Here is a 52,101-nt window from a genome sequence, read left to right on the forward strand (position 1 = left end):
GTCGCTGTCGCGGTAGCAAGGGACCTTTGCTATCACTCTCTTTAGGAAAGTGATAGCAAAGGTCCCTTGCTCTCTTTTCGGGAGAAAGCACAGGTCAGCGGCCAGACGGTAGTAAAGGTCCCTTGCTCCCCCGGCGGCGGGCCGGACCCAGGTGGGCGATTCGGCACATCCGCTCGTCCCGGCGGGCGCCGGTGGGTGAGAATGTCGGCATGCCGCAACTGCGCATCGCACTGGCCCAGGTCAACACCACCGTCGGCGACCTCGAGGGCAACGCCGCGATCACCGTCGAGTGGACCCGCAAGGCCGCCGAAGCAGGCGCCCACATCGTGGTCTTCCCGGAGATGTCCCTCACCGGTTACCCCGTCGAGGACCTCTCCCTGCGCCCCACCTTCGCTTCCGCCTCGAAGCAGATGGTCGAAGCGCTCGCCCGCCGTCTGGACGACGCCGGCTGCGGCGAGGTGCTCACTTACATCGGGTACCTCGACCTTGACGAAACCGGCCCGCGCGACGCGGCGGCCGCGCTGTATCGCGGCGAAGTGGTCGCCCGCCAGTTCAAGCACCACCTGCCCAACTACGGCGTCTTCGACGAGCACCGCTGGTTCAAGCCGGGTCACGACCTTGAGATCGTCCGCTTCCACGGCGTCGACGTCGGCATGGTGATCTGCGAGGACGTCTGGCAGGACGGCGGCCCGATTTCCGCGCTGGGCAAGGCAGGCGTCGACCTCGTGGTCGCACCCAACGCCTCGCCGTACGAGCGCGCGAAGGACGACATCCGCTTCCCCCTGATCGCACGCCGCGCGGCCGAGGCCGGGGCACCGCTGGTGTACACGAACCAGATCGGCGGCCAGGACGACCTCGTCTTCGACGGCGACTCGATCGTGGTCGGCGCCGACGGGCGGCTGCTGGCACGCGCGCCGCAGTTCGTCGAGCACCTGCTCGTGGTCGACACGGACCTCACCGCGGGCGGCCACACCGCCGAGGGCGAGTTCGAGGGTCTGCGGGTCACGCGCCGTGTGCTCGGCGACGAACCGGTTCCCGCGTACACCCCGCTCACCGGGTCGGCGATCTGCGAGCCGCTGTCGGACGAGGCCGAGGTCTGGCACGCGCTCGTCGTCGGCCTGCGCGACTACGTGCACAAGAACGGTTTCTCGTCGGTGACGTTCGGGTTCTCCGGCGGCATCGACTCGGCGGTCGTGGCGGCGCTGGCCGCGGACGCGCTGGGCGGCGACAACGTCTACGGCGTCTCGATGCCTTCGGAGTACTCCTCGGAGCACTCGAAGGGCGATGCCGAAGACCTCGCCCGCCGCATCGGTGCGCACTACCGCGTCGAGCCGATCGCCGACATGGTCAAGGTCTACGTGGAGCAGCTCCAGCTGACCGGGCTCGCCGAGGAGAACATCCAGGCGCGTGTCCGCGGCATGCTGCTGATGGCACTGTCCAATCAGGACGGACATCTGGTGCTCGCCACCGGCAACAAGACCGAACTGGCCGTCGGCTATTCGACGATCTACGGCGACGCCGTCGGTGCCTTCGCGCCGATCAAGGACTTGTTCAAGACGCACGTCTGGCATCTGGCCAAATGGCGCAACGCCGAGGCGGAGAAGAACGGCGAGACCCCGCCCATCCCGGAGAACTCGATCACCAAGCCGCCGTCGGCCGAGCTGCGGCCGGATCAGCTGGACAGCGACTCGCTGCCCGACTACCTGATGCTCGACGACATCCTCGACGACTACATCGAAGGCGACCGCGGTTACGTCGATCTGGTCGACGCGGGTTTCGAACCGGAAACCATCGACCGCGTGGTGCGCATGGTCGACAAGGCTGAATACAAGCGCCGCCAGTACCCGCCGGGCACCAAGATCACGTTCAAGGCGTTCGGGCGGGACCGGCGGCTGCCGATGACCAACGGCTGGCGCGAAGGAACGGTCGTCGCCTCTTCAGCTCAGCGCGACCTGATTCCCCGCTGAGTTCACGAGCACGGCCACCAGGCCGGGCTTCGCGTCCTGCCGGATGAGCATGTCCATCCCGAGCGCGCGCACCGCGGCTTCCACCGCGGCCGGCTCGGGATGGACACCGGTGACCAGGCGCAACGGGATCGACGGGAGCCCCCGTGTCGTCGGATGCGGGGTGTTCCCCCAGTCGATGAGGAACGGCGCGAGCCCGTCCAGGCCACCGGCGCCGGTGAGACGCCAGGTCAGGAGTTCCCCGTCATCGGTCGTGCGCGACATCTCCGACGCCTCCCCCGGGTCGTAGCCTCGTTCACGCGCCTCGGCGATCGCGTCGTCGATGTCGCGCACTCGCGCGGCCCAGGTGACCAGTGCGGGCGCGGTCAGCTGGTCGACGCCGAACGGCCGCGGCCCGACGTGCTCGGGTTGATCCGGGTCGGGCCCGACCACCTCGAGGTAGGCACCGGCACCGAGGTCGGCCAGGTAGTTGGCCGTGCCACGCCCGACGTGCCTTCCGCCGCGTACAGGCGTGACACCGGTCAGCTCGGCGACGCGTGCGACGGCCTCTTCGAGATCCGGTCCGGCGTAGACGAGGTGATCAAGCACGAGGTCACTCATGCCCATAGTCCTATCGCAGCCGCCGCGTCCTCGGCACCGTGGTGTCGCCAAAAGCGGCTGAGCCGAAACTGTCGGACCGGTCTCGTACCCTGGAAACCATGACGGCAACGGGCTACGCCGTATTCGGCACCGCGATCGGCGACTGCGGCATCGCGTGGAACGAACGTGGGGTCATCGCGGTCCAGCTCCCCGAGGGAAGCGAGGAGAAGACGAGGACGCGACTCACCGCGCGCCTGCCCGAGGCGGTCGAGTCCACGCCGACCGATGAGGTCCAGCGCGCGATCGACGGCGTCGTTTCGCTGTTGGGCGGCAAGCGCACGGACCTCACCGGCGTCGAGCTCGACTACGAAGGCGTGCCGGAATTCCACCACCGGGTCTACGAGTTCATCCGTTCGATACCCGCGGGCAAGACGCTGACCTACGGCGACATCGCGAACAGCCTCGGCATGCCCGGCGGCGCGCAGGCCGTGGGACAGGCGATGGGGCGCAACCCGTTCCCGATCATCGTGCCGTGCCACCGCGTGCTCGCCGCGGGCGGCAAGGACGGCGGGTTCTCCGCGCGCGGCGGGGTCGCCACCAAGCGCCGGATGCTGGTCATCGAAGGCGCTTTGGCGGACGAACCGACGTTGTTCTAGGAATTTCCGGCAGGCGACCATGGCTTGAGCCACGGCGTCTCCGGCCAGCCCTCGGCGGCGGCCATCAGCGGGATGGCCGTCGCGCCGTCGACATGCTCGCGAATGATGTCGGCGTGCCCGGCGTGCCGCGCGGTCTCTTCGATCAGGTGGAACAACACCCAGCGGACGGACCACGCGTCGACGTCCTTCGGGTACCACGGCACACCCTGTGGCACCGGGACCGGCTGGCCGAGGTCCGCGATTCCGGCGATGACCTCGGTTGTGCGGCGCGCGACCTCGTCGTAGCGCGCGAGAAGCCCTTCGACGGTTTCGCCCTCAGCCATCACGTAGTCGGCCGCATAGTCCTTCATCGCCTCGTCCATCGGCTTCGAGGGCTTCTGGAGGACGATGTCGATCCAGCCGCTTTCCACACTCGCGGTGTGCTTGATCAGGCCGCCGACGCTGAGTGAACTTTTGGTCGGGACGGCTCTGGCCTGTTCTTCGGTGAGGCCGTGTGCGGCGACGCGCAGGACGTAGCGCTGCTGCTCGAGGTACGCGAGGAGACCTTCGCGCTCGTCGGCGATCGGGGGGACGTTTCCAGCCATGGTGGCTCCTTCCATCAGGAAGGGGATCATGACATCCAGCACCGGCGCCCCGTGGTGAATCGGCGGAGAAGGCCCAGGAAGAGAGCAAGGGACCTTTGCTATCACTTTCCCAAAGAGAGTGATAGCAAAGGTCCCTTGCTCCCCACGCGGGGTGGATCAGGCGGCGTCGTCCAGCTTCGCCCGCTGCTCCTCGGTGAGGGTGATGTCGACCGCTTCGAGGCTTTCGTTCAGTTGGGCGACCGAAGAGGCGCCGACGAGCGGGATGACCGGGACGTCGCCGCCGATCATCCACGCGAGCACGACCTGGTTCAGGGTCGCGTCGATCTCCTTCGCGACCTCGCGCAGCGCGGCGAGGCGGTTCGGGGTGCCCGGGTGGTCGAAGTCGAACTCCAGCGGCTTGTCTTCGCGGACGTACGCGCCGGACAGCAGCGGCGAGTACGCGACGAGCCAAAGACCGGGGTTCTCGTTGAGATACGCGAGTGTCTCACCGGTGACGAACCCGTTGGCGCCTTCGGGCGAGCGACGGGCCGGGCGGTCGGTGCGCGCGCGGAGGTAGGTGTGCTGGTACTGCAGGACGTCGTAACCCGGCAGCCCCTTCGCGGCGGCGTGGGCGCGGCTGCGCTCCACCTTCCACGTGAAGTGGTTGCACACGCCGAGCAAGCCGACCGAACCGTCGGCGACGACCTGCGCGAATCCCTCGACGGTCTCTTCGAGCGGAACCGATCGGTCCTCGACATGCGCGTACAGCAGGTCGAGTTTGTCGACGCCGAGGTTCTCCCGGCTGCGGTCGACGGCTTCCTTGATCGCCTTGGGCGAAAGGCCTTCGATGTTCTCGAACTTGCCAGTGTCGGCGAAGCTCATGCCCGCCGCCTTCGCCCGTGCGCCCATCTTGGTGGCGATCGTGACCTCACCGCCGATGCCGCGGTCCGCGCGCCACCGGCCGAGCAGCGCCTCGCTCTCGCCGCCCTGCGTGCCGTTGTGCCAGAACGCGTAGTTGTTCGCGGTGTCGACGAACGAACCACCCGCCTCGACGAACCGGTCGAGGATCGCGAACGACGTCTCCTCGTCGACGCCGGTGCCGAACGGCATCGCCCCCAGTGCCAGCGCGCTCACTTCGCGCCGCGTGTCCGGGTTCAGGCCGATCGTGCGAAATTTCATGGGTCCCATCACTTCCTGCAGATCACGGTTGGCGAGCGATCAGGTGCTCACACAACGCTATCGGAACGAATCGCGTTCTGGATCAAATTCATCACGGCTTCCCCGGAATCGACGACGTACATGTGTTCACCGGGGAGTTCGACGGTTTCGAAGCCGGCGGTGGTGAACGCCGCCCATTCACGGATGCCTTCCGCGGCAACCAGTTCGTCGCCGCTGCCACGCAACGCCGTGATCGGCACGGCGAGTGGTTCGGTGGTGCTCGGGACGTAGTTCTCGTGCATCGTCACGTCCGCGCGCAACGCGGGAAGCAGCAGTTCACGCAGATCCGGGTGGTACAACGCCTGATCGACGTGCCCGGAAAGAACCCGCACCTGGGCGAGGAAAGCGTCGTCGTCCTCCCGCACGGACGCGCGGATCTCGTGCGGCCGTTCCGTGGCGGGACCGGGTGACCCGCTGACGAACAGGTGCCGCACGGTCACCGAAGAAGCCAGCCGGTGCGCGAGTTCGTAAGCGAGCACGGCACCGACGCTGTGCCCGAACAGCACCACGTCCGTCGGCTCACCCAGGTCATCGAGGAACGCGTCGACGGCGTCGTGCACCGAGCGATACGGCTCGACGTCGATCAGCCGTTCCCGGCCGGGCAGCCGCATCGGCACGACTTCGAGACCGTCGGCGGCGAAGGCCGACCACGGGTGGAAGAAGGCCGCCCCGCTGCCGCCGAAAGGCAGGCACACCATCAGGGTCATCGCGGTAGCTTCCGGTCGAACCGGATCGGGAGCCGTTCGAGCCCGCGGCTGGCGGAGTTGTCGAACCGCCACGGCAGATCCTCCGGCGCCACGGCGAGACTCAACCCGGGCAGTCGCCGCAGCAGCGTCGTGAACGCGACAGCGCCTTCGACTCGCGAAAGCGGGGCGCCGGGGCAGAAGTGCACATTGACGCCGAACGAGAGGTGCCGGTTCGGTTTGCGGGTGATGTCCAGCTTTTCCGGGTCCTCGAACACTTCGGGGTCGTGGTTGGCCGAGTTGATCAGCAGGTGGACGACGCTCTCCTTGCCGATCCGCTGCCCGCACAGCTCCAGGTCCTCGGCCGCGAATCGTTGCGGCGCACGGTAAACCGGGCCTTCGAAGCGCAGGAACTCCTCGATCGCCGTCGCCACCAGGTCCGGGTCGTTCTTCAGCATCGCGAACTGGTCCGGATGCCGCAGCAGTGCCTGCATGCCGTTGCCGACCAGGTTCGCGGTGGTCTTGTGGCCCGCGATGATCAGGAGGATCAGCGTGGAGACGATCTCCTCGTCGTGGTAGGCCTCGTCGGCGTCGGCCGTCTTCAGGATGACGCTGACCAGGTCGTCGCGCAGATCCGCGCGCCGTTCGGCCATCAGGTCCAGCAGGTACTTCTCGACGTCGTCGCTGACCTGCTTGAGCCGGCGGTTGCCTTCCTCGTCGAGGTACGGCGCGTTGCTGAGCACCATTCCCCAGTCGTGCAGCAACGGCCAGTCCTCGATGCGGACGCCGAGGAACTCGCAGATCACCCGCATCGGCAACTGCAGCGCGAAGTCGTTGTAGAGATCGGCGACGCCTTCGTCGGGCAGCGCGTCGATCAGGTCGTCGGTGATCTCCTGGATCCGCGGGCGCAGTTCGTTCATCCGCCGCGGCACGAACGCGTTGCCGACCAGCTTCCGCAGGCGGGTGTGCTTCGGCGGGTCGGCGGTGAGCATGTTCTTGATGAGGATCGGGCTGCTCTGTTCGAGCGCCTCGCGAAACCAGCCCGGCGCGTGGTCGACACTCTTCGACAGCCGTCGGTCGGCGAATCCCTTGCTCACCGTTTCGTAGTCGGCGACGACGTACGCCTCGGAATTCGGCGGATACTCGATCTGCCGCACCGGACAGGTGCCGCGGACCTCGGCGTAACCCTCGTACGGGTCCGGGCCGGGATGGGTGCAGAACTCGGCGGGCAGTGGCTCCGGGGACACCGAGGTCTGCTCAGGGGTTTCCAGACTCATTTTCCATCCTCCGAAGTCGTTTGCCTGGCGAGTTCTTCAGGGGCGGGCAGGGTGCGGATCCGCTTGCTGAGGGTGGGGAGGGCGAACAGGGTCCCGGCGACGGCCATGAAGACGAAGACCCACGTCGGGCCGGCCAGGTCGAAGATCGCTCCGACGGCGAAGATGCCGATCGGCTGGGCGATCATGCCGACGAACATCACCGCGCCGATGACGCGGCCCTGCAGGTTGTCCGGCACGAGCGCGGCGATGTAGCCGTAGATCAGCGCCCCGACGACACCGGCGCGCAGGAAGATGCAGGCGACGATGATGCCCAGCGGAAGCGTGCCGGGGACGAAGGTCAGCAGCACTGCGGCGACCGGGCCGATCCAGATGGCGTAGGCCATGATCACCGGCGGCCGGACGTACTTCAGCACGATCCCCGCCAGCAGCGCGCCGGTCAGGCCGCCACCGCCCGCGATGGCGAGTGTCGTCCCGATCAGGGCTTCCGACGCGCCGCGATCCTGCGCGGTGGCGATCAGGGCGAGGAACATCCCGGAGTGGTTGAAGGCCATGTTCGACCCCATCGCCCACAGCACCAGGGAAAGGATGATCGGCTGCTTGACGATGAATTTGAAGCCGTCGAGCATGCTGCCCTTCGGCGCGGCCTTGGTTTCGACGGTCCGGGGTGCCTGGGTCGGTTTCTTGACCAGCACCAGGATCAGCGCGGACGCGAGGAACGAGAGCGCGGCGGCGAAGAACGGCAGAGCCCTGGCGAGAGCGAACAACGCACCGCCGACGGGTGGGCCGGCGACGGTCGCGCCGAAGAACCGGATCTGGTTCTGCGCGGTCGCCTGCGTCAGTTGCGAAGCGGGCACGAGCTGTTTGATCGCCGCCATCCCGGCCGGGTTGGACACGCCGAGGCAGGCGGCGGACAGGATCACGATCGCGAACGTGAACCAGATGTTGACGCCGTCGCTCAGCACCAGGAAGGCGAACAACGCCAGCAGTCCCAGCCGTGCCAGATCGCAGAAGATCATGATCAGCTTGCGGTTGAACCGGTCGGTCAGGCTGCCGCCGGGCAGGGACATCACCCCGGCCACCACCAGTTGCACCGCGCCGACCGCGCCGGCGTAGGTCGCCGACCCGGTGGTCGCGAGGATCAGCAGCGGGTAGGCGATCTCCGCCGCTTCCTTGCCGAAGGCGGCGAAGAACTGGCTGATCCACATGGCCTGGAAATCACGGTTGCGGAAGAGCGGCTTCTCCCGGGCCGGGGGCTCCGGCGCCGCCGTGACGGTGGGTTGACTCGTCGCTGTGGATTCAGCCGACATGATCCATCCTCTCGGCGCCCGCGAGAGCGCCGTGCAGTTCGCGGGCGAGGGCGCCCACATGGGGTTGCGTGAGCAGTGACCAGTGATCGCCGGGGGTGGTGAGCACCTGGACCCCGCCGCCGTACAGCGGGGCGAGACGGGCGCGGAGCCGGGCGGCCCCCCGCCGGTCCGAACCCGCCCGGAACACCAGGGCCCTGGCGGGAACGAAAGGGGGCCGGTAAGGCACGAGCGCACGTGCCTTACCCAGCAATTGGGTGCGCAGCGCGGGATTGCGGCGCACCTCGCGGCCGATCGCGCCGAACCCGAAGGCCGCGTCGACAAGGGTCCGCCCGTGGCTCAACAGGAAATCGGGGTCGACCGCCATCGGCAGATCACGCCGTCCCTGCACGAAACCGTCAAGACCGATCACCGTGTCGACGTCGTGGCCCCGGCGGACCAGCTGCCGCGCGACCTCGTGTGCCAGCACCGCGCCGAACGACCAGCCACCGAGGACGTACGGTCCGGACGGCCGCGTCCGCACCACCGCGTCGACGTAGTGGGCGGCGATGGTGTCGATGCCTTTTTCTTCGGTGGAAACAATTTCGAGCCCGTACACCGGCCGTGATCCCGCCAGTTCTTCGGCGAGCGCACGATAGCTGAGCGCACTGCCCGCGGAATCGGCGATGAGCAGCAAGGGTCTACCGGGTCCGTCTTCGTGGAAGGTGACGACGTCGACGGCGTACCGTGGCCCGGGAGCCGCGGCCCTTTCCGCTACCAGCCGCGACAACCGGCCGAAGGTGGCCTCCTGGTCGAACTCCGCCACCGGCACGGAAGCACCGGTCCGCTCGCGGATCTTCGACATCAGGTTCACCGCCATCAGCGACTCGCCGCCGAAAGCGTAGAAGTCGTCCGCCGCGTCCACCGACGGGACACCGAGTGCCGCACACCACAGTTGCTCCACTGTGGACTCGGAAGGTCCATCCACAGTGGACTTGATTGGCGACGGTGCTCGGCGCGCGACAACGAATTCCGGTTCTTCGTCACTGAAGGGATAAGTCGGGAGCGAGACCGGCTGCCCGGATTCCTCCAGCAACCCGGCGACGGCGTCCGCGCCGCGTTCCCAGAGTGAGCCGAGCGCCCGCAGCACACCGCGATCGCCGTCGTCGGCCCGGCCGAGGAGCGGCACCGTAACGTGTCCGGCCTTCCAGTCCGCGTGCCGGCGGAGCGTGGCGAGCATGGAAGTTCCGGGGCCCAGTTCGAGGAACGTGTCACAATCGGATGCGAGCAGGGTGCCCGCACACTCCTCCAACAGCACTGGACTGCGAAGCTGCCCCGCCCAGTAGTCAGGGCCGCGCACCGCTTCCGGATCCGCCCAGGCACCGGAAGTGTTGGAGACCAGCCTGGTTCGCGGCGCCTCGTGCGGCGCGGCGGCGACCGCTTCGGCCAGCTTCTCGGCGGCGGGGTTCATCAATGTGCTGTGGAAGGCGCGTGGGATGTCGAGGATCCGGACGTCGAGACCGGCGAGCGTGTCGCCGTCGAGAAGCCGGGTCATCTCCGCTTCCGGACCCGAGACGACGACACGGCCCGGACCACGCACAGCCAGCGCCAAATCGTCGAACCCGTTGTGTGCCAAGCGATCCGCGAGTTCGTTCGCAGTGGCGCCGACAGCGGCCATCCGGCCCGGACGCGTAGCCAGCATCGCGGAGGCCCGCAGGTGGACCAGATCCACCGCGTCCGGCAGGGTCCAAAGCCCGGCGAGCGTGGCTGGTGCGTACTCGCCGATGCTGTTGCCGAGCATCGCGGACGGCCGGATCCCGAGGTCGAAAAGCTGTTTGCCCAGTGCGTAGCCGACCGCGAACAACCCCACCTGGTGGTGCACGAGCTGAGAGAACCAAGACGGCTCCGCGTCTTCGGTGACGATCGGCGAAAGGTCAAGTCCGTGCCGTTCCCGGACGAGGTTCCGGACATCGTCGAAGGCGTCCCGGAAGCCGGGCAGCAACCGGTGCGCGGCCGCACCCGCGGGGTGAGTCAGCAGGCCGTGACCCGGAAAGACGAACGCGACCTTGTCGAGTGTGCCCGGCACGGACGCCCCTGGCGCCGCGAGCAGCGTGGCGGCTTCGGCGGTGTCTTCCGCGACGACGGTCTGCCGATGCGGGTAGACCCGGCGGGACGCCAGTGTCGCGGTGACCTCGGACAGGTTCAGGTCAGGCATCGTGCGCAGATGTTCGGCCAGGTTCGCGCGCATCCGGCCGAGGGCTTCCGGCGCCGCGGCGGACAGCGTCAGCACGCGGCGTCCACCACGTGCGGGCGGCGCTGTCCTGGTCGGTGCTTCTTCGAGGATCACGTGTGCGTTGGTGCCACCGACACCGAACGAACTGACACCGGCGAGCCTGCCGTCGCGACCGGTCCACGGTTCCGTGCGCGTGCTCACCACGAACGGCGTGGAGTCCAGTTCCAGCAACGGATTCGGCCGGGTGAAATGCACCGACGGCACCAGCTCCCGGTGCCGCAGCATGAGCACGGCCTTGATCAGGCCCGCGACACCGGCGGCGGATCCGGTGTGGCCGAGGTTGCTCTTGACCGCGCCGAGCCGGCACCAGCCGACGGCGTCCGTCTCCGCCTGGAAGACGTCGGTGAGTGCCTGGACCTCGATCGGGTCGCCGATCCGCGTGCCCGTGCCGTGCGCCTCCAGGTACCCGATGTCGCGAGGGTCGACGCCTGCGAGTTGCTGCGTGTAGCGGACGAGTTCGCTCTGTCCCTCGACCGAAGGCGCGGTGTAACCCATCTTCTCCGCGCCGTCGTTGTTGATCGCCGAACCGCGGATCACCGCGAGCACGCGGTCTCCGTCGCGCCGCGCGTCGGCCAGCCGCTTGAGCACGACCACGCCGACACCTTCGCTGGGGACGGTGCCACCCGCCTGTTCGTCGAACGTGCGGCAATGTCCGTCCGGGGACAGGATCCCGCCGGGTTCGTGCAGGTAGCCGCGTTCACCGTCACCGATGACCGCGACACCCCCCGCGAGCGCGAGGTCGCATTCGTCACCACGCAGGCTCGCGGCCGCCATGTGCACGGCCGTCAGTGAGGTGGAGCACGCCGTCTGGACGGTGACCGCGGGGCCGCGGAGGCCGAGTTTGTAGGCCACCCGCGTCGCCAGGAAGTCGGGGCCGAGCCCGATGTAGCGCGCGAGCTCGCCGAGTTCGCCGTCCGGCTCGGCGGTGACCTGGTCGGCCCCGCCGTAGACGCCGATCCAGCCGGGGAAGCGGGTCGGGTCGACGGCGGCGTCGTCGAGCGCGGCCATCACGCATTCCAGGAAGACCCGCTGCTGCGGATCGATACTCGCCGCTTCCGCCCGGCTGTAACCGAAGTAGGTCCAGTCGAACCCGCGTGTCCCGGTCAGCAGCCCCATCGCCGGGACGAATTCCGGCCGCCGCACCAGATCCGGGTCGCCGCCGCCCGCGAGGATCTCCTCCGGATCCAGCCGGCTGATGCCCTCCGCTCCCCCACGCAGCAACGACCAGAACCGGCCGAGGTCGGGGGCGCCCGGGTAGCGGCACGCCATGCCGATGACGGCGATCGGCTCCTGTCTGGCGGCGGTCATGACGCGCTCGCGAGCAGTTTGCCCAGGCCTTCCGGCGTCGGGTCACGCAGGAAGTCGCGGACCTTGAGGATCGCTCCGGTCCGTTCCTTGGCCAGCGTCACCAGCCGGATGGCCGCCATCGAATTCCCGCCGACGGTGAAGAAGTCGGTCTCCGCGGTGATCTCTTCGCCCGGTTCGCCGATGGCCTCGGTGAACAACTCGATCGCCGGGCGGAGGTCGTTCTCCGGTTTCGGGGCGGCTGTCGCCGGGAAGGCCACCGCGGCGAGTGCGCGGCGGTCGACCTTTCCGTTGCCCGTCACCGGGATCCGTTCGACCAGCGCCCACAGGGTCGGAACCATGTAGGCAGGCAACCGTCCGGAAAGGACATCGCGCAGCTCCGCGGTACCGAACGTGGTTCCGGGTACGGGGACGACCGCGGCCATCAGCCGTTTCTCCGCGCTGTCCCCGTCGGTGACCGCGACGACGGCGTCCTGCACCCGAGGGTCCGCCGTAAGCGCGTCGCTGATCGCGGACAGTTCGACGCGGTAGCCACGCAGCTTCACCTGGTCGTCGCGCCTGCCGAGGTACCGGACCCGGCCCTCGGTGTCGATGCGCACCAGATCCCCGGTGCGGTACAGGCGTTCCGGTACGTCCGGCGAGAATTCGCCGAACGCGCGGGCGGTTTCCGCCTCGTCGCCAAGATAGCCGTCGGCGAGGCCGAGACCGCTGGTGTACAGCTCGCCGACCGCGCCCGGCGGCACGATCCGATGCCGGGAGTCCAGGACGTACACCCGGGTACCGGGCAGCGGCGTGCCGATCGGCAGCGGACCGTCGGCCTCGTCGGGATCGGTCACCGAATACGTCGTGGTGAAGGTGGTGTTCTCGGTCGGCCCGTAGCCGTTGGTGATGACCAGGCCGGGGAACCGCCGCAACACCCTCGCGACGTGTTCGTGCGGCACGACGTCGCCGCCGGTGAGCAGTTGCCGCAGCCCGGCGAACGCGTCGCCCGCGAACTCCTCGACCAGCCGGAACAACCCGGCGGTGAGCCAGGCGACGGTGACTTCGTTGTCCAGCAGGAATTCGCCGAGTTCGGTTGGCGTCGGAAGGCCGGCCGGGTAGACCTCGAGGGTGGCCCCGGTCAGTAACGCGCCCCACAGCTCCAAAGTGGACGCGTCGAAGGCGAGCGGGGACAGCCGCAGCATCCGCTCTTCCGGGCCGAGCCGGACGTAATCCGCCTCGTGCACCAACCGGACGATCGCCCGGTGCGGAACACAGACGCCCTTCGGCTGTCCGGTCGAGCCCGAGGTGAAGGCGACGTACGCGAGCCGAGTGGTGTCCGGGTCCACCGGCGGCTCGACGGTTTCCCGCTCGCCCCAGGACTGCTCCCAGGAGTCGACCACGAAGATCCCTTGCGCACGAAGGCGTCCGGAGTACGCGGCGGGGACGAGAGCGGCGGCGGGAGCGGCGGACTTCACGATCTTGGCGGAGTGTTCGGCGGGAACGTTCAGATCGACACCGACGTAAGCGGCGCCCGCCCAGACGACGCCCAGCACCGCGACGGCTTCAGCCACCGACCGATCCAGTCCGACGAGCACGCGGTCACCGGGCAGCACCCCGGCCAGCCGCAGCAGCCGCGCCTGATGGGCGGCCGCCGCGGCGAGTTCGCCGTAGCTCAGCTGGACTTCGCCTTCCCGCACCGCGATCGCGTCCGGGTTCCGGCGCACGACCTCGCGGAAGAGTTCGTCGATCGACGTGGCCGGGAAGTCCTGCCGCGTCCGGTTGACGCCGTCGAGCAGCGCCCGTCGTTCCGGCGACAGGCACCGGATCTCCTCGACCACGACGTCACCGGCGGTGGCGAGTTGCTCGGCCGCGGCGATGAAGTCGGCTACGAGTCCTTCGGCGTCGGCGGAGCCGAACACCGCTGTCGCGTATTCGAGTTGCCCGCCCAGTGCGGGCTCGGCGCGGCCGATCAGCAGCGAGAGGTCGAACTGCGCGCCGCCACCGTGTCCCTCTTCGACCCGAAGCTCGGCGTCCGAGGTCGTTATCCGTTGCGGGACAAGCTGATCATGCATACCGAACGACACCTGGACCAGCGGGTGACAGCCCAGTGCGCGGTCGAGGTCGAGCCGGGTGACCAGTTCGTCGAAGGGCAGGTCACCCGCGTCGATGCTCTGCCCGAGCGACTGGTGCACCGAACGCAGGTACTCCGCGACGCTCGCGTCGTCGGCGACGTCGATCCGGACCGGGACCAGGTTTCCGGCCACCGCGACCAGTTCTTCGAGCTCAGCGCTGCCGCGGCCGGTGAGCGGCACGCCGACCAGCAGGTGACGCGCCCCGGTCCAGCGGCTCAGTGTCAGGCCGAAGGCGCCGAGCAGGAACGCGAACGGCGTGATGCCCAGCGCGCGGGCCCGCGCGGAGACCGCCGCACTCGCGGCCGCGCCGAAGTCGACGGGTCTCCGGTCGCCCGCCGCGTCCTGGATCGGGGGACGCGGCCGGTCGGACGGGAGTTCCAGGATCGACGGCACCCCGTCGAGGTGCTTGATCCAGAACTCCGCCTGCCGGTCCCATTCGCCGCCTGCCCGCGCTTCCTCTTGATGGCGCAGAAGAACCCGGGGAGAGACACCGGGCTCCCCTGCGGTCTCGGACGCTCCGGTGGCCAGTGCGTCGTACTGGGCGAACACCTCGTTCAGCAGCAGGCCGACCGACCAGCCGTCGAGCACCATATGGTGCGCCACCAGCACGACGGCCTGGCCACCCGCGGTGCCTTCGACCCGCAGGAACCGATACGCGGGGGCTTCGGCGAGGTCGAACGGCCGACGTCCGTGGCGGGCCGCGAGTGAGCGCACGCGTTCGCCGAACTCACCCGCTTCGCCGTCCCAAGTATGGACTTCGACCGGTGGGGTGTACGGCTCGAGCACTTCGGGCACGACGTCACCGGTGTCACCGCGGTAGACCGTGCGCAGCCCGGCATGCCTGGCCGCGGTCCGCGCGACGGCACGCTCGAACCGCTCCGCGACCAGCGTCCCGTTCTCCACGAAACAGGTGAAGACCAGGTTGTACGGCGATCCCCCGGTGACCCGCTCGATCAGCCACATTCCGCGCTGGGCATGGGAAACCGACTCGTCGGGGAGTGCTCCGCCGCGGACGTGCCCGCTGACGGGGACGGCGTCGGCGAACACGTCCGCGACCGGGGTGTCACTCAGCAGCGCGGCCACCGGGATCCGCAGCCCGAGCTTCTCCTGCGTGATCGCGGCGAGTTTGAGCGCACGCAGCGAATCCCCGCCGAGGCCGACGAAACTGGTGGTGGCGAAGGCGTCGGCTTCGATGTCCTGGCCGAGGACGGCACCGGCGTACTCGTGGAACGTCATGACTCACTCCGGTCGCGAGGAGGGGCTGGCTGGTCCGGGGTCAGGACTGTGGTTCGACCGCGCGCCGCTCGCGGACGGCGCCGAGCAGGCGTTCACGGCTGCCGCGAGTTCCGCCTGCCTGCTTCTTCTCCGCGTTGACCAGCAGTTCGGCGTGACCGCGCACGGTGCCTGCCCGGAAAAGGTCGACCGTCTTCACCATCCGGCCGGACGCCTCGCGCAGCTTCTCCACCAGCACCACCAGGCGCAGTGAATCGCCGCCGGCGTCAAAGAAGCTGACGTCGTCGCCGAACTCCTTGTTGTCGAGTACCTCGCTCCAGACACCTCGGACGAGGTCGAGGCGCACGGCCGGGTCGTCGAGGTCGAGGGCTTCGGTGGCGGGCTTGAGCACGGTTTCCTCCGGGGATCGGGCGAGATCCGCGACACTGCGCCGCAGATCGAGAAGCAGGCCGTCGATCGTTTCGTCGGTGAAGAGATCGGCGGGGTAGTCGAGGGTGAGCGCCAACCGGGAATCGGCTGTGACGTGCACGAACAGCGCGAGATCCCATTTGCTGTACTGGGGTTCCAGTGGGGTGAACCGGCCGACGACGCCGGGCGCGAGGTCGAAGGGCGCGGGCACTTCGGCGAGGTTCACCAGCACCGGCGTCAGCGGGAGCCTGCCGACGTCACGCTCGTCGTCCAGTTCCGCGGCGAGCGCGTCCAAGGGGACGTCGGCGTCGATGAACGTCTCCATACCGGAGTTCCTGGCCTCACGCAGGAGTTCGCGCCACGTCGTCTTCTCGTCCAGCCGGATGCGCAGGACGAGGGTGGACATGAACATCCCGACGATGCCGGTGGACACGGGGTCGTCGCGGCCGGGCCAGACCACGGAGAAGAGAAAGTCGCGTTGCCCGCCTCGTCGCGCCAGGGTCGCGGCGAGGATCGCGACGCCGGTCATGAACGCGGTGCAGCCGGCTTCCGCCGACGCCGCGAGAACCCGCGCACTGGTCTGTTCGTCGAAAGCGGTACGGGCGTCGGCGCCGATCATGGACAGCTCGGCGTCCGGACGGCGGTCGTAGGGCAGGTCCACCGTGGTCGGAGCGCCTCGCAGCCGCTCGAGGGCTTCCGCGATCCGCGGAGCGAGTTCGCTTTCCGGGATCGGGACCTGCACCAACGCGGGATGGACCGGTTCGGGCAGCAGCACTTCCTCACCCGCCAAGGCCCCGCGATAGAGCTCGCCGATCTCGTCGAGCAGCAGCTTCCGCGACGTCGCGTCGAAGACGATGTGGTGCACGGTCAGGACGAACAGCGTGGTCTCCGGGCCGACGCGGATGAGCTCCGCTCGCGCCGGTGGTTCGTCACCGAGGTCGAAGGGGGTGTAGCAGAGCACCTCGACGAGCCGCTTCAGCTCGTCAGTGGTCCAGTCCTCCGCGACGGCGTCGAGGAAACCGGCCTCCGCGGGCTCGCCGTCGGTCCGGTACTCGACCCGGCGGCGTGTGGTTTCGAGCCGGAATCGCGCACACAGCGCGGGATGCCGTGCCAAAGCCGTGCTGACGGCGTCCGCCAGGACACCGTGGTCGAGCGGTCCGGTGAACTCGATGACCGACGGGATCAAGTACGTCGGCCGCAGCCGATCGATCCGGTCGACGATCCAAATGCCCTGTTGGGTGGGCGTGGCGACATGCCAGAGACTGGCCGATTCAGATGGCATTCTTCTGCCGCTTCCCCCAGTCGGTGAACAGCATTAACAATAGAAAGAAAAGCACAGCGGAAAAGTGGAACCACATTTACGCGGTGGCTGAATTTCCCCCAGAAATCGAACCCCCATTTGCCATCACGACGCTACGAGGGCACCGCTGGGACTGTCAACTCGTCCATTCGTGGACTTCTCACCACCGAGCGACGAAAGCAGTAATTCGGACACCCTTGACACTGCTCGAACACGCATGCTTGACTCGGCCGACATCTGGGGATGAAGCAACGCGGGCAGCAAAGAGCCGCCGGTAAAGTGTTGCGCTGTCAAGGAAGGGCCGCACAAGGACGTCCGGCCCCCGCCACTTGAGCGACAGTCGCTCTCTTATTCATTAGACCATTGGACGCAGTGGTGACTGGGGTGATCGGCGTATGCCGTCACTGTATGCGTTCGGGTTCGGATAAACATCGCGGTTCGTCGTGGAATGAAGGGAACGCGCGCATGACGGTCGAGGACACCACCAGGGGTTGTCCGGTGCATTTCGGTGGCACCGACCTGGTCGACCCTTTCCTGTACGCGGACGGAGACGCGCATTCGATATGGCGTGAACTGCGCGAACAGGACGGGCTGACCTGGCATCAGGTCGACGCCGAACGCGGCTTCTGGTCGGTGGTGAAGTTCGCCGACACCGACTTCGTCATGCGCACCACGGAACTGTTCACCTCCGAACGCGGCACCATGCTCGAACTGCTGGGCATGGACGATCCGGCAGGCGGCAAGCAACTCGTCGTCACCGACCCGCCGCGGCATACGATCATGCAGGCGCGGCTGAAGAAGGCACTCGCGGTCCGCGCGGTGGACAAGCAACGGGACATGGTCCGGGAACTCGTACTCGACCTGATCGCCCCACTGGGTGACGGCGGCGTCTTCGATTTCGCGCAGGCCATGATGACCATGCCGATGGCGGTCACCGGGCGGATGATCGGTCTGCCCGAAGAGGACTGGCCGTGGCTGACGAAGCTCACGAGTGCCTGCGTGGCCGCCGACGATCCCGAGTTCCAGATCGCGGACGGCAAGGACGCGACCCTCGCCGCCGCGCACCGGGAACTGTTCGTCTACTTCCAGGACCTGGTGTCGTTCCGGCGTGATCACCTCAGCGACGACCTGCTCAGCGTGCTGATCTCGACCGAGTTCGAGGGCAGGCACATGTCGTCGAGCGAGATTGTGGCGAACTGCTACAGCCTGCTCCTCGGCGCGAACGTGACGACGCCGCACGCGCCGAACTTCGTGTTCGCGGAGTTCATCGAATCCGGCGTTCTCGAGGACTGGACGCGGCATCCGGAGACCGGGCAGACCGCCGTCGAGGAGGCGCTGCGCTGGTCATCGCCGGTCAACCACATGCTGCGTTACGCCACCGAAGACGTCGTCATGCGCGACACGAAGATCGCCGCCGGCGACGCCGTCGTCGTCTGGCTCGGTTCGGCGAACCGCGACGAAGAACAGTTCCCGGACGCGGACACCTTCGACATCCGGCGCAAACCGAACAAGCACCTCGCGTTCGGCATCGGGCCGCACTACTGCGTCGGGCACAGCGTGGCGCGGATGAGCATCCGGATCCTGTTCGAGGAACTGCTGAGCCGGTTCCACGACTTCGCCCCGGCGGGCAAGCCGGAGCGGATCACGTCGAATTTCGTATCCGGGTACAAACGGGTGCCGATCACCGCCGCGCAGCGATAGCAAAGGTCCCTTGCTCTCTTTTCGCAGGTCAGCGGGCACGAGGAGAGCAAAGGTCCCTTGCTACCCCTGCGGCCGCACGAACGGGAACAGCACCGTCTGCCGGATCGACGCGCCGGTCAGCATCATCAGCAGCCGGTCGACGCCGATGCCGAGTCCGCCGGTCGGGGGCATGCCGTGTTCGAGCGCGAGCAGGAAGTCCTCGTCCAGTTCCATCGCCTCGACGTCCCCGCTCGCCGCGCGTAGCGACTGGGCCTCCAGCCGCCGCCGTTGTTCGAGCGGGTCGGTCAGTTCGGTGTAGGCCGTGCCGACCTCGGAGCCGAACGCGATCAGGTCCCAGCGTTCGGCCAGCCGCGGATCCACGCGGTGCTGCCTGGTCAGCGGCGACACGTCGGTCGGGTAGTCGGTGTAGAAGGTCGGCAGCACCGTCGCGCCTTCGACGAGGTGCTCGTGCGCCTTCAGCACGAGGTCGCCGTGGCCGGCCTCCTCGTTCACCGGCACCCCGGCGGCGCGGCACAGCCGCCGGAGTTCCTCGACCGGCGTCCCCGCGTCGATTTTCGCCCCGATCGCCGCGGAAACGGCTTCGTGCACCGGGATCACCGGCCAGTCACCGGAGATGTCGTACTCGACGACCTTCCCGTCCGGCCCCGGACGGCGCACGACCTGCGCGCCGTACGCGGCCTCCGCGGCGTGCTGCACGAGTTCGCGGGTCAGCGTCCGCATCGTGTTGTAGTCGGCATACGCCTGATACGCCTCCAACATGGTGAATTCGGGGTTGTGCGTCGCGTCGACACCTTCGTTGCGGAAGTTCCGGTTCAGCTCGAAAACCCGCTCGATCCCGGCAACACACAACCGTTTCAGGTACAGCTCAGGCGCGATCCGCAAGTACATCCGCATGTCGTAGGCGTTGATGTGGGTGATGAACGGGCGCGCGTTGGCGCCGCCGTGCACGGTCTGCAGCATCGGCGTCTCGACTTCGAGGTAGTCGCCCTGGTGCAGCCGCTCCCGCACCGCCCGCACCACGGTCGACCGCATCCGCAGCATCGCCGTCGAATCCGGGTTCACCGCGAGGTCGAGGTAACGCTGCCGCACCCGCGTCTCCGGGTCGGTGAGGCCCTTTCGCTTGTCCGGCAACGGATGCAGGCTCTTCGCCGTAACCGTCCACTCGTCGACGAGCACGGAAAGCTCACCACGTCGCGACGTCACGACCTGCCCGCTCACGCCCACATGGTCACCGAGGTCGACGCCACGCCGCCAGCCGCCGGGGTCGAGCACGGAGGCGTCGAGCATCAGCTGGATCTCACCGCTGAAGTCCTTGATCCGGGCGAAACAGAGCCCGCCGAGGTTGCGCATCGCCAGCACCCGGCCGGCGATCCGGACGCGGTGGCCGGTGTGGCTGTCCGGGTTCAGGTCGCCGAACTTCGCGACGACCTCGCCGAGCAGATCCTCGCGCGCGAAGCCGACCGGATAGGGGTCGATTCCGGCCTCTCGCAAGCGATCCAGCTTCGCCATCCGCACACGGACTTGGTCGGGGCGCCGCACTTGTTTCGGCGCGGGGGTGGCCGCGTTCGCGTCGATGCGGTGCACTTCGGCGACGAACTCGTCGGTGACCGTCTCCAGTTTCAGTGCCCGCGCGGACCGGCCGGTCGGGACGAAGCCTTCGAGTGCGCCGGCGACGATGCCGACCCGCGGCAGCCGCCGGGCCGAGGAGTAGCAGAGGAACCGCGGTTCCCAGTCAGGCCCGTATTTGGCGTTGGACCGGTAGAGCGATTCCAGCTGGAAGAACCGCGACGCCATGCTGAGGACACCACGCCACGCGCGCAACACCGGCCCGGCGCCGATCCGCTCGCCCTCGGAGAAGACGGCGCGGAACATCGCGAAGTTCAGCGAGATCCGCTGGGCGCCCAAACGCGAACTCGCCGCCACGACCTCGGCGATCATGTACTCGTTGAGCCCGTTTTCGGCGTCGCGGTCGCGCCGCATCAGGTCGAGCGAAAGGCCCCGGCGGCCCCACGGGACGAACGACAGCATGCCGCGAAGCTCGCCCTGGGCGTCGTACGCCTCCACCATCACGCTGCGGCCGTCGCTCGGATCGCCGAGCCTGCCGAGCGCCATCGAAAACCCGCGTTCGGTCTCCGCACCACGCCACTGCTGCGCCTGCAGCAGCAACCACGCCATCTCCTCGACCGGGATTTCGCTGTGACGCCGGACTTTTGTGGTGTAACCGGCCCGTTCGATCCGTTTGACCGCTTGCCGGACCGATCGGCGTTCCGGCCCGGCGAGGCTGAAGTCCCGGACGTCGAGTACCGCTTCGTCCCCGATTTCCAGTGCGCGCAGTCCCGCGTCGGCATAGGTCTTCGCGCCGCGTTCGCTCGCGCCGAGCACGCCGGGGGTCCAGCCGTAGGTGCGTGCTTCGTTGAGCCAAGCGCGGACCGCGTCGGGCCAGGCGTCGGGATCGCCGATGGGATCGGCACTCGCGACGCTGGTACCCGCGAGTACGCGATAGGCCACGGCGGCGCGGCCGTTCGGCGAGAAGACGACACTCTTCTCGCGCCGGGTGGCGAAATAGCCCAAAGAGTCGTCTTCGCCGTGTTCGGCGAGAAGGCGGCGTACGCGTAGTTCTTCCTCGTCTGTCCTCAAGCGACGGCTGCGTACGCCGCGGAAAAGCGTGTACAGCGCGGCTGTCGCGACGGCGGTCGCGCTGAGGTCGAGCACGAGGTCGAGCCAGGCGGGTCCTTCGCCGATGCCGACGCGGCGCAGCTGGATGTTCTCGCCGGTCGTGTGGTTGACGGCCCAAGCGAACCGCTCCCAGGTGTCCGCGAGGCGGCCGGGGAAGGCTTCGCTCAGGCCCCAGCCGACGAGGATGACCGCGGCCAGCCCGCCGAACAGCATGGTGAGGCCGTCGCGCCACGCACTCGGTGCGAGCCGGGCGGGGAACGCGGGCCGCAGGATCCAGAGGAGCGCGATCATGCCGATCGAGATCACGTCGGCGATGGCCAGCACCCACACCTGGTGCGGGATGTGCCGTACCTGCCAAGGACCCAGTTTCAGCAGGTCCGGCCACCACAGCAAGGCGGCTTGGAAGGCCAGGGTCACCATCAGGCCGCCGACCTGGAACAGCAGCAACGTGTAGAGGGCCGCGCGTTTGCGGCGGCGGAGCGCGGCGCCGAGGACGACGAGCAGCAGGACGATCACGAGGCTCGCGTTCGTCGGGATGCTCAGCGCGGAGAAGGCGATGTCGCCGGCCTTCAGCACCGGGCCCTTCACGCCACCGGCGAGGAGCAGGACCACCGAGAACACGGCCGCGAACTGCACGAGGGTGGCGACGATGCCGCCCGCCCTCGCCTTCCACGGCGAGACACGGCTCGCTGGGTTTCCCATACTGGCCTTTCGCGGTACACACAGGTGATCGACAGCTGCACTACTTGACGTCACACAGCCCTGTGTGGTTGTCAACGAGCATCATCCTCTCGTCTCAATTTCGTCGTCCGCGGGCGTGACGCTGCGTCGACACCGCGGTGTGAAGCTGGTCGCACGACCTTGGGGACGTCATCCCCACGTGCCACGCTTTGACTTGTTCCAGCTCCACGACCCGGGGACCTCTTCGAGGCCTCGAGGGAAGGACGGTCGACAAGGATGTCTGCCACTGAAAAGGACACCGGTGAACTCGCCGCCCCATACGGGACCGGCGCCGCGCCCCAAGCCGCATCCGGGAAGAAAGTGCGGGTTCATCACCTTCGCGAGATGAAGGAGCGCGGCGAAACCTGGCCGATGCTCACCGCCTACGACATGTATACCGCCGCACTGTTCGACGGGGCAGGTATTCCTGTGCTGCTCGTCGGGGATTCCGCGGCCAACAACGTCTTCGGTTACGACACGTCACTTCCGGTGACCGTGGACGAACTGCTCCCCCTGGTCCGCGCGGTGACCCGCTCGGTGAAGCGGGCGCTGGTCGTGGCCGATCTGCCGTTCGGCTCGTACCAGCTCTCACCGCAGCAGGCGCTGGAGACTTCGGTGCGATTCATGAAGGAAGGCCGCGCACACGCGGTGAAACTCGAAGGCGGGCGGAAGTTCGCCCCGCACGTCGAGGCACTGACGTCGGCCGGTGTCCCCGTGATGGGACATATCGGATTCACGCCGCAGAGTGAACACAATCTGGGCGGCTACCGAGTCCAGGGACGCGGCGAAGCGGCCGAAGCGCTGCTCGCCGACGCGCTGGCTCTGGAAGAGGCAGGCGCCTTCTCGGTCGTCATGGAGATGGTGCCCGCCGAAGCGGCGAAGCGGGTCACGCACGAACTCACCATCCCGACCGTCGGCATCGGCGCCGGGCCCGACTGCGACGCGCAGGTGCTCGTCTGGCAGGACATGGCCGGGCTTCGGACCGGCAAGACACCTCGGTTCGTGAAGAAGTACGCCGATCTGGCTGGAGTGCTCGCGGGCGCCGCGACGGCGTTCGCGGAAGACGTCCGGCGGGGCGAATTCCCGGCTTCGGAGCACTCTTTCCACGACTGACCCTTCCCTGACCTGCAGGAAGGGAGCAAGGGACCTTTGCTATCACTTTCCAAAAGAGAGTGATAGCAAAGGTCCCTTGCTCCCTTTTAGGGGTGGTCCGTGCGGGTCGAACCCTCCTTTAGTTGTTCACCTATATGAACTTCAATCATGTCCTTGACTAGCGTTCGGAAGCTGCCTTACGGTCTAGCCGTCGCCGCCACGACCGAGCTTTCGATCCCTCGACGAGGAGGACAACGGATGCGTGTTCGTGAGCGGGTTCTGGCCATCGCGGCCGGTGCCGCTGTGCTGTCGACGCTGGCGGCGTACCCCGCACAGGCCGCGACAGTCCGCGTAGGCACTTCGGCGGAACTGACGTCCGCTCTCGCTTCGGTCACTCCGGGCACCGTCATCGAGCTCGCGGCCAACACGACCTTCACCGGCAACTTCAAGGCGGCGAAGAGCGGCACCTCCGGCAGCCGGATCACGCTGAAGGGACCGCGAAGCGCCGTCGTCAAGGCTGCGGCCGGTCGCACGCTCGAACTGACCGGTAGCTACTGGAACCTGACCGGCTTCACCATCACCGGCGGCCAGAAGGGCCTGATGGCGACCGGCGTCAAGAACACCGTCGTCGACGGCATCAAGGTCACCGCCGTCGGCCACGAAGGTATCCACTTCCAGTACACGAGCACCGACAACGTCGTGAAGAACTCCGAGGTGACCGATACCGGCCGCGAGTACGCGGGCTACGGCGAAGGCATCTACTTCGGCTCCGCGACAAGCAACTGGCCCGGCGGCACACCCGACCGAAGCGACCGCAACAAGGCGCTCGGCAACAAGATCGGCCCGAACGTGCGTGCCGAGTCGATCGACATCAAGGAAGGGACCACCGGCGGCGAGCTGCGCGGGAACGTCTTCGACGGGACCGGGCAGAGCGGCGAGCACTTCGCCGACAGTTGGGTGGACCTGAAAGGCAACAACTACGTGGTCGCGGACAACCGGGGCAGCAAGGTCTTCGTGCACAACGCGACCTACGGCGGCTTCGAGGTCCATGTCCAGCTGGACGGCTGGGGCCGCGACAACACCTTCTCCGGCAACACCGCGGACGTACAGTCCGGCTACGCGTACGGCTTCTACCTCGTGAAGGCAGCTACGGGGAACAAGGTCTGCGCGAGCAACAAGGTGACCGGCGCCGGGAAGGGATTCGCGAACGTGGCCGCCACGGCGGGCTGCTGACGCGACCGAAGACCGGGGGCCCGCTCAGCCCGGCGGCGGGGGCGGGCCCCCACCCTTCGGACACTCGCCGATTCGGGCAGAGTGTCGGTATGGACGATCTGTACCCGCCGATCCACGTACGCGCCGAGGGATTGCTCGACGTCGGCGACGGGCACCGGATCTACTGCCAGGAGGCAGGGAATCCGGACGGAAAACCGGTGGTCGTCCTGCACGGAGGCCCTGGTAGCGGCATCTCCCCGATGGCGCGGCGGCATTTCGACCCTAAGGCCTACCGGATCATCTTGTTCGACCAGCGCGGCACCGGAAAGAGCACACCGCATATCAGCGAGCCGGACGTCGACCTGTCGGTCAACACCCTCTGGCACCTCGTCTCGGACATGGAAAAGCTGCGCGAACGGCTGAATCTTGACCATTGGCAGGTCTTCGGCGGCTCCTGGGGCGCGACCCTCGCACTCGCCTACGCCGAAACCCACCCGAGCCGGGTCAGTGAACTCATCCTGCGCGGCGTCTTCACCGTGCGCGGCAGCGAACTCGACTGGATTTACGGCGGTGGCGCGGCGAACCTCTTCCCGCGCGAATGGGAAGCGTTCCTCGCGCCGATCCCCGAAGAGCGCCGGGACAACCCGATGTCGGCCTACCGCGAGCTCGTCTACCACTCCGATCAGGCGATCCGGGAACGTGCGGCTGTCGCTTGGAGTACCTGGGAGGGTGCGACGGTGTGCCTGCGCCCGGATCCTGCCTTCCACAACCAGTACGCGTCGCCGGACTTCGCTGTCACGTTCGCCCGGCTCGCGCTGCACTACTTCTGTCATGGGGCGTGGCTTGAGGACGGGCAGTTGATTCGGGAAGCCGGGAAGCTGTCCGGGATCCCGGGCGTGATCGTGCAGGGCCGGTACGACGCGGTATGTCCTCCGGTGACGGCTTACGAACTGCACCGGGCTTGGCCGGACTCGAAGCTGGAGCTGGTGGAGGCGGCCGGCCACGCGGTGACGGATCCGGGAATGCTGGCCGCGCTCCGGGCCGCGACGGACGCGTTTCGGTCGGCTTGACCGACGGCTACCCGAAACGGCGACCAACGCCCCAGAAATCCGGGTTCGATGCGGAGCACTCGCCAACACGACTCAAGGCGCCAGTCAGCAGAGACAGCGCCCAAGCCGATGACCTACCAGCACCACCCGTCCCACAATTTCATTTCGTCAAGGGACATTTCTCTTCTGGTCATCAACCTGAGTGCATCGCCGAAGTTTTCACCTAGACGCCAACGGGGGCACACCTTTTCACCGAGTCGCTCCGACACTTCGTGCGCGAGTTCAAGATCACCTGTCCGGACAAGCCGTTGCGCCGGGTCTTGGCAGTAGCGATCTCAGCACCATTCGGGTCTCAACTCTCTTTGAGCGCCTGATTGATACAGTCGATTCCCGCGGACTTTCCGTGCCAAAGCTCTCTGTCCGACACAGGTACTCGATCAAGCGGGGCCTGCAGACGGGAGATGTCGTATCTCGGCTTCCCTGCCGCAGGTGTGTCATGAAAGGGGCTTTCCTGACGTTTTTTGTCCTGAAAGACCCTTTCATGACACACGCTCGGCCCCGGAGCACCCTGACGCTCCCGGCTCGACACTTCGGCGAGGGGCCGCGGACGCCGAGTGCCCCCAATGCGGCATTGGGGACGCTGAGCGTCTCCAATGTGACATTGGGGGCGTGCCCGCCCGGGAGCCCGCCCCGAGCAACGCACCCCACCGACACCCCACCCAGCGCGTGAAGGCCCCCTTCCCTCGACTCAGCCGAGGGAAGGGGGCCTTCACGCGCTTACAAGCTCACTTAGCGGCCTGAACGCCCTTCGCGTAGTCATCCGCCAGGCCGAACACCTTCCGCGCGTACTCCGTCGAGTTGTTGTACGACAGAATCCCCTGCCACCACCCCGACGCGGCCGACATGTCGCGATTGCCGACGCACAGGTATCGCGCCGCCGCCAGCGTCGCGTCGTCGATCTGCTGCGGGTCGCCCACCAACGGCGAGTACAACCTCCCGACCGGCAAGCGCAGTGACTTCCAGTTCGGCTACATCGCCTATAACGGAGCGATCGAAGACCATCGGAACTGAGTGAATAGAGCGCCGGTGCGGCTTTCGGGCCGCAGCGGCGTTTTTCATAGCCGCCCACCGGAAGTCGTATCGCCCGAAAGGCGTTGCGCCAGGTAGACCGGGATCGTCGAAGCCAGAATCAGCACCGCCGCGACGACGTTGACGATCGGTGCTTGGTTCGGCCGGAAAAGGTTGTTCAGGATCCAGATCGGCAGGGTCTCCAGGCCGGTCCCGAGGGTGAACGTCGTGACGATGATTTCGTCGAACGACAACGCGAAGGCCAGGAGGCCGCCGGCCAGCAGGGCCGAGCGCAGCATCGGGAACGTCACCAGCCGGAACGTCGTGAGGCCGTCGGCGCCGAGGTCCATCGACGCCTCTTCGAGGTTGCCGCCCATCCGCCGCAGCCGCGCGACGACGTTGTTGAACACCACCACGATGCAGAAGGTCGCGTGCGCGACGATCGCGGTGAACAGGCCGAGGTCGACGCCGAGGATCGTCCGGAAGGCGTTGTTCAGCGCGATACCGGTGACGATGCCGGGCAGCGCGATCGGCAGGATGATCAGCAGTGACACCTGGTTGCGGCCGAAGAACCGGTAGCGCTGCAACGCGAACGCCGCCATCGTGCCGAGTACCAAGGCGATCGCGGTCGACGCGAGTCCTGCTTGGACACTCGTCCACAACGCGTTCAGCGCACCTTCGTTCGCCGCGGCCCGCGCCCACCATTCGAGGGTGAAGCTCGACGGCGGCCAGCCGAACGTCGTGTCCGCGTTGAAGGAATTCAGCAGTACCACCAGCAGCGGGAAGTAGATCACCGCGAGCCCGAGCACGAGTGCCGCGAGCAGCAGGTACTTGGTCGTCCGGGAAAGCCGCATCACGCGCTCCTACAGGTTGTCCAGCGCGCCCGTGCGGCGCACGGCGGCGAGATAGGCGAGCATGATCACCACGGGCACGGTCGCGACGGTGGCCGCGAACGGCAGGTTGTTGGCCGCGCCGATGTTGTCGTAGACGACGTTGCCGAGCATCTGCGAGGTGCCGCCGACGATCTTCACCGCGATGTAGTCGCCCAGCGACAACGAAAACGTGAAGATCGACCCGGCGACGACGGCCGGGAACGTCACCGGCAGGACCACCGACCGAAAAGTCCTGAACGGCCGGGCGCCGAGGTCGCCGGAAGCGTCCACCAGCGAGTTGGGCAGCCGCTCCAGACCCGCGTAGATCGGCAGGATCATGTACGGCAGCCACAGGTATGACAACGTGATCACGGTGGCGAGCACCCCGTAGCCGGGGGTGTCAAGGCCGAACGGGTTCAGCAGCCAGTGCAGGACTCCGTTGCCGGACAACATGGAGCGCCACGCGTACGCCTTCACCAGGTAGCTCGCCCACAGTGGGGTCATCACCGCGATCACCAGGAGACGTCGTGCCCTCGGCGAGGCGAATTTCGCCATGTAGAACGCCATCGGGAAGGCGATGACCGCCGTGATGACCGTGACCAGCGCGGCGATCCCGACCGTCCGCAGCGTGATCGTGCGGTAGACGGCGTCACTGAACAGGGTGACGAAGTTGTCCAGCGACCATTCGGTGACGACCTGGCCGGTGAAGACGTCGGTGTGCCAGAACGCGGTCACGAACAGGGCTGCGAGGGCGCCGAGGTAGGCGAGGCCCAGCCACAGCATCGGCGCGGACAGCAGCATTCCCAGCCGCAGCCTGGGTTTCCGGTACAGGAAGGCGGAGGCTTTCCGCCTCGGCGAATCGAGTGTGGTCGTCATGGTCGTCACCTCGCGGAGGATGGGACCGGGAGCGGACGGCGTTGGGGGGCACCACCGCCCGCTCCCGGAGTTCGGGAGGTCAGCCCTTGATCTCGGTCCAGGCGCGCGTCCACTCGCCGTAGTCCTTGCACTTGACGTCGGTGCGGCCGTCGAGGCACTGCGCGATCGGCGTCGTCCAGTAGGCGATCTTCGCGGCGTACGCGGCGTCACCGGCGTGGAAGGTGTCGCAGTGCGCCTTTTCCTTGGTTTCGGTGCAGGCCTTGGGGTTCGAGGGCGATTCACCGAAGTATTCGGCGACCTGGGCGTTGGCCTTCGGGCTCACGATGTGGTTCATCCACTTGTAGGCACACGTCTTGTGCGGGGACTTCGCCGACACCATCCAGGTGTCCGACCAGCCTGTCGCACCCTCGGACGGCAGCACGGATTCGACCGGCGCACCCTCGCTCTTGGTCAGGTTCACCGTCACCTGCCAGGCCGTGCCGAGGACGGCGTCGCCGCTCTTGAGTGCCTGGCTTTCCTTGAGGTAGTCCGACCAGTACTCGCCGACCATCGGGCGCTGCTGCTTGAGCAGGCCGACCGCGGCCTGGAACTGCTTGTCGTCCAAGGCGTACGGGTTCTTGATGCCGAGTTCCGGCTGGTGATTCCGCAGGTACAGGGCGGCGTCGGCGATGTAGATCGGCGAGTCGTAGGCGCTGATCTTGCCCTTGTAGGGGCTGTTCGCGTCGAACATCACCGACCACGAGGTCGGCGCCGGGGTCACCTTGTCGGTCCGCCAGGTGAGCAGGTTCGCACCCCAGCCGTGCGGTACGCCGTAGGCCACGTTGTGCACGCTGTTCCAAGGGCGGTTCTTGAGGAAGTCGAAGACGTCGGCGTAGTTCGGCACGAGGGCGGTGTTCACCGGTTCGACGTCACCGGACGCGATGAGCCGCAGCGAAGCGTCACCGGAGGCGGAGATGACGTCGTACTGCCCGGTCTTCATCAGGCTCACAGCCTCGTCGGACGTACCGAACGCCTTGACGTTGACCTTGCAACCGGTCTCTTTCTCGAACGGCGTGACCCAGTCGACGGCCGGATCGTTCGAGCCGTTCTCCGCGTAGCCGGGCCAGGCCAGCACGTTGACCTGGCCTTCCGGCTGGCCGAGCTGGGCGAGCGCGTCGAGTTTCGGCGGGGTGAAGCCCTGTCCGCCAGGCGCGGCGGCGGTGGAGTTCGAACCGGAGGTGCCGCAGGCGGCCACGAGCAGGCCGGCGCCGAGCAGCCCGGCGAGCGCGAGTTTCCTGTTCTTCATTGAACAACCTTTCGGTGCTGGGGCTAGGCGGGGACTCGGAAACTGTGTTCGTGCCACCAGCTCAGGCGGACGCGGCCGCCCTCGAAGGCCGCGGGCTCGGCGGTGTTCTGCCGGACCACGGAAAGCTGGCCGCCCGCGTCGAGCGTGACCTCGTAGCGCACGGTCGCGCCCGCGTAGACGGTGTTCGTGACGGTGCCGGTGGCACTGGTCTCGCCGACCTCCGCCGACTTCGAGAGATCGCCGTCGACGCGGATCTTTTCCGGGCGGATGCTGAAGACGCCGGGTTTCCCGATGATGTTCTCGGCGCCGCTGCCACTGAGCAGGTTCGAAGTGCCGACGAATCCGGCGACGAACGCCGACGCGGGCCGCTCGTACACCTCGACCGGCGAACCGACCTGTTCGATGCGGCCGGCGTTGAACACCGCGATGCGGTCGCTCATCGTCAGCGCCTCGTCCTGGTCGTGGGTGACGAAGATGAAGGTGATGCCGACGTCGCGCTGGATCTGCTTGAGCTCGGTCTGCATGGTGTGGCGCAGTTTCAGGTCGAGTGCGCCGAGTGGTTCGTCGAGCAGGAGCACCTTGGGCCGGTTCACCAGTGCTCTCGCGAGTGCGACCCGCTGGCGCTGGCCGCCGGAGAGCTGATCCGGTTTGCGCTCGCCGAACTCGCCGAGCCGCACGGTCTCCAGCGCTTCCTTCGCGCGCTGACGCCGCTCCGCGCGGGGGACACGTTTCACCCGAAGGCCGTACTCGACGTTCTGCCGGACGGTCATCTGCGGGAAGAGGGCGTAGTCCTGGAAGACGGTGTTGACGTCGCGGTCGAACGGCGCGAGACGGCTGACGTCGCGGCCGTGCAGTTCGATCGTGCCCGCCGTCGGCAGTTCGAAGCCGGCGATCATGCGGAGCACGGTCGTCTTGCCGGAACCGGACGGGCCGAGCATCGAGAAGAACTCGCCGGGCGGGATGTCCAGATCGACGCCGTCGACCGCGTGGACCTGGCCGAACTCCTTGCGCAACCCGCGCAGCCGGATGGCCGGGCCCTCCTCGCCCTCGGAAGTGATAGCAAAGGTCCCTTGCTCCCCCGGCGCGGAGGTGGGGAGCGCTTGATGAGGCATGGCGTGCCTTTCGATGGTCGTCACAGCGCGCTCATCACGTGCTTGACGCGGGTGTAGTCCTCGAGTCCGTAGAGCGAGAGGTCCTTGCCGTAGCCGGACCTTTTGAAGCCGCCGTGTGGCATTTCGGCGACCAGCGGGATATGCGTGTTGATCCACACGCAGCCGAAGTCGAGCTTTCCGGCCAGTCGCATCGCCCGCTGGTGGTCGGTGGTCCACACCGACGACGCGAGCGCGTACTCGACGCCGTTGGCCGCGGCGAGTGCTTCGGTTTCGGAGCCGACGCGCTGGACGGTGATGACCGGGCCGAACACCTCCGTCTGGCTGATCTCGTCGTCCTGGCGGACGCCGGAGATCACGGTCGGTGCGTAGAAGTACCCCTCGTCCCCGACTCGTTTACCTCCACAGTGGACTGTCGCGTGCGCGGGCAGCCGGTCGACGAGACCGGCGACCCGGTCGAACTGGGCGGCGTTGTTGAGCGGGCCATAGCTGACCGACGTGTCGTCGGGTCTGCCGGTGGTGGTCGCCCGCGCCTGCCTGATGAGCGCCGTGACGAACGCGTCGTGGACCCCGCCCTCGACCAGGACGCGGGTCGCCGCGGTGCAGTCCTGCCCCGCGTTGAAGTAACCCGCGGCGGCGATTCCCTCGGCGGCCGCTTCGATGTCGGCGTCGGCGAAGACCAGTACAGGCGCCTTGCCGCCGAGTTCGAGGTGGACGCGCTTCACGTCCTTCGCCGCCGAAGCGGCGACTTCGGTTCCGGCGCGTACGGACCCGGTGATGGACACCATCGCGGGAATCTCGTGCTCGACCAGCGACCGACCGGTGTCGCGGTCGCCGCAGATCACGTTGAGCACGCCCGGCGGCAGGAATTCCGCGCAGATCTCGGCGAGGAGCAGGGTCGACGCGGGCGTCGTGTCGGCCGGTTTGAGCACCACCGTGTTCCCCGCCGCGAGCGCGGGCGCGATCTTCCAGACCGCCATGAGGAGCGGGTAGTTCCACGGCGTAACCTGCGCGCACACGCCGACCGGTTCTCGGCGCACGAAAGAGGTATGCCCTTCCATGTACTCGCCGGCCGACCGTCCTTCCAGGACCCGCGCGGCACCCGCGAAGAACCGCAACTGGTCGACGATCATCGGCAGTTCTTCGGCCGCGGTGAGCGCGACCGGCTTGCCGGTGTTCGCCGACTCGACGAGCACGAGGCCGTCGGCGCGCGCCTCGACGGCGTCGGCGATCTTCAGCAGCGCGAGCTGGCGCTGCGCGGGCGTGGTGTCGCGCCACTGTTCGAAAGCGGTGGCCGCGACCCTGAGCGCGCGGGCGACGTCCTCGGCGCCGGCGACGGCGGCGGAACAGTACGGGCGGCCGGTGACGGGATCGATGATGTCGGCGACCTTGCCCGACGCGGATCCGGCGTACTCACCGCCGATGAAGTGCTTCAGCTGCTGCACGAGAGCTCCTGGCTACTGGGCCTGGGGGCGTGAGGCGATAGCAAAGGTCCCTTGCTCCCTTTTGGGGCGGCGAGGGAGCTAAAACATATAAGTCCATAGGTTAGATGACAAGACGATGGGGCAAGATTGGTTCCATCGGGTAGCGGTACGGGCGAAGGGCCACCATGCGTAAGGGGTTGTCGCACAGCGCGCGGTCAGCGATGTTCGCGCCGCTCGATCAGATCGGGCGGGCGGAAGCGGTCGCCGCGCGGCTGGTCGACGCCATCACGCTCGGCCTGCTGGCCGACTCGGAACAGCTGCCGAGCGAAGCCGAACTGGCCGCCCAGTTCGGCGTCTCCACCGTGACCGTTCGCGAAGCGCTGGTCGCCTTGCGGCAGCAGGGACTCGTCGAAACCCGGCGCGGGCGAGGCGGCGGAAGCTTCGTGAAGACGCCTGCCAACCCTTCGGCCGCTTCGTGGCGAGAACGCCTTCGTACGGTTTCGCTGTCCGACTTGCGTGACGTCGGCGACCACTACCTGGCCATCGCCGGCGCCGCGGCCAAACTCGCCGCCGAGCGGAGTTCACCCGAGGACATCGAGCGGCTCGAACTGGCGACCAAGGACATCCGCGTCGCGACCGGCACGGAGGCCTCGCGTGCCGAACGCCAGTTCCACCTCGAAGTCGCCGCCGCCGCGCAGTCGCCCCGGCTCACCAGGGAAGAAGTACAGCTTCAGAGTGAACGCGGCGGTCTACTCTGGTTGCCGTTGGAACCCCACGGGACCCGCGAGAACGCCTACGCCGAACACCTCGCGATCACCGCCGCCATCGCGGAGGGGGACGGCGAGCTGGCCAGGAAGCTCACCGAGGAGCACATCCTCGAGGCGATAGACCGGCTGGCGGACGTGCATTTAGACCTTCTGGCCCCTTAAGCTGCGGCATCCGCGCATCCGAGGTGAGCATCGTGAACGACACACAGTCCGCCGGTTCCGAGGTCGTCGAACAGGTATCCACACTGGTCGAGGATGTCTTCGGCAGGCTGAAGCCGGTTCTGGCCGGCGCCGAAGGGCTTTTGGCCGAATCCGCCGATGCCACCGCCGGCGACCTGACCCGGCTCCGGCCGCAGGTCTTCGACGTCCTCGGCGGCCTTGTCGTCGGCGCCGGGTTCGTCAGCGCGCCGAACACACTGGCCGATCAGGAATTCGGCTTCGAATGGTGGACCGAGACCGCGGGTGACGAACCGGCCCAGCTGATCATCAGCCTCGACCCGGACAGCGACAACTTCCTCGACTACACGCGTCAGTCGTGGTTCACCGTGCCGCGTGACACCGGCCGCCGCCACATCAACGGCCCCTACGTCGACTATCTCTGCACCGACGAGTACACGCTGACCTTCACGGTCCCCGTCCAGCGGAACGGGACGTTCGCCGGGGTCGTCGGTGCGGACATCCACGTGCGCGAGGTCGAGCGCCTGCTGCAGCCGAAACTCCGCGCGCTCGGTGGCCGCGCGGCACTGGTCAACGCGCAGGGCAGGGTGATCGTGTCGAACAACGCACGGCAGGCGACCGGTTCGCTGGTCCGCGACGTCGACATCCCGGCGTGGTGGTCCGCCGGCGCGAAACCGGTCACGACCGAGCACGGCACCGCACTCCGCCGGTGCGGTGACTCGCCGATCGCGTTGGTCAGGTCCGAGCGCTGACCTGCAGTGCGAGCCAGAATTCGGCGCGCACGCCAGGGGAATCGAGGTCGCGGCCGGTCAGTTCGGCGACCTTGCGCATCCGGTTGCGCAAGGTATGCCGGTGGACGCCGAGCCGCGCCGACGCCAGATCCCAGTGACCGTGGTGTTCGAGCCAGCACGTCAAGGAGGTCACCAGCTCGCCCCGTCCGGTTTCGTCGTGCTGACGCAGTGGTGCCAGCAGGCTGTCCGAAAACGTTTGTGCCGCTTGGGAATCGACCATCTCCAGGAAACCGCGCCCGGCGTGTTCGGAGAACCGGACGAGTTCGATCCGCTCGGCCTTCGCCGCTTCCGCCGCCTGCGTCGCCTGGCGGAGCGCGGCCGGGAAATCCACTGTGGACACCGGATCGGAAAGCCCGGCGTGCAACCCGCCGACACCGGTGGCCAGCCGCGTGACCGTGTCCACGGCCCCCAGCGCGATCACGAACGCCCCGGACTCCCCGAAGAACATCCGCTCCCCCAAGGCTTCCGCGTCGAGTGTGTCGGCGAGCGTGTGGCGCGCCCCGGCGGGACCCGTGACGGCCAGTACCCGCCACGGCGGTTCCGGAGCACCTCCCCAGAGCGTCTTCATCGTCCGCGTGGCAAGTTCGGTGTGCCCGGCGGCGAGCAGGTCGCACAGTCCCGACCGCAAGTGCCGCAACGCGGCGGCGTGTTCCCGGTTCTGTTCCAGCGCAAGGGAAAGCAGCGAAACAGCGGTGTTGACGATATGCTGCGCCGCGGCGTCGAGCGGTCCACGGGTCCCGACCACGAGCACGCCGCGTGCCCGGGTATCGAGCGTTTGCAGCACGACCTCGTCCTCCCCCACCGCCGTCACGAGTGTGCCTGCACGCAGGCGGACGAGATCTTCACGCACTTCGTCGACGAAATGCCGTGACGAAGCGGGCGACGCCTCAGTGACGGCGCCCGCGGAATCGAGCAGGAGCACCCAGCCGTCGATCAGCTTGGCCAGTTTGCGGACGACCCCACCCGGGCCACCCTTGCCGACGGCGGTCCGCGTCAGTTCCTGCTGACCCTTGCCGGTGCGCACGAGCGAGGCGTACTCGTCGGCGGCGACCGCGCGGGAGACCGCGCGCGTGATCGCGATGAACGGCGTCTTCCTCGGCACTTCGAGTACCGGGAGCCCGACCTCCTCGGCGGTGTCCACCAAAGACCGCGGGATGGTGTCGTGACTGAGCCCGACGCCGAAACCGAGTCCCGCCACCCCCGCGTCGACGAGCCGCCGGATGTACTCGGGCGAGTTGTCCTCGCCGAGGGCGAGACCGGTGGTCAGCAGCAGTTCGCCGCCTTCGAGAAAGGCCTGCGGATCGGTCAGTTCGGTGGGATGGACCCAGCCGATCGGGCGGTCGAGCCCGGCCTCGGCGGCACGCACGCGCAGGCCGAGCGGGCGTTCGGCCGAGAGAGCGCGGAGCGTCAGTGCCATGTTGTCCAATTCTACGCCCCGATATCGACAAGATGTCGAGCTGACGCGCACCGGCGTGGAACTCATCCTGGAGGGTGAACCCGTCCCTCGCGCCCGCAGGAGTTGGCCGTGACCGTCACCACCGAAACCGCGCGCAGGCTGCGCACCGAGATTCCCGGCCCGGCCTCGCGCGCACTGCAGGAGCGCCGCGCGAGCGTCGTCGCGTCGGGCGTGAGCTCGGTGCTGCCCGTCTACATCACCTCCGCCGAAGGCGGTCTGCTCACCGACGCCGACGGCAACGTCCTGATCGACTTCGGTTCCGGCATCGCGGTGACCAACGTCGGCCACGCCGCCCCCGCCGTGGTGGACCGCGTCCGTGAGCAGGTGGGCCTCTTCACGCACACGTGTTTCATGGTCACGCCGTACGAGGGGTACGTCGAGGTGTGCGAAGCACTCGACAAGCTGACGCCGGGCACCCACGAGAAGCGTTCGGTGCTGTTCAACTCCGGCGCCGAGGCCGTCGAGAACGCGGTGAAGATCGCCCGCGCCGCGACCGGCCGCCAGGCGGTCGTCGTCTTCGACCACGCTTACCACGGCCGCACCAACCTGACGATGGCGCTGACCGCGAAGTCCGTCCCCTACAAGCACGGTTTCGGCCCGTTCGCGCCCGAGGTCTACCGCGTGCCGGGTTCGTACCCGTACCGCGACGGGCTGTCCGGTCCCGAGGCCGCGCGTATCGCCATCGACCGGATCGAGAAGCAGATCGGCGGCGATCAGGTCGCGGCCGTCGTACTCGAACCCGTGCAGGGTGAGGGCGGGTTCATCGAGCCCGCTCCCGGCTTCCTGCCCGCGCTTTCCCGCTGGTGCAGCGAAAACGGTGTCGTCTTCGTCGCCGACGAGGTCCAGACCGGCTTCTGCCGCACCGGCGAGTGGTTCGCGTCCACGCACGAAGACGTCGTGCCGGATCTGATCGCCACCGCCAAGGGTATCGCGGGCGGTCTCCCGCTGGCCGCCGTCACCGGCCGCGCGGAACTGCTCGACGCCGTCCCGCCGGGCGGGCTCGGCGGGACCTACGGCGGTAACCCGATCGCGTGTGCCGCGGCGCTCGGCTCGATCGAGATCATGCGCCAGGAGAACCTCGCGGCGTCGGCGAAGCGCATCGAGGACACCGTGCTGCCGCGACTGCGGGCGCTGGCCGAGGAGACCGGCGTGATCGGCGACGTCCGCGGCCGCGGCGCGATGCTGGCCGCCGAATTCGTCAAGCCGGGCACCACCGAACCCGACGCGGACCTGACCAAACGCGTCGCACAGGCCTGCCACCAGGCAGGCGTCGTCGTCCTCACCTGCGGCACCTACGGCAACGTCGTCCGCCTGCTGCCGCCGCTGTCCCTGTCCACCGAACTGCTCGACGAGGGCCTGTCCGTTCTCGAGCACGCTGTCCGCACGGAGGCTTCCAAGTGACTACATCTTCAAAAGGCTCGAGCCCCTTTTGGGTAGCCGGAAAGCCGGTCACCAGCGACGAGACCGCCGTCGTCCGTCACTCCTTCGACGGAAGTGAAGCGGGCGCGCACCACGTCCCGTCCGCTTCGGACATCGAAACCGCGGTCCAGGCCGCGCACGACGTCCAGGACGACTTCGCGACGCTGCCCGCGCATGTGCGGGCGGGCGCGTTGGACCACGTGTCCCGCGTTCTGGGTGAGCGATCCGAAGAGATCGCGCAGCTGATCACCGCCGAGTCGGGCAAGCCGCTGAAGTGGTCGCGTGGCGAGGTCGGGCGTGCGGCGTCGACGTTCCGCTGGGCGGCCGAAGAGGCGCGCCGGTTCTCCGGTGACCTGCAGCGGCTCGACACCGACCCGGGCGGCACCGGGCGGCTCGCACTCGTGCGGCGGGTGCCGAAGGGCCCCGTGCTGGGCATCACGCCGTTCAACTTCCCGCTGAACCTGGTGGCGCACAAGGTCGCGCCGTCGATCGCGGTCGGCGCGCCGATCGTACTCAAACCCGCGCCCGCGACGCCGCTGACCGCGTTGCTGCTCGGCGAAATCCTCGCCGAGACGGATCTGCCCGCCGGAAGCTGGTCGATTCTCCCGGTGAGCAACGAGGAATCGGCCAAGCTCGTCGCCGATCCGCGGCTGCCGGTCGTGTCGTTCACCGGTTCCGTGCCGGTTGGCTGGGGTATCCGCGACAGTGTGCCGCGCAAACACGTCGCACTCGAACTCGGTGGCAACGCGGCGGTCCTCGTCTGTCCGGATTGGACGGACCTGGACTTCGCGGCGCAGCGGATCGCGACGTTCGCGATGTACCAGGCGGGTCAGTCGTGCATCTCGGTGCAGCGCGTGTACGCGCACGCTGACGTCTACGACGAGCTTCAGGCGAAGGTGCTGGAGCAGGTGCGCGCGCTCGGGACCGGCAACCCGCGGGCGGACGGCGTGGACGTCGGGCCGCTGATCAACACTTCCGCGGCGGAGCGGGTGGAGTCGTGGATCGCCGCGGCCGTCGACGCCGGTGGCGAGCTGCTGACCGGCGGCAAGCGGGACGGCGCGACCATCGAGCCGACCGTGCTCGCGAACGTGCCGGAAGACGCGTCGGTGATGGCCGACGAGGTTTTCGGCCCGGTCGTGTCGATCACCCGTGTCGAGTCGGTGGAGGACGGCGTCCGGCGGATCAACGACTCGCGCTTCGGGCTGCAGGCCGGCGTGTTCACCCGCGACCTGCCGACGGCGTTCGACGTCTCGGCGAAGCTGCGTGTCGGCGGCGTGCTCGTCGGTGACGTGCCGAGCTTCCGGGCCGACCAGATGCCGTACGGCGGCGTGAAGGACTCCGGCGTCGGCCGCGAAGGCCCCGCGTCGGCGATGACCGACTTCACCGAGGAACGCGTCACCGTCCTCACCGGCCTGACCCTCTGACCAGCTGAAACCCCCCGCCGGGGGAGCAAGGGACCTTTGCTGTCACTTCTCGATGTTGAGAAAAGTGATAGCAAAGGTCCCTTGCTTCAGCCGAGGGTGCGAAGCAGCGCGGAGTGGGCCTCGACGAGCGAAGGGCCGTACCAGGTGAGATGGCGTCCGGAGACCAGGACGTACTTCGCGCCCGGGAACGCTTCGGGGCCGTCGTCCGCGGTGAACTCGTAGGGCTCGTCAGGCAGTACGAGCAGGTTCGCGTCTCCGGCAGCGAAGCGCTCCTGGAGTGCTTCGAGCTTCGGGCGCGGGTAGCGCTCTTCGTCGTCCGCGTACGCGTTGCCGATGCCGACGCGACGGAGGACGTCGCCGCCGAAAGTGTCCCGGCCGAGCACGATCCACGGCTTCCGCCAGACCGGAACCACCGCGCGAAAGCGCTCCGGGCGTGTCTCGCGCCACGCGTCTTCGGCCTCGACCAGCCAATCCGGCTCGGCGAGGTCGTACGCCTGCGTCAGTATCCGCCGGATCGAGCCGAGTGCGGCGGGCACGGTCGCCGACGCCTCCATCACCCAGACCGGGATTCCGTTGGCACGCAGGCGTTCCACCTCCTCCGGCCGGTTCTCCTCGGAGTTGGCCAGCACCAGATCCGGCGCGAGTTCGAGCACCTTGTCGACGTCCGGGTACTTCGAACCGCCGACCCTCGGGACGTCCAGATCAACCGGATGGGTGCAATAGTCCGTCGCGCCCGCAAGCCTTCCCGGCGCACTCACCTCGACGGCCTCGGTCAGCGACGGCACGAGCGAAACCACCCGCGACGCCGGAGCACGCAGCGGGACCGCTTCACCGAGGTCGTCGTTCATGCCCGCTCGAAGGACAGTTTCCGCTTGTCGACGTCCACCGCGGTGAGCCGGACCCGGATCCGCTCGCCTTCGGGGAGCCTCTCGCCCGTGCACTTGGACATCACCGGCGGATCCTCGACCAGGATCTCGGCCTTGTTCTCCTCCGCGCGCAGGACGATCGCGCCGAACTCGCCGCCGATGTGCTCGGCCATCACCCAGACCTCGACCTGGTCGATGCAGGCACGTTCGACCTTCGCCGCGAGCGTGTCGGACGCGGTCATCTGCTCCGGCACCTCCGAAAGCGCCGCGCGCACCCACGCGGGCACCTCACGGCCGGCGCTCACGGCGAGGCAGATCTCGGTCGCGAACCGGTCGACCAGCCGCCGGATCGGCGCGGTGACATGGGAGTACGCGCCGCCGATACCCGCGTGCGTCGTGAGTTCCGGCAGCTCGCCGTCGAACGCGGTGTACCCGGCGCCACGCAAAAGCCTTGTCGTGTCGGCGAAAAGCGCCATTGACGCGGGCTGACCAGGGTCGAGCGCGGCCAGGAATTCCGACACGCTCCTGCCATCGGGCCAGTCGATGTTCAGTGCCTGCGCGGACCGGCGCAACCACTCGACCGCTTCGGCTTCCGGCGCGGGCAGCGTGCGCAGGACGCCGATCTTCGCGTCGATCATGATCTTCGCCGCCGCCATCCCGGTGAGCAGCGAGATCTCGGCGTTCCACGCGTCGACGTCGTTGCGCGGGCGCTGGACCAGCGCCCAGCCACCGTCGGGGTCGCCGTTGATCTCCTGCTCCGGCAACTGGAGTTCGACCGCGCCGCGCCGGACGGCGAGTTCGCGGCGCAGACGGCCCAGTTCTGGCAGCGCGGCGACCGACGGATGCGGGGTCCCCGCGTCGATCGAGGCCTGGACGGTCTCGTAATCGAACTGCTCGGTGGACCGGACCAGTGCCCGGCGGACCCGGGTCGCGGTCGGTTCGCCCTTGACATCGACGTCGATCGTCCACAGCACGGCGGGCCGGGTCTCCCCCGGCAGCAGGCTCGCCGCGCCTTCGGACAGCACCGGCGGATGCAGCGGCACGTTCCCGTCCGGCAGGTAGAGCGTCTGCCCGCGCCGCCGCGCCTCCTTGTCGAGCGCGCCACCAGGTGGGATGAACGCGGCCAGATCGGCGATCGCGTAGTGCACGCGAAACCCGCCGCCCTCGGCACGCTCGATCAGCACTGCCTGGTCGAGGTCCTTCGAACCGGGCGGATCGATGGTGACGAAGGGCAGACCGGTGGCGTCCTCGCGTTCCCCGGCCGATTCGAGCGGGTCGACGACCGCCGCCTCCGCCTCGGCGAGGACGTCGGGACCGAACGTCTCCGGCAGCACGAACTCGGCTCGCAGGTGACCGAAGTCCCCTCCGGCCGTGTGTGTCCTGATCACGAGTGGAGGCACCACCCAACCCTATCCCGATCCGGCCCGGTTGATCGCCCGTTCGGGTGCGGGCCGGTCGGGTGTACGTTACGAGCCGAAATGAAAACCGATACCCTTTTCAAAACGACAGGAAGGGCCGAGGCGTGAAAATCGCGTTCGTCGGGAAAGGCGGCAGCGGCAAGACCACGCTGGCGTCGCTGTTCACCGCATACCTGGCCGGAGCCGGGAAACCGGTACTGGCGATCGACGCGGACATCAACCAGCACCTCGCCGTCGCACTCGGCGCGAGTGAGGAAGAGGCCATCGCGTGGCCGACGCTGGGTGACAACATGGGCCTGATCAAGGACTACCTGCGCGGCGACAACCCGCGGATCGCCGACGCGGCCGCGATGATCAAGACGACCCCGCCCGGCCGCGGGTCGCGACTGGTCCGGCCGTTCGAGGACAACCCGATCTTTCAGGCCTGTTTCCGCGAGTTCGGCGGCGTGCGGCTCGGCGTCACCGGGCAGTTCGACGAGGACGACCTCGGCGTCGCTTGCTACCACTCGAAGATCGGCGCGGCCGAACTGCTGCTGAACCACTTGATCGACGACACCGGCGAGTATGTGGTCATGGACATGACCGCCGGTGCCGATGCCTTCGCGTCCGGCCTGTTCACGCGGTTCGACGTGACGTTCCTGGTGTGCGAACCGACCGTGCGCAGCGTCGGCGTCTACCGGCAGTACGCCGACTACGCGCGGGACTTCGGGGTGCGGCTGGTCATCGTGGGCAACAAGGTGACCGAGGACGAGGACGTCGAGTTCCTGCGTGACGAGGTCGGCGACGCGTTGCTGGGCTGGATGGAGAACTCGCGGCACGTCCGCGCCGCCGAACGCGGTCGCGCACGCCCGATCGGCGAACTCGAAGCACGCAACCTTCAGACACTGGGCTCGATGCTCGCGACCGTCGACGCCGAGCAGCGCGATTGGGCGCGGTATCAGCGTCAGGGCATCGAATTCCACCTACGGAACGCGCGGGCCTGGGGCAACGGGCGGGCCGGGGACGACCTGTCCGCGCAGGTCGATTCGGAGTTCGTGCTGGGCCCGGCGCTGGACCCGGCGCTGGCCGGGCAAGACGCCTGACCCCGGCGCGACGAGATCGAACGGCTGCTTGGCGCACGCTGGACTGTGTGGATTTCGGCTCGTCAGATGATCCGGAATCCACACAGTCGTGCGAGACCGTCCCTGTCACGACCGATCCGGAGCGGGCAAGGGCCCTCAGCGGGGGTCCATCAGAACGTCATGACCCTGCTCATGAGCTCAGTCGCTGCTCCATTTGGCGTCTTCGGCGTCGGCCTGCCGCGTGCGTTCCTTGGCGATTTCCAATGCGCGCCGGGCCGTCGCCTCATCCGGGTACGGGCCGAGGAGATCGACGCTCCGGCCGCGTTCCAGATGCTCGACCTGGTTCGTCTTGGTGTTGTAGTACCAGCCCTGATCGGGGTTCGGGTCGCTCGACATACGTCTAGCGTGACATCACCCGGAGGTCCTGTCATCACTTGCGGTAGCGGTACGGGATCTCCGTCGGCTCACCGGTCGGACCGAACTCGCCGTCCCCGGGCGGGTCCAGCTTCGAGCTTTCCGGGACGTTCTCGCCGAGTTCGTCGAACCAGCCGCGGTGCACCGGAATGCCCCGCGGCGGGGTGGGAAGGTCCGGAGCGGGGGTACCCCGCCGGGGCGAGGTCGGCTGCGGCAGCGGACCGGGAGGCGGCCCGGTCACCGGAGGTGCGACAGGCCCGGGCGCGGGTTGCGCCATCGGCGGAGTCACTGGAGCAGGAGCAGTCGCAGGTGGCGTCACCGGAGCCGGAGCCGGAGCCGGAGCCGGAGCTGGGGCTGGGGCAGGGGCAGGCGACTTGACCGGAACAGCCGGGGCCGCGGCCTGCGGCGGTTCAGGCTGCGGCTCGGCCTGGGGCGGCACGGCGGACTGGGCCTCAGGCGTGGCCGGAGGAACGCTCACCGCCGGAGGCGGCGTCTGCGCGGGCGCCGCCTGCGCGGACGGAGCTGTCGCCCCGGCCGCAGATGTGGCCGCGGACGGAGATGTCGCCCCGGGCGAAGGTGCGGCCCCGGGCGAAGGTGCGGCCCCGGCCGGAGATCCGGCCGCAGGCGGAGGCCCCGCCGGAGATCCACTCTGCACCGGCGGCCCAGAGGGCGGGGGCGGGGGCGCGGGCGAGGCGACCGTCCGCCAGACCGGAGCGGGTCCGATGTTCATCGGCGCCGGAGCGCGCGGCGGCTGCCCCTGCGGAGGCGGCGCGACCTGCGACGGCGGAGGCGGCCGGCGCTGCGCGGGCTTCGGGATCGGGTCGAGGCAGGAGACGAGCACCGTGGTGCTCGCCGGATCCTCGATCTTCCGGCCACTGCGCTCGCGGTAGATCATCTCGCCTTCGGTGTCCATCTCGACCAGGTAGCCTGCCTCGGCCAACTGCTCCTCGTCGAGGTCGATGAGCTTTTCGTAGCGCGAAGGGACGACACGGTAGATCGGCCAGGCGAGCCGGGCGTTCTCGTGGTGGAACTGGGCGAGCAGGGCGGCCATCTGCTGCTGCCACGGCAGCGACATCCCCTCGGCGAGCGAACGCGGCAACACGACATAACCCGGATCGACACCCGGCCAGCCCTGGTTCAGCTGATCCGCCAGCGGTGTGCTGGACGCCGGCCTTGCCGCCTGCCGCGCGGGCTGCGGAGCACCGAAAAGATCACGGGGATCGACCTCCGGGCCGCCTCCCGCTGTGGGCTTGCCTCGCCTTCCGAATTTCCGTGCCACGTTCTTCATCCTCTGCCAGTGTGCGGCCGCGTGCCGGTGGACAGGCCGCCACTTCGGGTGAATCCGGTGGTCCCGCGGTCGCGAAACCACCCGTTCACCATGCTAAACGCCAGGACGGACCGCCTGCGCGACCACTTCGGCCTCGTCGAAAGAGAAATCGCGGATGTGCACCGGCACCCCGGTCTGCTGCGCCTCGACGACCTTGCCTTCGCCCAGGTACATCATCACGTGGTGGATGGTCGCCGGGTTCGACGGGACGGTGGCGAGGAACAGCAGGTCACCCGGCTGCGCCTGGCGGACCGGCAGCATCGCCCCGGCCTTGTACTGGTCCCGTGAAACACGCGGGACGATGATCCCGGCGGACTCGTAGGCCCGCAGCATCAACCCGGAACAGTCGTACGAATTCGGCCCGGTGGCGCCCCACACATACGGTTTGCCTTGTTCGGCGAGGGCGAACTTGATGGCCTGCGCGGCGGCCTGGCTCGGCGGCACCACACTGCCCACGCTCGTACCGCAGCCGACGACGTCGGCGATCTGGCCTTCCTTCTGCACGAGGATCGCGGCCATCGGTTCCCAGTCGTGATAGCGGTCGGGGAAACCGGACCGCTCCACGCGCTGCGCCGCGTCGCCGGGGCGCATGTCCTCCCAGTCCGGCACGGCGAGCAGCACGTCGTAGAACTTGTTGACCTGGTACGGCGGGTCGGTGACCTGCGCGACGGTGCCCCAGCCCATCGAGGGCCGCATCTGGAAGATGCCGAGCGAGTCGCGGTCGCCGTGAGTCAGGTTCCGCAGCTTGGACTCGGTCATCCCGGCCTGGATCGCCACCTGCCAGGCACGCGGCGAAAGCGACCGCTGCTTGCCGACCATGATGATCAGCGCGACGATCCCGGCCTGTTCCTGGTCCAGTTTCCGCACGTCGGAACTACCGCGGTCGACCTGTCCCGGCAGTGTGGGCCCGACGGAGGCGTCGCACGAGGTGTTGACGATGCCGCCGGCCTGCGCCTCGGTGTGGTCGGTGACCACTTTCGCGACCGTGCTCGTGGTGATCACCGCGGCGAAGACCGCGGCGATCAGCACACCGACGATGATCCCGATCTTCATCGGGTCAAGCCACTTGGCTGAAGTTGGTGACCCGCCATCCCGCGTTCGTCTTGACGACGGTCACCTTCACCTTGGGCCCGTCCGTCTGGACGTCGACCTCCATCGATCCCTGTACCGAGGTGACGACCTGCGGTTCCCCGACGACCTTGGTCGCGGTGATGTTCGCCGGATCCACCGTGGCCAGCTTCGCCATGTACTCGACGTCGGTGCTGGGTTCCAGTCTCTTGAGCCACTGTTCGGTCGTCGTCCCGTCCGGATGGTTCGCCCACGCCGTCACCCACTCCTTGGCAACCCGGGTCCCGTCCTGATCGATCGGCGCGGACGACGGCGGCGGCGGGCTCGAAAGCCTCGGCGGCAACGTCGACGTCACGGTCACCGGCGCCGCGACACCCGGACGCGAGGTCGAAGTACCCGTCCCGGCGGTGTTCGCCTGCCCCGGTTTCCCGACGGCCTTGGGCAGCAGGATGCCCACCGCGGTGAGCAGCACCGCGAGGATCACCAGCGTGCCGATGAGATGCCGGGGCGAGCGCAGCGGCCAGCCCCACAGCCTGCGATAGACCGCGGTGCGCCCGCGATTGGTCCGGATCGGCATGCGTCACCGCCCCACGGCGTGGTCTGTGTCGCGGAATTCCTCGCGGACCTCCAGCCCGCGCGAAGGCCGGTACAGCACGAAAACCGGCTTGCCCGCGACGACTTCGGGATCGACACGGCGAGGACGCGGCGTCGACGGCCCCGGCTGCACCGGAACGGTGCCCGAATAATCCGGAATGGCGTAACCACCACCCGCGGAATTCATCCGCGACGGCACCACGACCGGCTCCGGTTCGTCGCTCCAGCGCCGGTCGGCGACCGGCGACGTGTCGACGCGGCGGCTCGGCACTTGGATAGGGCTCCGCCCACCCGAGGTGAACATGGAGTCGCCGGAATTGCCCGCGGAAGGGTTGTACTGACCGAAAACCGGGACGCCACCGCCACCACCGGCCGGTAACGCGGGCGCACCACCGCCCCCGCCGACCGCACCCGGCCAAGGCGCGCCGGACCACGCCGCGGCGGGCCGGATCGCACCGGAACCGTTGTCGAGGCGCTGGGAACTGGCGAAGATCGTCGCCTCCGGCCGGAACCGGCCGCCGCCGATGGTCGCACCCACGGGACCGCGAAGGTCTCCGTCGACGACGTCGTCGGTGTCACGGACGTTCTGCCAGAAGGCGTCTTGCGGAGTCTGTTCGTTGTTCTTCTTGCGGAACCGGGAAAGGAAACCACCGCGCGGTGAGGGCACCGCGCCGCCGACCATGCCAACCGACATTTCGGCCATCTGCCACAGCCGCCGTACCGGGCGCCCGATCATGAACAGCAGGACAGTGATCAGTCCGGCCACCACCATCTTCGTCAGCATCGACAGGCCGTTGATCCCCAGGATCGCCTGCAACAGCAACGCGTGCACACCCGCCAGCACCGAGAGCACCACCAGGTTGAAGGCCACCGTGCCCGCCACCTTGAGCACACGACGCAGGATCTCGGGCTGCAGCAGCGAGATCAGGCCGATCAGCGGCGCGGTCAGCGTGAGCACCCGGATCAGCACCTGTGCCAGCAGCACCGAGATCTTCGCCAGCAGCTGGAACAGCGCGTAAACGAGGCTTTGGCCGAGTGCGAGGAATCCCGCGCCGGTCCGGCTGCCGTCCTCACCGGTGAAGTACCCGGTCGCGGGGCCGAGCTTCGTCGAGATGTCCTTGTACGCCGCCTTCTTCCCGTCGACGACGGCGACATTCGCGTCGTCGCCGTTGCGGATCTGGGCCCAGGTGAAAGCCTGCGCGTCCAGCAGCGGACGGCCGTACTGCGTGGCCTGTGGGACATCGGGCGCACCGAACTCACCGCGCAGCCAGTTGTTGTAGACGATCTCGTTGTGCAGGGTCGTCGGCAGGATGTGCCGGAGGACCTTGTTCTCCGAGTCGTCGACGAAACCGGCTTGGATGTTCTTCGTCGTCTGCGCGATCGCGTTGTCGATCGGGTCGTAGTACCGCAGCATCGCCAGCGAGGACGCGGCCAGCCATATCCCGGCCAGCGCGTACAGCGCTCTTTTGCTGACAGCGGCGAGATCGCCGCGCCAGATGTTGCGGAACATCATGATCGACAGGATCAGCGCGACCAATCCGAACAACTGGGCGTAGATATTGTTGTAGACCTTCTCCGCGCCGGATTTCACCGCGTTGTCGATGGGGTTGAGCAGACCACCGTCGAGCACGGTGTAGTGCAGTGAGTTCGTGGCGGCGACGATGTTCTTGCCGAGATTGAACAGCTGGTTGCCCGCCCAGGTGTCGATCGTCGAGTCCGGCGAGGTGAGACCTGCCATCGGGCCGCAGTTGGTCTGGAAGTTCTGCCAGACCAGACCGGCGTAGCTGTAGTCGATGTAGGCGCTTCCGGCTTCACCGTGCCCCTCAGCCGGATCGATGGCGCCGACCATGCCCGACCCCGGTCGCTCCGGGTTCGGCGCTTCGCCACAGGCCGCGGCCGACGCCGCCGGAGCGGTCGCCACGGCCTGCAAGCCCAGGATCACCATGACGACGAGCATCGTCGCGCGGCGGCTGGGTTTGGTCTTGCCCGGCCGGGGTCCTTCTTTGATGCGGCGACGCAGCGCGTGCCAGCCGGCGGCGAACGCGAGCACGAACGCCAGCGTGAGCGCCGTGTTCATGCGGCGTCCCTGCCGGTGCCGCCCTTGACGGCGCGCGCGTGCTGCTCGCCTTGTCCTCCGTCAGGACCGTTGTGTCCATTGTGGACGGCGCCTTGGACTTCGCCCGTCTCGGCGGCCAGCGGGTCCGGCGCGCCGAGCATCTGCTCGTCGGTGAGCCCGACCTCGAGTTCGGCCGCGAGTTCGAGGTCCTCTTCCAGTGCGAAGTCGTCTTCCTCCGGCGGCGACGCCACGAACTGCTTCTCCGCCGGGACCGCGATCGCGTTGCCCGGCCTGGACGGTTTGGCGTCGGGCGAACCCGGCGTGGTGTCCATGACCCGGCGCAGGTGTTCCAGGTGCGGTCCGGAGAAGTCGACCCGGATCCGCTCCACGCCGCCAGCGCCGTCACCGAAGATGAACTGGCGAGGCTCGACGTCCCGCTGGAGATCGCGAGACGAACCGGGACGGCGGCCCAGCGCCGCGACGACCTGTTCGTAGCCGACGCCGACCGGGACCTTCAGCAGGCGCAGCGCGTCGGCCTGGGCGTCGTCGTCGTCGAGACGGCCGACGAACACCGAGTCCAGCAGTGCCACGAAGCCCTGGATCTTCAGGAAGTCCGCGGGGATCTGCGAGGACAGCAGCACCCGGACGTTCCACTTTCGCGAGTCACGTGCGAAGCGGTTCATCAGCACGCGGCCGGTCGGGACCTCGGAGAGGAAGAACGCCTCGTCGATCCAGACGCCCTTGCGCAGCTCCTTCGGCTTCTCGTACACCGACCGCTGCGTCAGCCAGGCGGCGAGGTTCAGCATCTCGACGCCGAGCGATTCCGCGTCCGTCCAGTATTCGCGCGGGACGCCGTCCTTGGGCAGGGTCAGCCCCGCCATGGTCAGCACGGTCATCCGGTCGTCGCGGGTCTCGGCGTACGGGTCCGCGTCGGTCTCCGGGATGAGCAGCGCCATCCGCTCGCGCATCTCGTCGAGGAAGTCCGCGACGACGACGGCGTGCTCGTGGTGCTCGCTGGAGTCCCGGCGCAACGCGTCGATGACCTGGCCGGGGTCGGCTTCGAACCGGCCGCCGACCGCGCGGACGGCACGCAGCAACACGATCCGGGTCTGCGCCATCCGCGAGACCTCGTAGGGCAGGACACCGGTGAGGACGTCGAGCACGAGGCGTCGCCGTGTCGCACCCGCGAGGGCCTTCTCCCGGCGCCAGGAGCGCTCGGGGTCCTCTTCGTCCATGAAATGCTCGATCTGCGGCTCGGCGACCACCCGGTACGGGTTGAGGATGCCGGGCTGCGCGTTGAGCAGGTTGATGTTCCGCGCGTACGGCCGCAGTTCGGGCAGATCGCACAGCCGCGACAGCGGGCCCGACGGGTCGAGGATCGTCCAGTGCGCGCCCGCGCGAAGGGTCTTGTAGACGATGCCGCCACCGAGGAACGACTTGCCGCCACCGAGTCCAGCGACCATGGCCGTGAGGCCAGAGCCGTCGCGGATCTCCTGCGCCATCCACGGATCCCACGCCACCGGACGCCGGGTCGCGGTCACGGTCTCGCCGAGCAGGATGCCGCGGCGGTCGCCCACCTCGGCCGTCGCCGTCGGGACCGACGAGGACGCCCACACGACCGAACCGCGGCGCATGTACGCCGCCGAGGCCAGCGGCTCACCGGGGATGAACTCCCTGGCCAGCGCGTACTGGGCCTCGGGATGCTCGACGGCGATCTTCGGCTTGTAGAGGTCGAGCAGCTGCTGGGCCAGGCGCAGCGCGTCGCGCTCGGTCGGCCCGGACACCGCCAACCGCCACCACGACCGCACGCGGGTGGCCAGCGCGGTGAAGCCCGACGTCATCTCGTCGTCGATCTCCAGCACCCGGCCCGCCTGGCGCGCCAGCGACTGCGGCGGCTCCAGTTCGTGCTCGTCGGTGTAGTGCTTGACCTGCGAACGCACCTTGTTCATCTGGCGCTGGAGCTCGCCTGAGACCTCTTCCGGGCGCCGGACGTAAATCCGCGCCGACACCTCGACTGCGGCGGGCAGCCGGTCGGCGTGCTGGATCCACGGGTCGTCGACCTCGGGGATCTGCAGGCCGTGCATCTGGCCGACGGTGAGGACGGCGAGATGCCGCGACACCCCGGCGTTGGAGCCGGTGCGGCCACGCACGGTGACCGTCGGCGCGTACGGCTCGGCGTGGAAGTCCGCCGCGTCGGTGAAGCTGGCGAGGTCCTCGGGCTCCCAGGCTGCGCCGGGGACGGCGGGCATATTGCGTGGCGCGGGCAGGCCCAGCGAGCACGAGCGGTGCATCAGCCAGGACATCTCTTCGGCGTGCACCGGGCGGCCTTCGAGCCCGGCGGAGCCGATCACCTGGTCGAGGTGCTCGACCTCGGAGTCGAGTGCGGCCAATTCGGCGTCGACGGCCTCGGGCAGGATCTTGCGCAGCACCGGGGCGGCGCTTTCGACGGCGCGGTCGATCATCCGCCGGGTCTGCACCTGGACGCCGAGGTAGACCTCTTTTTCGGCCATCGAACGGCCCATCAGCTGCTGCTGCTCGCCGATGAGATAGTCGTCGAAGGACAGCGCGCCCTGGACGTCGTGGGGACGGCCGACGGCGTTGTGCACATGGGCCTCGGCCCACATCCGGATCGGGTACGGCCGGTTGGTCACCCGCAGATGCAGCCAGCGTCCCTGAAGCTCGGCGTACTGGCCGGCGATGGCCGCGATCAGGTCGCGGCGCTGCGAGTCCGACCGGAAGGACCAGCGCTGCGGCGCGAGCCGGTACCAGGCGTAAACCTCGTAACCGGTGCGCAACAAGTGCCCGTCGATGCTTCGCGCGGCGATCGACGGGGTGTAGGTAGGTATCGCCGCCTCGCCGGGCAGTCGTTTGCCGCTGGCCTTTTTGGGCTGCGCGGAGCGGACCTGCTGGGGCTGGTTCCAGGCCCCTTGCGGCAAGTCACGATCACGTTTTCCTCGGCTTCCGCCGCGACCGAACAACGACTACCTCCCGGCCCGAGCCGCAGGGCGGCTCCGACGCGCTCGTGGTGTTCCCTGAGCTTCGGCGCCGCCGCCGTAGCCGTGGTGCTGGTACTGCCGTCTCCTGCGGTGCTTCGGCAACGGGCGCGTCGCCCGTACCCGGACGCGGGATGCGCTGGCGGCGCCGCCCGTACCCGTGGTCCGTTCTCTCGGTGTGTTGAGCTCTTTCGCCGCCATCGCGGCCACGGCGCCCAGCGGGCGCTCGTGGCTGATCTTGGCCGTGATCAATCTGGTGATCACAATTGTGGCGACGAAAGCCCAGGCGGTCGAGAAGAACCCGAAGCTCCAGCCCGCCCACCGTTCGGCGGTGAGCACGAGCAGGAAGACCGGGATACCGACGAGCCACGCCACGTAGCGGGCTCTCCAGGGAAAAGTCGCTTTCGGCGGGCCGAGCCAGACGGCGTCGACCCGGTAGACCTCGTCATCGGTGCGGATACGCAACGCGAGCCCTGCCTCAGCCCGTGAAGAGGCCGGCGATCCACTGGCCCACGTTGACTCCGGCACCACTCACCGCGAGACCGATGATCGCCAGCGCGATCACGACACCGGCGAGACGACGCATGACACCCGCGTTGTCCCCTTTGCCGCCACCCAGCCACAGGAGCAGAAGTGCGACCGCCAGCAGGACCAGCGGGATGACGTTGTCGATCAGCCAGGTACGGACGTTGCCGGTGCCGAGCTCGCCGGCGGCCAGCGTGTCGAGGGTGGTCAAGGTCATCATCGCATTACTCCCGGTGCGCGGAGAGGGGGTTCGCGCGGTTCTGGCTCGGTGGTGCTTCGAACATCATGGCGTCACGAGGGGTAGTGGTCAAAGTGCGCTCTGTAGATGCGCTTCTTTCGGCCGGTCACAGAGCGAGGCACAGCACCACGACCATCCTCGGTCTCCATCATCGTTGCAAGGGTCGTCAGGATTAACCCCGGCCACCCGTATTTCGCAGTGTGCTGCCGAACTCACCCGGTTGCGCCGTTCTTGCTCACTGTGAGTGCGAGTTGGCCGACTGTGATCCGGCCGTGACAAGTGTGACATGACTCGTTCGGTGGCTTTCCGCGAGTCCGCAGTGTGAGCGCGCATTCGACAAAAATCATGAGCGCCGATCAAGCGAAAGTCACGCTTCCGTTACCCAAAGCGAAAACTTAACAGGCATTTTCACTACGTAGCGTGATTACCGGCTAGTGGAGAACACATTCGCGGGAAAAGCGCCGGCTTCGACGGCCTGACGGCTCAGCGGCCCGCAAAGCTCGTGAAGACGTTTCGTCTTTTCCTCGCCGAGGTGCTCCCAAGGACCGGCCGACGAGGCGTTTGTCGCGGCTTCGATTCGCTCGCGGAGATCATTCCCGGCCTCGGTGAGGCCGCCTTCGGCGTCGAGAAGGCCCTTCTCGCGGAGAGCGTCGACAGCGGCGTCCCACTGCTCGTCGCTCCAGCCGCGGGACTCCTTGGCCGCCTCGGCCAGGAAACCCTTGCCGGTGGCGGTATGCGTGACCAGGGCGTCGAGCCCGCCGAGACCGTGGAGGACGAGTGCCGCGATGTGGCCGTCGCCGCGGTGCTCGCGCAGCAGCGTGATCGCGTGCCAGAGGACGAGGTGCGGCTCGCTCGGCCAATCGAGATCGGCGTGCCCGGCGTAAAGCGGGCGGCCGTCGACCCGGCAGCCCCCGGTCGCCTCGCGGGCGAGCTCGGCGGCCTCCGCGAGCTCTTTGGAGTCGATGGTGTCCTTGCCGAGCAACCTGGTGAGCGTCGCGTCGACGGCCTCGAACCGGGCCTCGATGACGCGATCAGGAGTGGCCAGCGTCCACGCACGCGGAAGGTAGCGGGCGACCAGCTCAGGATTGAAGTTGTAGAAGGTGGCGGCGACGACGCCGGGTCCGACCGCGCCCATCGGCGCCGCACGGCCGGCGAAGTAGGTCATGCGCCCCGGCCGGAGCCCGGCGTCGGTGAGCGCCGCTTCCGTCTCGGGTGCGAAGTAAGTGAGGGAATGCAGTACATCGAACGTCCCGCGGAACCGTCCCGTGACCCGACTCGCTTCGCCCATGAAAGCACCCTACCGGCAAGTAGCCATGGGGCGCAGCGTCCGAAGGGGCCGAGCGGTCGCTGCCCGGAAGGGAGCAAGGGACCTTTGCTATCACTTTCGCGGCGGTCGCCGGAGCTGGTGCTCGCCGGGTGGCGGAGGTGACCCAGAAGTCCGTGAAGGCCCCCTTCCTTGCGTCCGTGACCCTCGACGCGAATGTGCCCCCGTCTGCGGCCTTCTTCCCGCCACCGGTGAACTTCTTCAGAGCCTTCGGCGTCAACGC

At 68.1% G+C, this 52,101-nt stretch carries 38 protein-coding genes and 1 pseudogene; 11 read left to right on the plus strand and 28 right to left on the minus strand.

Annotated features, from left to right (window positions below):
* Positions 1-209 precede the first annotated feature (209 nt).
* Positions 210-1,967 (plus strand): NAD+ synthase, encoded by a 1,758-nt coding sequence (locus AB0M65_RS17285; protein WP_364028262.1) that lies wholly within the window; start codon positions 210-212, stop codon positions 1,965-1,967.
* Here the strand turns inward: AB0M65_RS17285 and AB0M65_RS17290 are convergent.
* Entirely contained in the window at positions 1,938-2,564 is a 627-nt protein-coding gene (locus AB0M65_RS17290; RefSeq protein WP_364028264.1) for a VOC family protein, read from the minus strand. The two genes, AB0M65_RS17285 and AB0M65_RS17290, sit on opposite strands and share 30 nt — an antisense overlap.
* Before the next feature lie 98 nt (positions 2,565-2,662).
* Between AB0M65_RS17290 and AB0M65_RS17295 the strand changes: the two genes are divergently transcribed.
* Positions 2,663-3,199, plus strand: coding sequence for a methylated-DNA--[protein]-cysteine S-methyltransferase (locus tag AB0M65_RS17295; RefSeq protein ID WP_364028266.1), 537 nt, complete (start codon positions 2,663-2,665; stop codon positions 3,197-3,199).
* Here AB0M65_RS17295 and AB0M65_RS17300 read toward each other — a convergent pair.
* From AB0M65_RS17300 to AB0M65_RS17335, 8 genes are all read right to left on the minus strand, one after another.
* Positions 3,196-3,783, minus strand: a complete 588-nt coding sequence (locus AB0M65_RS17300; RefSeq protein WP_364028268.1) for a DinB family protein — start codon at positions 3,781-3,783, stop codon at positions 3,196-3,198. The two genes, AB0M65_RS17295 and AB0M65_RS17300, sit on opposite strands and share 4 nt — an antisense overlap.
* A 156-nt stretch (positions 3,784-3,939) precedes the next feature.
* Positions 3,940-4,941 (minus strand): aldo/keto reductase, encoded by a 1,002-nt coding sequence (locus AB0M65_RS17305; RefSeq protein ID WP_364028270.1) that lies wholly within the window; start codon positions 4,939-4,941, stop codon positions 3,940-3,942.
* A 47-nt stretch (positions 4,942-4,988) separates the two neighbouring features.
* Positions 4,989-5,687 (minus strand): alpha/beta fold hydrolase, encoded by a 699-nt coding sequence (locus tag AB0M65_RS17310; RefSeq protein ID WP_364028272.1) that lies wholly within the window; start codon positions 5,685-5,687, stop codon positions 4,989-4,991.
* On the minus strand, positions 5,684-6,940 hold the full coding sequence (locus AB0M65_RS17315; RefSeq protein ID WP_364028274.1) for a cytochrome P450: 1,257 nt from the start codon (positions 6,938-6,940) through the stop codon (positions 5,684-5,686). The genes AB0M65_RS17310 and AB0M65_RS17315 overlap by 4 nt, the downstream gene beginning before the upstream one ends.
* Complete coding sequence (locus AB0M65_RS17320; protein WP_364028276.1) at positions 6,937-8,247, minus strand: MFS transporter; 1,311 nt, start codon at positions 8,245-8,247, stop codon at positions 6,937-6,939. The genes AB0M65_RS17315 and AB0M65_RS17320 overlap by 4 nt, the downstream gene beginning before the upstream one ends.
* Entirely contained in the window at positions 8,237-11,824 is a 3,588-nt protein-coding gene (locus AB0M65_RS17325; RefSeq protein WP_364028278.1) for a beta-ketoacyl synthase N-terminal-like domain-containing protein, read from the minus strand. Before AB0M65_RS17325 ends, AB0M65_RS17320 begins: the two co-directional genes overlap by 11 nt.
* Entirely contained in the window at positions 11,821-15,171 is a 3,351-nt protein-coding gene (locus AB0M65_RS17330; RefSeq protein WP_364028280.1) for an amino acid adenylation domain-containing protein, read from the minus strand. The genes AB0M65_RS17325 and AB0M65_RS17330 overlap by 4 nt, the downstream gene beginning before the upstream one ends.
* A 40-nt stretch (positions 15,172-15,211) precedes the next feature.
* Positions 15,212-16,858, minus strand: a complete 1,647-nt coding sequence (locus tag AB0M65_RS17335) for a condensation domain-containing protein (protein WP_364028282.1) — start codon at positions 16,856-16,858, stop codon at positions 15,212-15,214.
* A 483-nt stretch (positions 16,859-17,341) separates the two neighbouring features.
* Between AB0M65_RS17335 and AB0M65_RS17340 the strand changes: the two genes are divergently transcribed.
* Positions 17,342-18,577, plus strand: coding sequence for a cytochrome P450 (locus AB0M65_RS17340; RefSeq protein ID WP_364028284.1), 1,236 nt, complete (start codon positions 17,342-17,344; stop codon positions 18,575-18,577).
* A gap of 60 nt (positions 18,578-18,637) precedes the next feature.
* Here the strand turns inward: AB0M65_RS17340 and lysX are convergent, their stop codons facing one another.
* On the minus strand, positions 18,638-21,955 hold the full coding sequence (lysX, locus tag AB0M65_RS17345; RefSeq protein WP_364028286.1) for a bifunctional lysylphosphatidylglycerol synthetase/lysine--tRNA ligase LysX: 3,318 nt from the start codon (positions 21,953-21,955) through the stop codon (positions 18,638-18,640).
* 255 nt (positions 21,956-22,210) lie between these two features.
* On the opposite strand from lysX, the gene panB reads away from it, so the two are divergent.
* The 3 genes from panB (at position 22,211) to pip (ending at position 25,347) form a co-directional block, all read left to right on the plus strand.
* On the plus strand, positions 22,211-23,086 hold the full coding sequence (gene panB, locus AB0M65_RS17350; RefSeq protein WP_364028288.1) for a 3-methyl-2-oxobutanoate hydroxymethyltransferase: 876 nt from the start codon (positions 22,211-22,213) through the stop codon (positions 23,084-23,086).
* Between the two features lie 237 nt (positions 23,087-23,323).
* A complete protein-coding gene (locus AB0M65_RS17355) occupies positions 23,324-24,298 on the plus strand; it encodes a hypothetical protein (protein ID WP_364028290.1) in 975 nt (324 codons plus the stop codon).
* Positions 24,299-24,387: 89 nt separating this feature from the next.
* On the plus strand, positions 24,388-25,347 hold the full coding sequence (gene pip / locus AB0M65_RS17360; RefSeq protein ID WP_364028292.1) for a prolyl aminopeptidase: 960 nt from the start codon (positions 24,388-24,390) through the stop codon (positions 25,345-25,347).
* Positions 25,348-26,111: 764 nt separating this feature from the next.
* Here pip and AB0M65_RS17365 read toward each other — a convergent pair.
* The 6 genes and pseudogenes from AB0M65_RS17365 to AB0M65_RS17390 form a co-directional block, all read right to left on the minus strand.
* Positions 26,112-26,303 (minus strand): annotated as a pseudogene (locus AB0M65_RS17365) (murein transglycosylase); the annotation flags it as partial.
* Positions 26,304-26,441: 138 nt separating this feature from the next.
* Positions 26,442-27,248, minus strand: a complete 807-nt coding sequence (locus AB0M65_RS17370; RefSeq protein ID WP_364028294.1) for an ABC transporter permease — start codon at positions 27,246-27,248, stop codon at positions 26,442-26,444.
* Positions 27,249-27,257: 9 nt separating this feature from the next.
* Positions 27,258-28,142 (minus strand): ABC transporter permease, encoded by an 885-nt coding sequence (locus AB0M65_RS17375; RefSeq protein WP_364028296.1) that lies wholly within the window; start codon positions 28,140-28,142, stop codon positions 27,258-27,260.
* A gap of 79 nt (positions 28,143-28,221) precedes the next feature.
* Complete coding sequence (locus AB0M65_RS17380; RefSeq protein WP_364028298.1) at positions 28,222-29,427, minus strand: ABC transporter substrate-binding protein; 1,206 nt, start codon at positions 29,425-29,427, stop codon at positions 28,222-28,224.
* A gap of 23 nt (positions 29,428-29,450) precedes the next feature.
* Positions 29,451-30,563 carry an ABC transporter ATP-binding protein gene (locus AB0M65_RS17385; RefSeq protein ID WP_364028300.1) on the minus strand — a complete coding sequence of 371 codons (1,113 nt, stop codon included), beginning with the start codon at positions 30,561-30,563 and terminating at the stop codon, positions 29,451-29,453.
* The gene (locus AB0M65_RS17390; protein WP_364028302.1) at positions 30,560-31,981 is read right to left on the minus strand and encodes a gamma-aminobutyraldehyde dehydrogenase; all 1,422 of its coding nucleotides are present in this window, start codon (positions 31,979-31,981) and stop codon (positions 30,560-30,562) included. Before AB0M65_RS17390 ends, AB0M65_RS17385 begins: the two co-directional genes overlap by 4 nt.
* Before the next feature lie 164 nt (positions 31,982-32,145).
* On the opposite strand from AB0M65_RS17390, the gene AB0M65_RS17395 reads away from it, so the two are divergent.
* Both AB0M65_RS17395 and AB0M65_RS17400 read left to right on the plus strand, forming a co-directional pair.
* Positions 32,146-32,889, plus strand: coding sequence for an FCD domain-containing protein (locus AB0M65_RS17395; RefSeq protein ID WP_364028304.1), 744 nt, complete (start codon positions 32,146-32,148; stop codon positions 32,887-32,889).
* Positions 32,890-32,921: 32 nt separating this feature from the next.
* Positions 32,922-33,656: a cache domain-containing protein gene (locus AB0M65_RS17400; RefSeq protein ID WP_364028306.1), complete on the plus strand. Its 735-nt coding sequence runs from the start codon at positions 32,922-32,924 to the stop codon at positions 33,654-33,656.
* Here AB0M65_RS17400 and AB0M65_RS17405 read toward each other — a convergent pair.
* Positions 33,640-35,112 (minus strand): PucR family transcriptional regulator, encoded by a 1,473-nt coding sequence (locus AB0M65_RS17405; protein ID WP_364028308.1) that lies wholly within the window; start codon positions 35,110-35,112, stop codon positions 33,640-33,642. The two genes, AB0M65_RS17400 and AB0M65_RS17405, sit on opposite strands and share 17 nt — an antisense overlap.
* Before the next feature lie 108 nt (positions 35,113-35,220).
* Between AB0M65_RS17405 and gabT the strand changes: the two genes are divergently transcribed.
* Both gabT and AB0M65_RS17415 read left to right on the plus strand, forming a co-directional pair.
* Positions 35,221-36,552 carry a 4-aminobutyrate--2-oxoglutarate transaminase gene (gene gabT / locus AB0M65_RS17410; protein ID WP_364028310.1) on the plus strand — a complete coding sequence of 444 codons (1,332 nt, stop codon included), beginning with the start codon at positions 35,221-35,223 and terminating at the stop codon, positions 36,550-36,552.
* Positions 36,549-37,994: an aldehyde dehydrogenase family protein gene (locus AB0M65_RS17415; protein ID WP_364028312.1), complete on the plus strand. Its 1,446-nt coding sequence runs from the start codon at positions 36,549-36,551 to the stop codon at positions 37,992-37,994. The genes gabT and AB0M65_RS17415 overlap by 4 nt, the downstream gene beginning before the upstream one ends.
* Before the next feature lie 86 nt (positions 37,995-38,080).
* On the opposite strand, the gene AB0M65_RS17420 is transcribed toward AB0M65_RS17415, so the two are convergent.
* Positions 38,081-38,842, minus strand: coding sequence for a helical backbone metal receptor (locus AB0M65_RS17420; protein WP_364028314.1), 762 nt, complete (start codon positions 38,840-38,842; stop codon positions 38,081-38,083).
* Positions 38,839-40,248, minus strand: coding sequence for an RNB domain-containing ribonuclease (locus AB0M65_RS17425; RefSeq protein ID WP_364028336.1), 1,410 nt, complete (start codon positions 40,246-40,248; stop codon positions 38,839-38,841). Before AB0M65_RS17425 ends, AB0M65_RS17420 begins: the two co-directional genes overlap by 4 nt.
* A gap of 134 nt (positions 40,249-40,382) precedes the next feature.
* Here AB0M65_RS17425 and AB0M65_RS17430 point away from each other — a divergent pair, with 134 nt between their 5' ends.
* Positions 40,383-41,360, plus strand: coding sequence for an AAA family ATPase (locus AB0M65_RS17430; RefSeq protein WP_364028316.1), 978 nt, complete (start codon positions 40,383-40,385; stop codon positions 41,358-41,360).
* 177 nt (positions 41,361-41,537) lie between these two features.
* Here AB0M65_RS17430 and AB0M65_RS17435 read toward each other — a convergent pair whose 3' ends face one another.
* From AB0M65_RS17435 to AB0M65_RS17475, 9 genes are all read right to left on the minus strand, one after another.
* The gene (locus AB0M65_RS17435; protein ID WP_364028318.1) at positions 41,538-41,735 is read right to left on the minus strand and encodes a hypothetical protein; all 198 of its coding nucleotides are present in this window, start codon (positions 41,733-41,735) and stop codon (positions 41,538-41,540) included.
* A gap of 34 nt (positions 41,736-41,769) precedes the next feature.
* Positions 41,770-43,032: a hypothetical protein gene (locus AB0M65_RS17440; protein ID WP_364028320.1), complete on the minus strand. Its 1,263-nt coding sequence runs from the start codon at positions 43,030-43,032 to the stop codon at positions 41,770-41,772.
* Positions 43,033-43,134: 102 nt separating this feature from the next.
* The gene (locus AB0M65_RS17445) at positions 43,135-44,133 is read right to left on the minus strand and encodes a C40 family peptidase (RefSeq protein ID WP_364028322.1); all 999 of its coding nucleotides are present in this window, start codon (positions 44,131-44,133) and stop codon (positions 43,135-43,137) included.
* Between the two features lie 4 nt (positions 44,134-44,137).
* On the minus strand, positions 44,138-44,725 hold the full coding sequence (locus AB0M65_RS17450) for a hypothetical protein (protein WP_364028324.1): 588 nt from the start codon (positions 44,723-44,725) through the stop codon (positions 44,138-44,140).
* A 3-nt stretch (positions 44,726-44,728) separates the two neighbouring features.
* Positions 44,729-46,819 carry a magnesium transporter gene (locus AB0M65_RS17455; RefSeq protein WP_364028326.1) on the minus strand — a complete coding sequence of 697 codons (2,091 nt, stop codon included), beginning with the start codon at positions 46,817-46,819 and terminating at the stop codon, positions 44,729-44,731.
* Complete coding sequence (locus AB0M65_RS17460) at positions 46,816-49,776, minus strand: ATP-binding protein (protein WP_364028328.1); 2,961 nt, start codon at positions 49,774-49,776, stop codon at positions 46,816-46,818. The genes AB0M65_RS17455 and AB0M65_RS17460 overlap by 4 nt, the downstream gene beginning before the upstream one ends.
* Before the next feature lie 3 nt (positions 49,777-49,779).
* A complete protein-coding gene (locus AB0M65_RS17465; RefSeq protein ID WP_364028330.1) occupies positions 49,780-50,256 on the minus strand; it encodes a hypothetical protein in 477 nt (158 codons plus the stop codon).
* A 13-nt stretch (positions 50,257-50,269) separates the two neighbouring features.
* On the minus strand, positions 50,270-50,536 hold the full coding sequence (locus tag AB0M65_RS17470; RefSeq protein ID WP_364028332.1) for a hypothetical protein: 267 nt from the start codon (positions 50,534-50,536) through the stop codon (positions 50,270-50,272).
* 442 nt (positions 50,537-50,978) lie between these two features.
* Complete coding sequence (locus AB0M65_RS17475) at positions 50,979-51,842, minus strand: hypothetical protein (RefSeq protein WP_364028334.1); 864 nt, start codon at positions 51,840-51,842, stop codon at positions 50,979-50,981.
* Positions 51,843-52,101: the final 259 nt, after the last annotated feature.

It is taken from the genome of Amycolatopsis sp. NPDC051071 (genome assembly GCF_040682875.1).
Lineage (GTDB): Bacteria > Actinomycetota > Actinomycetes > Mycobacteriales > Pseudonocardiaceae > Amycolatopsis.

What these genes read in the sequence shown, in the direction of transcription:
- AB0M65_RS17285 (WP_364028262.1), top strand. Translation starts at nt 210, where the DNA reads ATGCCGCAACTGCGCATCGCACTGGCCCAGGTCAACACCACCGTCGGC.
- AB0M65_RS17290 (WP_364028264.1), bottom strand. Translation starts at nt 2,564, where the DNA reads ATGAGTGACCTCGTGCTTGATCACCTCGTCTACGCCGGACCGGATCTC.
- AB0M65_RS17295 (WP_364028266.1), top strand. Translation starts at nt 2,663, where the DNA reads ATGACGGCAACGGGCTACGCCGTATTCGGCACCGCGATCGGCGACTGC.
- AB0M65_RS17300 (WP_364028268.1), bottom strand. Translation starts at nt 3,783, where the DNA reads ATGGCTGGAAACGTCCCCCCGATCGCCGACGAGCGCGAAGGTCTCCTC.
- AB0M65_RS17305 (WP_364028270.1), bottom strand. Translation starts at nt 4,941, where the DNA reads ATGAAATTTCGCACGATCGGCCTGAACCCGGACACGCGGCGCGAAGTG.
- AB0M65_RS17310 (WP_364028272.1), bottom strand. Translation starts at nt 5,687, where the DNA reads ATGACCCTGATGGTGTGCCTGCCTTTCGGCGGCAGCGGGGCGGCCTTC.
- AB0M65_RS17315 (WP_364028274.1), bottom strand. Translation starts at nt 6,940, where the DNA reads ATGAGTCTGGAAACCCCTGAGCAGACCTCGGTGTCCCCGGAGCCACTG.
- AB0M65_RS17320 (WP_364028276.1), bottom strand. Translation starts at nt 8,247, where the DNA reads ATGTCGGCTGAATCCACAGCGACGAGTCAACCCACCGTCACGGCGGCG.
- AB0M65_RS17325 (WP_364028278.1), bottom strand. Translation starts at nt 11,824, where the DNA reads ATGACCGCCGCCAGACAGGAGCCGATCGCCGTCATCGGCATGGCGTGC.
- AB0M65_RS17330 (WP_364028280.1), bottom strand. Translation starts at nt 15,171, where the DNA reads ATGACGTTCCACGAGTACGCCGGTGCCGTCCTCGGCCAGGACATCGAA.
- AB0M65_RS17335 (WP_364028282.1), bottom strand. Translation starts at nt 16,858, where the DNA reads ATGCCATCTGAATCGGCCAGTCTCTGGCATGTCGCCACGCCCACCCAA.
- AB0M65_RS17340 (WP_364028284.1), top strand. Translation starts at nt 17,342, where the DNA reads ATGACGGTCGAGGACACCACCAGGGGTTGTCCGGTGCATTTCGGTGGC.
- lysX (WP_364028286.1), bottom strand. Translation starts at nt 21,955, where the DNA reads ATGGGAAACCCAGCGAGCCGTGTCTCGCCGTGGAAGGCGAGGGCGGGC.
- panB (WP_364028288.1), top strand. Translation starts at nt 22,211, where the DNA reads ATGTCTGCCACTGAAAAGGACACCGGTGAACTCGCCGCCCCATACGGG.
- AB0M65_RS17355 (WP_364028290.1), top strand. Translation starts at nt 23,324, where the DNA reads ATGCGTGTTCGTGAGCGGGTTCTGGCCATCGCGGCCGGTGCCGCTGTG.
- pip (WP_364028292.1), top strand. Translation starts at nt 24,388, where the DNA reads ATGGACGATCTGTACCCGCCGATCCACGTACGCGCCGAGGGATTGCTC.
- AB0M65_RS17370 (WP_364028294.1), bottom strand. Translation starts at nt 27,248, where the DNA reads ATGCGGCTTTCCCGGACGACCAAGTACCTGCTGCTCGCGGCACTCGTG.
- AB0M65_RS17375 (WP_364028296.1), bottom strand. Translation starts at nt 28,142, where the DNA reads ATGACGACCACACTCGATTCGCCGAGGCGGAAAGCCTCCGCCTTCCTG.
- AB0M65_RS17380 (WP_364028298.1), bottom strand. Translation starts at nt 29,427, where the DNA reads ATGAAGAACAGGAAACTCGCGCTCGCCGGGCTGCTCGGCGCCGGCCTG.
- AB0M65_RS17395 (WP_364028304.1), top strand. Translation starts at nt 32,146, where the DNA reads ATGCGTAAGGGGTTGTCGCACAGCGCGCGGTCAGCGATGTTCGCGCCG.
- AB0M65_RS17405 (WP_364028308.1), bottom strand. Translation starts at nt 35,112, where the DNA reads ATGGCACTGACGCTCCGCGCTCTCTCGGCCGAACGCCCGCTCGGCCTG.
- AB0M65_RS17420 (WP_364028314.1), bottom strand. Translation starts at nt 38,842, where the DNA reads ATGAACGACGACCTCGGTGAAGCGGTCCCGCTGCGTGCTCCGGCGTCG.
- AB0M65_RS17435 (WP_364028318.1), bottom strand. Translation starts at nt 41,735, where the DNA reads ATGTCGAGCGACCCGAACCCCGATCAGGGCTGGTACTACAACACCAAG.
- AB0M65_RS17445 (WP_364028322.1), bottom strand. Translation starts at nt 44,133, where the DNA reads ATGAAGATCGGGATCATCGTCGGTGTGCTGATCGCCGCGGTCTTCGCC.
- AB0M65_RS17450 (WP_364028324.1), bottom strand. Translation starts at nt 44,725, where the DNA reads ATGCCGATCCGGACCAATCGCGGGCGCACCGCGGTCTATCGCAGGCTG.
- AB0M65_RS17455 (WP_364028326.1), bottom strand. Translation starts at nt 46,819, where the DNA reads ATGAACACGGCGCTCACGCTGGCGTTCGTGCTCGCGTTCGCCGCCGGC.
- AB0M65_RS17470 (WP_364028332.1), bottom strand. Translation starts at nt 50,536, where the DNA reads ATGATGACCTTGACCACCCTCGACACGCTGGCCGCCGGCGAGCTCGGC.
- AB0M65_RS17475 (WP_364028334.1), bottom strand. Translation starts at nt 51,842, where the DNA reads ATGGGCGAAGCGAGTCGGGTCACGGGACGGTTCCGCGGGACGTTCGAT.